The organism is Sulfuricella sp. (assembly GCA_041651995.1).
Taxonomy (GTDB): Bacteria; Pseudomonadota; Gammaproteobacteria; order Burkholderiales; family Sulfuricellaceae; genus Sulfurimicrobium.
The window spans coordinates 1-53347 of record JBAZID010000017.1 but is presented as its reverse complement, the minus strand read 5'-3'; the positions used below and the strand labels follow the sequence as shown (position 1 = coordinate 53347).

Here is a 53347-nt window from a genome sequence, read left to right as displayed (position 1 = left end):
CGTTCGAGACCAGGACGTTGATAGGTCGGGTGTGGAAGCGCAGTAATGCGTTAAGCTAACCGATACTAATTGCCCGTGAGACTTGATCCTATAACCTTAAGCGGCTTCTATAATAGCTTTCAGCCATCAGCTGCGAGCATTCAGAAAAGCCAATACAATTATTTACCCATTACTTCTTCCGTTTTAATACTGATAGCTGACAGCTAATCGCTGATAGCTAGCAGTTACAAGTTATGCTTGGCGGCCATAGCAAGTTGGAACCACCCCTTCCCATTCCGAACAGGACCGTGAAACGACTTAGCGCCGATGATAGTGTGCACCTCGCATGTGAAAGTAGGTCACCGCCAAGCTCCTTATAAAGAACCCTCTGCTCCAATTGGCAGAGGGTTTTTTTTTGATTTGCCAGAAGTTGTTGCTTTTTTGCTATAATATAAAAAATAAAGGTGGGCCACGGGGCCCATTTTTTATTTGTGGTGAGGTTATGGAACTATATTCATTGCTTGAATCTACGCTGAGTGGACTTGGTTACGAGATGGTTGATCTGGAAATTGGTAATCGTGGGAAATTACTGCGTTTGTTTATTGATAAGCCAGACGGAATAAATATTGATGACTGTGCTTTAGTTAGTAATCATATTTCAAGATTACTTGCTGTAGAAATGGATTTTGAATATGACCGGCTCGAGGTTTCATCTCCAGGATTGGATCGGCCTTTAAAAAAGTTGGCAGATTTTATACGTTTTGAAGGGGAAACTGCATCGTTGAAGTTGCGCATTCCGATACATGGCCGGAAAAAATTTGAGGGTATTCTCAAAGGTGTCGAGAATGAAAATCTGAAAATTGAAGTTGATGGAAATGTGATGCAATTCGATTTTGAGAATATAGATAAAGCGAGATTGGTGCCTAAATTCTGATTTATTTGAAAATATAACAAATTTTGATAGATTTGGCCGAATGATAAATCGGAGGTTGTATGAGTCGTGAAGTGTTGCTGGTGGTTGACGCATTGGCCCGTGAGAAAAATGTCGATAAGGAAGTGGTTTTTGATGCACTAGAACTCGCGCTGGCTTCTGCTACAAAAAAGCGTTTTCATGGTGATGTTGATGTTCGTGTTTCTATCGATAGATCTTCGGGTGAATACGAGACTTTTCGCCGTTGGGAGGTGATTGCTGACGACTCAGTGGAGTTTGCAGAGAGCCAGATTTCAGTCGAAGATGCAGTAAAGCAGAAATCTGATGCTCAATTAGGTGATTTTATTGAGCAGGCACTTGAACCCGTTGAATTTGGCAGAATTGGAGCGCAAGCTGCAAAACAAGTTATTTTGCAGAAAATCCGTGAAGCCGAGCGTGAACAGATATTGAACGATTTTCTTGCTCGTAAAGAGCACCTGGTTACTGGTGTTATCAAGCGGATGGAACGTGGCAGTGCAATTATCGAATCAGGTCGGCTTGAGGCCTTTTTGCCACGGGATCAGATGATTCCAAAGGAAAATTTGCGGATTGGAGATCGTGTACGTGCATATCTATTACGTATTGAGCGTGGTAGTCGAGGTCCGCAGTTAATTTTGTCAAGAGTCGTGCCTGAATTTATTGTCAAGCTATTTGAGCTTGAGGTTCCTGAAATTGAAGAAGGCTTACTGGAGATTCGTGCTGCAGCGCGTGATCCTGGTATGCGGGCAAAAATTGCCGTTAAATCAAATGATCAACGAATTGATCCCATCGGTACTTGCGTCGGCATGAGGGGTTCGCGTGTTCAGGCTGTAACCGGTGAGCTTGGCGGAGAGCGTGTCGATATCATATTGTGGTCTCCAGATCCTGCACAATTTGTTATTGGGGCTCTGGCTCCAGCCGAAGTCAGCAGTATTGTTGTCGATGAAGATAAGCATCATATGGATGTGGTCGTTGAAGAAGAACAACTGGCAATGGCGATTGGCCGTAGTGGCCAAAATGTACGTTTGGCTTCGGAACTGACCGGCTGGAATCTGAACATCATGACGGTAGAAGAGGCTGAGCAGAAGAGCGAAGAGGAATATTCATCTATCCGGCAGATCTTCATGTTGAAGTTGGATGTTGATGAGGAAGTCGCTGATATCCTGATTCAGGAAGGCTTTAACACCTTAGAAGAGGTGGCTTATGTTCCCTTGGCCGAGATGCTTGAAATTGAGGCTTTGGATGAGGGCACCGTTAATGAACTTCGCAGTCGTGCACGAAATGCGTTGCTGACTGAAGCGATTGTTAGTGAAGAAAAACTCGAAAATGCCGCTGAAAGCCTTCTCAAGATGGAGGGGATGGATAATGAAACCGCAGGGGTATTGGCGAGCCAGGGGGTTATAACGCTGGAGGATCTTGCTGATCTCGCTGTGGATGATCTGGTTGAGATTACCGGTATGGATGATGAACGTGCCAAACAATTGATTATGACCGCCCGCGCCCCGTGGTTTGCATAAAATATAAGAACAGGAGGCCTGAAAATGGCACAAATTAATGTTACGCAATTCGCTACTGAATTGGGTTTGCCTGCTGCAACATTGCTTGATCAATTGCGCTCCGCTGGTGTTAACAAGTACGCCAGTGAAGATTTGTTGACTGAGCAGGACAAATCTCAATTGCTCGAATATTTGCGTCGTTCGCATGGTGCAAAGGAATCCAAGAGCAAGATTACATTGACGCGGCGGGAAACGACGGAGATCAAGAAATCCGATAGTTCGGGCAAGGCTAGAACGATTCAAGTCGAGGTTAAGAAGAAGCGTGTTTTTGTTAAGCGTGATGCTGTTGACGAAGCTGCGCCCGAGACCATGGAAGTGCCCAAAATTTTGGATGATCAGGCCGAGACTCAGGTTACAGCAGCGGAAGAAACTCATTTGTTGCCTGTTTTTGAGGCTGATCAGGTGCAAGAGATCGCAGAGGTGCCGGAGGTGGTCAGTTTGCCTGAGGCTGAAGTTACCCTGTTGCCGGAGGTTGCGCCACTAACTGCGGAAGCCGCTCCATCTGAAGAAGCCCCCCAGGTTAAGGAAGCTTCCCAGCCGCGGACAATACGTGCGCCGATTCTGGATGCGGCACAAATAGCCAAACGTGAGGAAGAGGCTCGTCGCCAGGCTGCATTGTTTGCGCGTCAAAGCGCTGAATTGCGTGAAAAGCAAGAGCGCGAGCAAAAGCGTGTGGCTGATGATGCCGCGGCTAAAGCGGCAACTGCTGTGGCTGCGCAGGCCGCACAGGCGGCTCTGAGCGAAGGAACTTTACATAAACCTGCTGTTACGCCAGAAGAGAAAGCTGCCAAAGCCGAGAAAAAAGGTGTTAAAAAGCAGAAAGAGACTACTTGGTCTGATGACAAGAATAAGAAGCGTGGTCTCAGAGTGCGAGGGGATACTGGTAGTGCTGGCAGTTGGCGCGGTGGTCGCAAGGATAAGGCACATCGTCAGCAATCAGATGCCCAGCATGCTTTCGAGATGCCGACCGAGCGCATTGTGCATGAAGTTCTTGTGCCTGAGACTATCACTGTTGCTGCACTAGCACAGAAAATGGCAGTCAAAGCAGCAGAAGTCATCAAAACCATGATGAAGATGGGAATGATGGTCACTATTAACCAGGTGATTGATCAAGACACAGCGATGATCGTTGTCGAGGAAATGGGCCATGTCGCCAAACCAGCCGCATTGGATAATCCTGAGGCTTTCCTTGAAGAATCAAACGAGCATCACGAGGTCGTCCTTGAGCCACGCGCACCCGTTGTCACGGTGATGGGCCACGTTGACCATGGTAAAACATCCTTGCTGGACTATATTCGCCGTACTCGCGTTGCTCATGGAGAGGCGGGTGGCATTACTCAGCATATTGGCGCTTACCATGTTGAAACTCCAAGTGGCATGGTGACCTTCCTTGATACTCCAGGTCATGAGGCCTTTACAGCATTGCGTGCTCGTGGTGCCAAGGCAACTGACGTGGTTATTCTGGTCGTTGCTGCCGATGACGGGGTGATGCCGCAAACGATTGAGGCGATTCATCACGCCAAGGCTGCGGGCGTGCCGATTGTGGTGGCAGTCAACAAGATTGACAAACCTGAGGCTAATCCGGAGAGAATCAAGCAGGAATTGAGTTCACAGGGTGTGGTTCCTGAAGATTGGGGCGGTGATGCCATGTTTGTTGAGGTTTCGGCAAAAACGGGTCAAGGCGTGGATGCACTTCTTGAAGGTGTGGCTTTGCAGTCTGAAGTGCTGGAACTAAAAGCATCCCGTACATCGCCAGCCAAGGGTCTGGTCATTGATGCCCGCCTGGACAAGGGGCGCGGTCCAGTGGCTACGATCATTGTGCAAAGTGGAACGCTACGCCAGGGTGATATGTTGCTTGCGGGTGCGGTATTTGGTCGTGTAAGAGCAATGCTGGATGAGAATGGCGTTCCGGTGAAGGAAGCTGGCCCTTCTATTCCGGTTGAAATTCAGGGCCTATCGGAAGTTCCGATGGCCGGCGAGGAAGCCAATGTTATTACGGACGAACGAAAGGCTCGTGAAATTGCCCTGTTCCGTCAAGGCAAGTTCCGTGATGTAAAACTTGCCAAACAGCAAGCAGCCAAGCTTGAAAACATGTTTGATCAAATTGGTGAAGGCGAAGTCAAAACGCTGCCTCTCATCATCAAGGCCGACGTTCAGGGGTCTTATGAGGCACTGATTCATTCGTTGCAAAAGCTGTCCACGACCGAGGTCAAGGTTAACGTAATTCATAGTGGCGTGGGTGCGATCACGGAATCGGATATTAACCTGGCGATTGCTTCCAAGGCGGTAGTGATTGGTTTCAATAGCCGTGCCGATTCTGTGGCCAGAAAGCTGATCCAGTCTTCTGGTGTGGACGTGCATTACTACAACATCATTTACGAGGCTGTGGATGAGATTAAGGCTGCTCTTTCTGGTATGTTGCCGCCAGAGCGCAAGGAAAATGTCATAGGTCTGGTTGAAGTGCGCAATGTCTTCCGCATCACCAAAATTGGTACGGTTGCGGGTTGCTATGTGCTCGATGGAGTCGTGAAACGTGGCGCCACGGTACGCGTACTGCGCAGCAACGTTGTGGTGCATACGGGCGAACTTGATTCCCTGAAACGTTTCAAGGACGATGTCAAGGAAGTCAAGTCTGGATACGAATGCGGCCTGTCCCTGAAGAACTTCAATGATATTGAAGTCGGGGACCAGCTTGAAGTCTACGAAATGGTAGAAGTGGCGCGTACCCTGTAAGCTAATTTGGGAGCCAATACTTATGCCTAAAGACCATTCACGCCCGCGCCGGGTGGCCGAGCAGATTCAGCGCGAACTGGCTGAACTGATACAGCTTGAGGTCAAGGATCCGCGCGTTGGCATGGTGACCTTGACGGATGTTGAGGTTACGCCTGACTACTCGCATGCCAAGGTTTACTTTACTTTGTTGAGCCAGGGGCATTCGCTTGATGAGACGCTTGCGGGCTTGAATCGGGCAGCGGGCTATTTGCGTAGTCAGCTTGCTCATCGCATGCGTCTTCGGATCATGCCGCAATTGCATTTTGTCTTCGATAGCTCGGTAGAGCGCGGGGTCCAGTTGTCACATCTGATAGAAGAAGCGGTGGCACTGGAGGGCGACAAGCCGTCGCAGGAAGATAACTAGTGCAGTTCAAGCGCATCAAGCGGGCGGTCAGTGGTGTACTGCTGCTTGACAAGGCGCATGGCATTAGCTCCAACACCGCGCTGCAGCAGGTCAAGAGGCTTTTTCAAGCCGAGAAGGCTGGCCATACCGGCAACCTTGATCCAATAGCAACGGGCCTCCTGCCCGTGTGTTTTGGAGAGGCAACCAAATTCTCCCACTACCTTCTCGATGCCAACAAGCGCTACCAGGCACGATTCAGACTTGGAGCCACCACAAATACTGGCGATAGCGAAGGAGAAATTCTCAGCCAGCAACCGGTTACCGCTTCTCGCAATGATGTGGAGATGGTACTGAAAACTTTCGTTGGCCCCATCAAACAAATGCCCCCTATGCACTCAGCACTGAAACACCAGGGCAAGGCACTTTACACCTATGCCAGGGCCGGTATTGAAATCCATCGTGAGCCACGTGATGTGATGATCTACAGCTTGACTCTTGATGCCTTTTCCGGCGATGAGTTGAATGTTACTGTGCATTGCAGCAAGGGAACGTACATTCGTGTGCTGGGTGAAGATATCGGTGCGGCTCTGGGGTGCGGTGCGCATATGATTGCATTGCGGCGCATTGAAACAGGGAAATTCACTTTGTCCGATGCGTTCAGCCTGTCGCAGTTGGAGTTGATGACGCCAGAACAGCGTGATGCAACGCTGCTTCCCTGTGATTGCTTGCTTGAAGGGCTACCGAAAGTAACGCTGGATAGCGAAAGCGCTTACTATATTCAGCAGGGTCAGCAGGTATGGCAGGCAGGGCAATCTGAAAAAGGACCTGTTAGTTTATATGGGCCCGGGCATGTTTTCCTGGGCTTGGGGGAAATAACCGATGAGGGTAAAATTGCGCCCAGAAGATTGATTTTGACTGAAAAAAATCCTTAGGCGGTAAAATTCCTAGTTGTTCAGGTTCTTGATGAGTGGATTTTCCCAGATGGCTTGACCTGTTTGAGGGGTTTTGTCTCTTTGCATGTCCTCGTACAGGTTATTGAGGAACATGATTTCAGCCATGATCTCGCCGTTAAATCCTTGTCGGTCGCCGCGATCGTCAATCAATAAATGGCTCAGGAATGCGGCAACACTCTCGTGTCCCCAAAGCATGATGATCTTTTCCACAATTCGTGGAAAATTCTTTTCAATTTCAGATGTATATGTGGAATCGGCCATTATTATTCTCCTCGTGGGGCATTTTGATTATTTAAGCACGTTTCCAACTTGAATGAAAAGGGCTGGATGATGCTATTTCGTCCGGATTGGCGCGCCCCACGCACCTTCAAAGAAATGTTCACCAAGTGGCGTGCGCTCGCGAGGTGCGAGTTCCAGCTCCTTGAGTTCATCGTTTAGGACGGTTTCCTCGCCCTGATAACCGACGGCGATCATGGCCATACAGGTGAACTGCTCTGGAATATCAAATTCATGCCGAATCTTGTCTGCATCAAAGCCGCCCATTTGATGAGCCATCAGGCCCAATGAGACAGCCTGCAGACACAAGTTTTCGGCTGCGGCACCCGTATCATACTGACCCCATCCATTTGGCTTGCCATTCTTGCGAAAAAGACTGTTGGCCGTTACAAGGAGCAGTACAGGGGCATTCTTGACCCAGTTCTGGTTCCATTCCACCAGGCAATCGAACGCTTTCTGCCATGCGGTGGCATCACGGTTCCGGTTCCATACAATAAAGCGCCAAGGCTCGTCGCCAAAGCATGAAGGTGCCCAGCGTGCGGCTTCAAGCAGCGAGATGACCTGATCCTGGCTGACGGGCTTTGCCGCATCGAATGCCCGGCAACTCCATCGTTTGGTGATGATGTCGTTGATTGGTGCGGCTGTTGTGGCGGATTTGTGTTGCATTGGGCTTCCTTGTTCATTGCCTGCTGGTTGCGTATGTTAGCCGATTTTGATGATAGGTCTCAATGCGCAAATTTTGTCTGCGATGTTCTTCTGGTGCAAAATCCCTCCTGTGAGCACAAAAATTTCCCATTACCGTGGCCGCTTCGCTCCCTCGCCAACGGGGGTCTTGCATTTCGGCTCGCTGGTGGCGGCCGTCGGCAGCTTCCTTGATGCCCGTTCCTGTCAGGGAGCGTGGCTCGTACGAATGGAAGATTTGGATCCACCACGGGTGGTGGCAGGAGCTGCGGACGACATATTGCGAATGCTGGAGGCGTTTGGTTTGTTCTGGGACGGGGAGGTGATGTATCAAAGCCGGCGTGGGGAGGCATACCGTGCTGCCCTGGAAAATTTGCAGCAACAGGGAGCATTGTATCCCTGCAATTGTTCGAGGCGAGAAATTGCTGATTCTGCTCCCGGGCCGTCATCCGGGCTGGTTTACCCGGGCCGCTGCCGGCATGGCATGCGCGACGGGAAGGCAATTCATGCCTTGCGCCTGGTAACGGACAATAAACCCATCCACTTTTGTGACCGTTTATTGGGCGATTATGGGCAGCACCTGGAAACAGATGTGGGTGACTTTGTTTTGCTCCGGGCGGATGGTTTGTTCGCTTACCAGTTGGCGGTGGTGGTGGATGATGCGGAGCAAGGCATTACCCATGTTGTGCGCGGAGCGGACATTCTTGAATCCACGCCGCGGCAAATTTATTTGCAGCATTTGCTCCAGCTTTCAATCCCTTCTTATCTTCATCTGCCGGTAGCTGTGAATGCGCAAGGGGAAAAGCTGAGCAAGCAGACTCTGGCGCCAGCCCTGAATTCACGGGAGCCTGTAGCCCAGTTGTTCAGGGTTCTGGAGTTTCTCGGGCAGAGTCCTCCGCTTGGTTTGGCAAGTGCGGATTTGGCGGATTTCTGGTCGTGGGCAATAGCAAATTGGGCGGTACATAAAATTCCACCACAGCGTATACGTTCTGCCCAGTAGCAGTGCTCATCGCTTTTGCTTTTCTGCAGCACTATCCTTGGGCTTGCTTGCGGGGGGTATTGTTGGGGTGGAGGACTTGCTGTTTGAGGCAGCCTTGACCTCAGGTTTCTGTGCTGCTTTGCTGGTGATGGGGGATTTTTCTTTAGGTTCGGCGGGTTTTGTCTGTGCGCGTCTGGGGGGCTGGTTTTCTGCTTTTGCAACTTTGAATGCGCAGGAAAAGTTCAAAACCCGCTCTTCGGCCGAGTCAGGGACGGTGAATTTGATTTTTTCATCTTCACCGTAATACACGGATTTTATTTCCTGCCCATCTGCGGCGTAATAGATTTTCTGCAACAACCGGTGTGTGCGCTGGATGCAATTGATGGCCAAAAGAGATTTGGCAGAGGCGTAATAAAAATCGCCGGGCCTTGCCTGCTCCGGGCGGGAAAACGTGATTTTGCTCCAGACTTTCAGCTTCTTGTCCTTCTTCCTGGATTTGTCTTGTGCGTTATCTGCGCTGGTCTCAAGCTGGGGCTCACCTGCTTCAAGTAATTCTTGAGAAGTATTTTGCAGAGCGTGCCAGTTACCTGCCATGGCGGGTGATACAGGAAGCAGCAGAGCTGCAAGGAGGAGAAATGCCGGATTCATGAGGTTTCGCTTGCGCGCCAGAGCAAAATTTGATGCTAATATACAAGACCCTATAGCCCGCAGCAACCAAGTCGAAAGGCGTTCATGGTCAGATCTTCCGATATTTCTGGCATGTACGGTGTGGCGGAATCCATCGAGGATTACCGCCGTATGGTGCATGAACTGAGAGCCCAGCTGGTTCGGCTTCAGGCTGACAAGGAAGAGTCTGAACAGCAAATTGCGGAACTCGACAATACCATTGATCAGCTGGTTGATATTGTTGTGCAGCGCGAATCTGCCTGCCATGCGTTGAAATCCCTGGTGGAATTGATGGTCAGGGAGGTCGAAGCCTGCCCTAACCAGAAACTTCACGATTCCGCTGATCCCAATCTGAGATCGAACCATTACCAGAGCCGCTACAACGAGGAAGTGAAGCGGCTCCGCATCAAATACGGCAAGGATTAGTGACCAGGTGGTTTGAGGAAGGTAACCACATTGGCACCGGGAGGGTGTTTGGTACCGCAACTGGGCCCTTCGCCCTTGATCTCCATTTCGGCTTCATGTAGCTGATTGATGACTTCCACGTAGAACTTTTCCTTCACCATCATCAGTGCGGTTCGTCCGCCCTCATTGGTAGCCAGCACATCCGCGCCCGCCTTGAGCAGGACATCTACCACACCCGCTTCGCCGCGACCCGCTGCCAGCATCAGGGGGCGGGTGCCGTAAACGATCTGGGCCTCGACGTCGGCGCCTGCGTCAATCAGGGCCTGGGCGATTTCCGGAAAGCCATGATCAACGTCATCGTTGAAACAGGACTTCATCAAGGCAGTCCAGCCCAGTTCGTCTTTTGCGTTGACGTCTGCTCCGGCTTCAATCAATGCCCTTACCAGAGCAATGTTGCCAGCGGCAGCCGCCTGTATCAGCAGGGTCGCTCCTGCCTCGTCGCGGGTCTCGCAATCGGCTCCGCTACGCAGCAGGGCCAGGGTTTTGTTCACATCGCCAGCAGCAATTGCTTGTAAAATTTCAACAGACATTATTTCTCCACAGAATTCGTTTGCTTGTCGCAATTAAATAATAGTTTATGAAATCGGTCAACTATTAATTTGGTCTTGTGTATTCAATTGTTGAACAGGCGGCCAAGAGCACTGCCGATGCCGTGGGTGGTGCCGCCAACGCCGCTGGCGAGACCCTCTATGCTGATGCCAAGGCTTTCGGCAATGGCTGTGCCGGTGCGCTGGGTGAAACTTTCGTTGAGTGAGAAACGAGGATCTTTAATGTTTCCCTCGAGAGTGAACTGTACTGTGATCTTGCCTTTCTGGTTCTTGAGTGCGGCAACGATAGCCTGACGTGGTACACCCATGAAAGTGCCGAAAGGGCTGCTGCTGGAAGCGAGCTCAAGTTCGGAGAGTGTAATCGTGCCTGGTGCGTACAGGCGGTTGTCGCGTATGGTTGATTCCAGATCAAGGTCCAGCAAGCCTTTGCGCACGCTGGTCTCAGAGGCTTTGACGAGATAGGGCTGAAATGCGACCAGATCCACGTTTTCAAGCCGGGTGCTGATTTCCGAGTCCCTGTTGTCCAGCCTCATCCATCCCCGGAGTTCAAGTCTTCCGTCCGAGCGTTTGCCCTTGACCACGCTATCCAGCTGGATTTTGGTCTTCTGATCAAGTGCAGGGAACTGGAGGTCTTCGACGCGTGCATGCATTTGCTCCAGACGCAGTTTGTGCGGCGTTTTGCGGATGGATGCATCGAAGAATTCAATCATGGATGAATTCAGTTCAACCAGGCCAATGTTGACCGGCATGGCCGGAGCCTGATTTTCGGAATTCTCCACCGGTTTATCGAGCAGGCTGGGCAGGAGCCGGACATTTCCCTCGCGTGAGCGGAGAATGGAGAGGTAGCCTCCCTCCACTGTAATACGCTGTAGCTTCACCTGTGCGGAGAGCAATCCGCGCAGATCGGGCTTGATGACGATTTTTTCAGCACGCAGCGTATCCTGGGATGGCCAGCCTTGAGGTGCGCGGATACGAATATTGCGAATCTCGATGGCGGACCAGCCAAGAATGATTTCACCCACCTCGCTTTCCGGCCCCAGCGCTTGCGTCACTTTGTCCTTGAGAGATTTTGCGGCGAAGTGCATTCCCAGCGTTCCCGCCAGCCCCAGCGCAATGATCAGGGTAACGACCGCCCAGATTATGCGTTTGATCAAGCGGGTCGGCATCACCTCTCCAACTAGCGGCTGATCGGCTTGTAGCGGATGCGCTTTGGCTTGGCGCCTTCCTCGCCCAGTCGTTTCCGCTTGTCCGCCTCGTATTCCTGGTAGTTGCCATTGAAGAAAGTCCACTGCGACTCGCCTTCCGCTGCCAGGATGTGGGTGGCGATACGGTCGAGGAACCAGCGGTCGTGGGAGATTACCAGCACGCAACCGGCGAACTCCAGCAGGGCGTCTTCAAGGGCACGCAGGGTTTCCACATCGAGGTCGTTGGAGGGTTCGTCGAGCAGCAGGACGTTGCCGCCGGCGATCAGGGTTTTGGCCAGGTGCAGGCGGCCGCGCTCGCCGCCGGAGAGGTTGCCGACGATCTTCTGCTGGTCGCCGCCCTTGAAGTTGAAGCGGCCGATGTAGGCGCGCGACGGGGTTTCGTATTTGCCCACCGTGAGGATGTCGGCGCCGCCGGAGATTTCCTCGAATACGGTATTCTTGCTAACCAGCGCATCGCGGCTCTGGTCCACGTAGGCCAGTTTTACGGTCGGGCCGATCTTGACCGCGCCGGAATCCGGCTGCTCCTTGCCAGTGATCATGCGGAACAGGGTGGATTTGCCGGCGCCGTTCGGGCCGATGATGCCGACGATGGCGCCGGGCGGTATCGAGAAGCTCAGATTGTCGAGCAGCAAACGATCGCCGTAGGCTTTGGAAACGCCGTCGAATTCGATCACGTTGTCGCCCAGACGGTCTGCCACGGGGATGAAGATTTCCTGGGTTTCGTTGCGCTGCTGGTATTCGTAGTTGGAGAGTTCGTCGAAGCGGGCCAGACGTGCCTTGGACTTCGCCTGGCGCGCCTTGGGATTCTGCCGCACCCATTCCAGCTCCTGCTTCATGGCTTTCATGTGGGCGTCGATTTGCTTGTTTTCCTGCTCCAGGCGTGCTTCCTTCTGTTCCAGCCAGCTCGAGTAGTTGCCCTTCCACGGGATGCCGTGGCCGCGGTCGAGTTCCAGGATCCATTCGGCGGCATTGTCGAGGAAGTAGCGATCATGTGTGACCGCTACCACGGTGCCGGGGAAACGGGTGAGAAACTGTTCCAGCCAGTCCACTGATTCGGCATCGAGGTGGTTGGTGGGCTCGTCCAGGAGCAGCATGTCCGGCTTGGAAAGCAGTAGCTTGCACAGCGCCACGCGCCGCTTCTCGCCGCCGGACAGATGCTCGATGCTGGCGTCCCATGGCGGCAGGCGCAAGGCATCGGCAGCAATTTCCATCTGGGTTTCGGTATCGTTGCCGGAAGTGGCGAGGATCGCCTCATACCTCGCCTGTTCCTCGGCCAGCTTGTCGAAATCGGCGTCCGGCTCGGCATAGGCGGCATAGATTTCCTCCAGCTTCTGCCTGGCTTGCATCACTTCACCCAGCGCGGCCTCGACTTCCTCGCGCACGGTCCTGGCCGGGTCGAGTTGCGGCTCCTGCGGCAGGTAGCCGATGGAGATGTTGGGCTGGTGCTGCACCTCGCCTTCGTATTCCTTGTCCTCGCCGGCCATGATGCGCAGCACGGTGGATTTGCCCGAGCCGTTGAGGCCGAGCAGGCCGATCTTGGCGCCGGGGAAAAAGCTGAGGGAAATATCCTTGATGATCTGCCGCTTGGGCGGCACGACCTTGCTCACGCGGAGCATCGACATTACGTATTGGGCCATTAAATCGTATTTTCCAAGTCAGTTTTTTTTAGATAAAGGGGGTTTAAGCGGAAGATGGCTGGCCGGCATGCCAGCCATTGATGACCTTTTTTCCAGTTGTTTCACTAATAGTGCGGCGGCTTTTCGTTTGCGACACTGTTCTCGGCCATGGCATCCGAGATGTCACGGACGTTATTGATCAGCGACGAGCAAATCGCTTCCAGCCGGTCTATCTGCTTCTGCTGTTGATAAACGGCCTTGTTCAATTCCTGAATAGTGTCTTCCTGATAGCTGATTTTGCTTTCGATCTCGATCAGGCGCTCTTCAATCATTGTCCTTGGCCTTTGCTGCCGCATTGGGGTCTTTCGGGTTGAAGCCTTCATCGGCCATGTGCTGGTATAGCTTGAAACGTTGCTCGATCTCTGTCTGATAAGCGTCCATTATACCTTCGCCCTTCTCTTCAACCTGTTTCAGCAAGCCGCGGAAGCGCGATTCGCTCTTGATCAGATCGAGGAAAGGAACGGACGGCTTGTTCGAATCCAGCACCAGCGGGTTCTTGCCTTCGTCCTCGCGCCTCGGGTCGTAGCGGAACAGCGGCCAGTGGCCGGAAGCAACAGCCAGCTCCTGCTGCTGGTGCTGCTGGCCCATGTCGTAGCCGTGCTCGCCGCACGGGCTGTAGGCGATGATCAGCGAGGGGCCGTCGAAGGATTCCGCTTCGAGGAAGGTTTTCAGGGTGTGGATGTCCTTGGCGCCATAGGCGACGTGGGCGACATACACATGGCCGTAACTCATGGCGATCTGGGCCAGATCCTTCTTCCCGGTGGGCTTGCCGTTGGCCGCGAACTTGGCGGTGGCGCCGTGCGGCGTGGCCTTGCTGGCTTGCCCGCCGGTGTTGGAATACACCTCGGTGTCGAGCACCAGGATGTTGACGTTGCGGCCCGAGGCGAGCACGTGATCCACGCCGCCAAAGCCGATGTCGTAGGCCCAGCCGTCACCACCGATGATCCACACGCTTTTCTTCACCAGGTTTTCCGCCACGCTGGCGAGGTTGCGCGCGTCGGCGGAATCGATTTCCTTGAGTTTGGCCATGAGCTGCGCCACGCGCTCGCGCTGCTGCTGGATGCCGGCCTCGCCGGACTGGTCCGCGGCGATGATGGCGCTGACGAGTTCCGCGCCGATCGAATCCTGCATTTTTTCCAGCAGCTCACGCGCATATTCGGCATGCTTGTCGATGGTGACGCGGAAACCCAGGCCGAACTCGGCATTGTCTTCGAACAGCGAGTTGTTCCATGCCGGGCCGCGCCCCTCGGAGTTCTTGCTGTAGGGCGTGGTGGGCAGGTTGCCGCCGTAGATGGAGGAGCAGCCGGTGGCGTTGGCGACCACCATTCTGTCCCCGAACAGCTGGGTAGCGAGGCGGATGTAGGGTGTTTCGCCGCAGCCGACGCAGGCAGTGGGGAACTCGAACAGCGGCTGCATCACCATGGCGCCCTTGATGGTGGAGGTGCGCAGCTTGGTGCGGTCGAACTCGGGCAGCTTCAGGAAGAACTCGAAGTTCTCCCGTTCCTGCATGCGCAATGGCGCCTGCGGGCGCATTTCCAGCGCCTTGTGGCCGTCGACCTTGCTCACGGCCGGGCAGATGTCCACGCACAGCCCGCAGCCGGTGCAATCTTCCGGTGCGACCTGATAACTGACGTGCATGCCTTCCTCGAATTCCTTGCCTTTGATCTGGATGTGCTTGAAGGTGGGTGGAGAATCCTTGGTCAGATCAGCCGGGAAGACCTTGGAGCGGATCGCGGTATGCGGGCAGACGAAGGGGCACTTGCCGCAGTAGATGCACAGCTCGGCGTCCCACACCGGGATTTCCTGCGCCAGGTTGCGCTTGTCGAAGTGCGCGGTGCCGGTCGGCCAGGTGCCGTCGGCGGGCATGAGGGATACCGGGATCAGGTCGCCGCGGCCGAGCATGATTTCTCCGCTCACGCGGCGCACGAATTCGGGGGCGTTGGCCGGGATGTGGTCTTCCATTTCGAAGCTGCTGCTGGCCTCGTCTGGCACCTGGACCTGGTGCAGGTTGGCCACGGTTTCGTCAATGGCCTTCCAGTTGGCTTCGACAATGGCGCGGCCTTTTTTGCCATAGGTTTTATCCGCCGCGATCTTGATTTTTTCTATCGCCACGTCCTGCGGCAGCACGCCGGAAATGGCGAAGAAGCAGGCCTGCATGATGGTGTTGATGCGCGTGCCCATGCCGGTGGCGCGGGCCACGGCGTAGGCGTCGATGGTGTAAAACTGCAATTTCTTCTGGATGATCTGCTGCTGCATCTTGCGCGGCAGGGTGCTCCATACCTTGTCCGCTGCGGTGGGCGAGTTGAGTAGAAAGACCGCGCCCTCGGCGGCGTTCTCCAGCATCTCGATGCGCTCCAGAAACACCGGCTGGTGGCAGGCGACGAAATTGGCTTCATTGACGCCAATCAGGTAGCTGGAGTGAATCGGTTGGGGAGAAAAACGCAGGTGCGAGGTGGTCATCGCGCCGGCTTTTTTCGAATCGTAGACAAAATAGCCCTGGCCGTAGAGCTCGGTTTCCTCGCCCATGATCTTGATGGTGTTCTTGTTGGCCGACACCGTGCCGTCGCTGCCCAGCCCGTAGAACATGCAGCGCATCACGCCCTGGGCGGCATCGACGCGATAATTCGCATCCCACGGCAGGCTGGTGTGGGTGATGTCGTCGATGATGCCGACGGTGAAATGGTTCTTGGGCTTGTCCTTGCACAGCTCGTCGAAAATGCCCTTGATCATGCCCGGCGTGAATTCCTTGGAAGACAGGCCGTAGCGCCCACCCACCACGCGCGGCAGGGTGGTGAAGTGGCCGTCATCGTCGCCATGCTCCACCAGCGCGGTGATGACATCCTTGTAAAGCGGTTCGCCATCCGCGCCGGGTTCCTTGCAACGGTCGAGCACGGCGATTTTCCTGACGCTGGCGGGCAGCACGTCGATCAGGCGCGAAGGGTCGAGCGGGCGGTACAGGCGCACCTTGACCATGCCGACCTTCTCGCCGCGCGCGGTGAGGTGCTGCACGGTTTCTTCCACGGCTTCGGCGCCGGAACCCATGAGAATGATGATCCGCTCCGCGTCCGGCGCGCCGGTATATTCAAACAGCTTGTACTGGCGCCCGGTGAGCTGGGCGAACCGGTCCATTTCGTACTGCACGATGCCGGGCATGAGGTCGTAATAGGGGTTGACCGTTTCGCGCGCCTGGAAATACACGTCCGGATTCTGCGAAGTGCCGCGCACCACCGGGTGCTCAGGCGAGAGCGCGCGGGCGCGATGGGCCCTCACCAGCTCGTCGGAAATCATCTCGCGCACGGTTTCAAGCGGCACCTGCTCGATTTTTGCCACCTCGTGCGAGGTGCGGAAGCCGTCGAAGAAATGCAGGATAGGCACGCGCGCTTCCAGCGTGGCGGCCTGTGCGATCAGCGCCATGTCCTGCGCTTCCTGCACCGAATTGGAACTCAGGAAGGCGAAGCCGGTGGCGCGCGCCGCCATCACGTCGCTGTGATCGCCGAAAATGGACAGCCCCTGCGCCGCCAGCGAGCGCGCCGCGACGTGCATGACGAAGGGCGTGAGTTCCCCGGCGATCTTGTACATATTGGGGATCATCAGCAGCAGGCCCTGCGAGGCGGTGAAGGTGGTCGCCAGCGCGCCGGTCTGCAAGGCGCCGTGGATGGTGCCCGCGGCGCCGGCTTCGCTCTGCAGTTCGATCACCTCGGGCACGGTGCCCCACAGATTTTTTTGCCCCATTGCGCTCCAGGCATCGGAATATTCGCCCATCGGCGAGGAGGGGGTGATCGGGTAGATGGCGATGACTTCGTTGGTGAGGTGCGCGATATAGGCGGCAGCTTCGTTGCCGTCAAGCGTGACTGTTGTGCCTTGTGACATTTTGATCCCCGAAACTGGTTTTAGAGTAAGTAAGTTAGCGTAATCAGATTACATTAAACCTGTTGTGACCGGATGGCAACGAGTGCTCTGGCTATCTCTTTTAACAGAAAAGAGGGGCGCAGGCTCGCTGTGCGGATTTCACGTTAAAGCACGGGTTTTGCGTCCCATATTTTTTCCGCATATTCGGCGATGGTACGGTCGCTGGAAAATTTGCCCATGCCCGCCACGTTGAGGATGGCGCGTCGCGTCCATTGCGCGGGATGGCGGTAGAGCGCATCCACTTCATCCTGTGCGGCGATATAGGCCGCATAATCGGCCAGCAGCAGGTAATGGTCGCCTTCCCTGGTCAGGGTGTGCACAATCGGCTGGAAGCGGTCGGGCTGGCCGGGCGAGAAATAGCCCGAGGCGATCATGTCGAGCGCATACTTCAGTTCCTCGTTGCCATGGTAATGTTCCCACGGGTTGTAGCCCGAACTTTTCGCCCTGGCGACCTCCTCCGCAGTGAGGCCGAAGATGAAAATATTGTCGCGCCCCACTTCCTCCATGATTTCAATATTCGCCCCGTCCAGCGTGCCGATGGTCAGCGCGCCATTGAGCGCCAGCTTCATGTTGCCGGTACCGGAGGCTTCGGTGCCGGCGGTGGAGATTTGTTCTGACAGATCGGCGGCGGGGATGATTTCGCTCGCGCTGGATACGTCGTAATTGGGCAGGAAGGCCACTTTCAGGTAACCGCGCGTGGCCGGATCGTTGTTGACGATGTCGGCCACGTCGTTGGCCAGCTTGATAATCAGCTTGGCCATGGCGTAGCCCGGTGCTGCCTTGCCGGCGATAATCACGGTGCGCGGCACCACTTCCAGCGCCGGGCTGGAGCGGATGCGGTTGTATAGTGTGATGACATGCAGCAGGTTGAGAAGCTGGCGCTTGTATTCGTGGATGCGCTTGATCTGCACGTCGAACAGGCTGCCCGGGTTGATTTCGAGGTTCAGCTTGCGCGCGATGATGGCGGCCAGTTTTTCCTTGTTGGCATACTTGACGACGCGGAATTCGGCCTGGAAGGCAGGGTCGTCGGCGAGCGGAGTCAGTTTGCGCAATTGCGCCAGATCGGTGATCCAGCCTTTGCCGATGTGGCGGGTAATCAGTTGAGCCAGACCGGGGTTGGCCTGATTCAGCCACAGGCGCGGTGTGATACCGTTGGTGATGTTGGTCAGTTTGCCGGGGTGGTAGCTGTCAAAATCGGCAAAAATGGTGGTTCTCATCAGCTCGGAATGGATTTGCGCCACGCCGTTGACGTGGTGGCTGCCGACAATGGCGAGGTGGGCCATGCGTATGCGCCGGCCATGGGTTTCGTCGATAATGGACATGCGCTTCAGTCGCTCGCTGTCGCCGGGGAAGCGGTGGATCACATCCTGCAGGAAGCGGTGATTGATTTCATAGATGATCTGCAGGTGACGCGGCAGCACGGCTTCGAACAGACTTACCGGCCAGGTTTCCAGCGCTTCCGGCATCAGCGTGTGATTGGTATAGGCGAAGGTGCGGGTGGTGATGTCCCAGGCCTGATTCCAGTCCAGGCAGTGAATGTCCATCAGCAGGCGCATCAGTTCCGGGATGGCGATAGACGGGTGAGTGTCGTTGAGCTGGATCGCCACCTTGTCCGGCAGTTCCTCGAAAGCTTTGTGATGCTTGCGGTAGCGGTAGAGGATGTCCTGCAGCGAGGCGCTGACGAAGAAATGCTGCTGCTTCAGGCGCAGTTCGCGCCCCATGGCAGTGGTGTCGTTGGGGTAGAGGACCTTGGAAAGGTTTTCCGATTCGTTCTTGTCCTCCACCGCCTTGATGTAATTGCCCTCATTGAAATACTTGAGGTCGAAGTCGCGCGAGGCCTTGGCCGACCATAGCCGCATGTTGTTGACCGTTTTCAGGCCGAAGCCGGGAATGGGCGTGTCGTAGGCCATCGCCATCACCTCATCGGTATCGATCCAGTGGTGGCATGTCCGGCCGCTTTCGTCGCAGTATTCCACTGCCCGCCCGCCGAACTTGACCGGGTACAGCACCTCGGGGCGGGGAAACTCCCAGGGATTGCCATAACGCAGCCAGTTGTCCGGGTGCTCCACCTGCCAGCCGTTTTCAATTTTCTGGTTGAACATGCCATATTCGTAGCGGATGCCCATGCCATAACCGGGCAGCCCCATGGTCGCCATGGAATCGAGGAAACACGCCGCCAGGCGCCCCAGGCCGCCATTGCCCAGTGCGGCATCGAATTCCAGTTCCTGCGCCTTGTCCAGCTCGATTCCCGAGTCAATGCAGGCTTGGCGGCATTCCTCCAGGAAGCCTATGTTGAGAACGCTGTTCATCAGGCTGCGCCCGATGAGAAATTCCATCGACAGGTAATACACGCGCTTGGTATCGTGTATGTAGTAGCGCCGCATGCTTTCCATCCAGCCCTCGATGAGGCGGTCGCGCACCACGTTGGCCAGGGTGAAGAACCAGTCGCGCTCGGTAGCGGTAATGGGGTCCTTGCCGATGGAAAAGATGAGGTGATTGGTCAGGGATTGCTTGACCGAATCGAGACTGAGATTCAGCGGGCTATCTTTGTCGCGGGGCTGGGACTTTTTTGGCACGGTGCATTCTCCTGTGGAGGAAGAGGCAGCTTAGCGCGAGCCGGGCCGAGGGTAAAGGGTGAGGGAGGACAGTGAGCAGCGAGCGGTAAGCGGTGAGCAGTTACCGCTCACCGCTCACCGCTTACCGCTCACCATACTCAAGCCAGCACGATACCGAGGTAAGTCACATACAGCGCGCCATTGAAGACCAGGTGCCAGACCCGCAGCTGGCCGCGCGAGGACATCCAGCGCAGCCAGGTGGCGGCGATCAGGGTGATGATGATGCCGGCCAGCACCTCGCGCTGCGGCGCCCAGGGGGTGAGCATGATGCCGATGGCCGGCAGCAGGGTGCCCTGGAATACCATCGCGCCGGTAATGTTGCCGAAGGCCAGGGTGTCCTTGTGGCGGCGGATCCACAGGATGCTGTTGACTTTTTCCGGCAGCTCGGTGGCGATCGGAATGATCAGCAGCGACAGCAGCAGGGGCGAAATGCCGAGGATTTGCGAGGCGCCATCCACGCCGTGAATGAAGCCCTTGGCGCCCGCCACCAGCAGGCCCAGGCCCAGTGCCATCTGGACCAGGATGATCAGCATGTTTTCCGGCAGGCCGAGCTTGCACAGCATCATCTTGCCTTCCGCTTCCGTGGCGTGGCCTTCCTTGACCAGGTGTGCCGAGGCGCGCAGCGTGAGCATGATGTAGATGAAATAGATCATCACCATGGCGAAAGCCAGCAGGGCGCGGAACAGCGGGGTTTCATGCGGCACGAACAGGGCGATGGCGGAAAGCGAAAAGGCGGCGAGAAAGAAGTTGAGATCGCGCGTCAGGCCGGTGTGCTCCGGCGTGAGATGACCCTGCCAGCCGCGTTTCTTCAACACGGCCATGGCCATCAGGAAAATGGAAAGAGTGGAAAGCATCAGCGGCGCGCCCAGAATCGCGCCGACGCCGATTTCCTCGTTGACGTGGGCGCTGGTGGTGCCGGCGAAAATCGCCAGCAGCGGCACCAGCGTTTCCGGCAAGGCCGTGCCCACCGCGGCGAACAGCGATCCGGTGACGCCTTCGGAAATTTTCAGCTTTTCGCCCAGATGTTCGAGCGCGTTGGTGAACACTTCCGCCGCGACGAGGATGATGACGAGCATAAGAAAAAGTTCGGCGAAAATCATGGGGAGGGCGGACCGGTTGATTGAAGTGCCGCGATTATAACACCGTCCCGGGCGGGATATAATGCGCCTGATAGCGGCTTTCGAGTCCCTTGCGCTAAATGCGTTTTTGTCAGATTGAGAGAGTGAATAGTGGAAATAGATCGGTCAGGATTTTTGAAAGGGGTGCGCTTCATCCCTTCCCCCAACTTCGATGAACGGCCTCCAGAAGAGCCGGTTACCCTGCTGGTGATCCACAACATCAGCCTGCCGCCACGCGAATACGGCGGGGATGGCGTGATCGAATTCTTCACCAACCGCCTCGATCCCGGTGCCCACGAATATTATCGTGCGATTGCAGACCTGAAGGTATCCAGCCATTTTTTCATCCGCCGCGACGGTGAAATCATCCAGTTCGTTTCCTGCAACCTGCGCGCCTGGCACGCGGGCATTTCAAGATGGAAGGAGCGCGAGCGCTGCAATGATTTTTCCATCGGCATCGAACTGGAAGGCAGCGATTTCGATGCCTACGAGGATATTCAGTACGAGAAACTGGCCGAACTGACCAAGGCGCTGAAACAGGCCTACCCCATCGAGGACATCACCGGCCACCACCACATCGCGCCCGACCGCAAGACCGACCCGGGGCCGCTGTTCGCGTGGGAGCGGTATCTGGAAGCGGTAAGCAGTTAGCGGTCAGCAGTAGGGTGCAATGCCCGCTGGTTATTGCACCCTACAGTCAATCAATCAAACACCACCGTCTTGTTGGCATAGACCAGCACGCGGTTCTCGATGTGCCAGCGCACGGCGCGCGATAGCACGATCTTCTCCAGATCCGCGCCTTTGCGGATCAGGTAGTCGAGCGAGTCGCGATGCGAAACCCGCGCCACGTCCTGCTCGATGATCGGGCCGTCGTCCAGCACTTCCGTCACGTAATGGCTGGTCGCCCCGATCAGCTTCACGCCCCGTTCGAACGCGCGGTGGTAGGGCTTGGCGCCGTTGAAGGCGGGCAGGAAGGAGTGGTGGATATTGATGATGCGGTTAGGGTAGTGGCGGATGAAGTCATGCGACAGCACCTGCATGTAGCGGGCCAGTATCACCAGTTCCACATGGTGGTGGCGCAGCAGGGCGAGCTGGGTTTTCTCGGCCTCAGCCTTGGAGTCCTTGAGTACCTCGATGTGCTGGAATGGGATGTGGTAGGCATCCGCCAGCCACTTGTTATCGGCGTGGTTGCTGATGATGAGCGGAATCTCGCAGTGCAGCTCACCGGCCTGATGGCGGTAGAGCAGGTCGGCCAGGCAGTGGTCGTAGCGCGAGACGAAAATCGCCACTTTCGGGCGGTGGCTGGAAAGGGCCAGCCGCCACTGCATCTCGAACTGCGCGGCGATGGGCGCAAACAGGCGCTCGAAATCGGAAATTTCGAGATTGAATTCTTCCAGGTCCCACTCCACCCGCATCAGGAACAGCTTGTTTTCGCTATCCTGGTGCTGGTCGGCATGCAGGATGTTGGCGTTATGGCGGTAGAGGAATTCGGCGATGGTCGCCACCAGACCTTTGCGGTCGGGGCAGCTGATCAGCAGGGTCGCGGTATTTTTCATGGTCGCAGGCGAAGATTGGATCAAGGGCCAATTATAGAGGCATTGGACGCGGAAGGGAGGGATTCTGGCGCTACTTCATCCCTGATTCCAGCTTGATCCTGTCACCGGCAACCATGAAATTGCCGCTGCCAAGATGATGAATCGTCTTCGGGTTTTTTACCGCAGGGTCGATCCAAGCCTGGATGACCTCAAGGACGAACAGGCCGTATTTGTCCACCATGCTGGTGTCGGCCACCCGGCATTCGAGATTGGCATGGCACTCGGCTATGAGCGGCGCGCCGACCAGCGCAGCTGGCCTGGGCGTGAGGCCGAACCTCTCGAACTTGTTGATGCTCGCCCCCGACGTATTGCCGCATCCCACGACCTTTTCGGCGATCTCCACGGTCGGGATGTTGATGACGCATTCCCTGCTTGCCAAGAGCAGACCGAAGGAGTGGTTGCGATTGCTGATGACGCAACCCACCAGCGGCGGCTCAAACTCGATCATGGTGTGCCACGACTGGGTCATGATATTCGTGCGTCCATCGACAGCGGTCGTAATCATGACGACCGGCCCCGGCTCAAGCAGGCCATAAACCTTGGAGAGCGGAAAGGATTTCTTGCTCATGGCGTCACTCCCTTTCGACGGCGATGGATGTCAACATTCCCTGCTCCAAAAGTCCAACGCCCAGGGCAAGGAAAGGCTGTTCACAAAACCACCTTCAACTTGCGCCCACCCGTAATGGCGAACCCCTCGCGCTCGTAAAACGCCAGTGTTTTGTCGAACTGCGGGAGGGGCGGGGTGGTCACTTCCAGGCGCTTCCAGCCGCGCGCAGCGCCGAAAATCCTGGCCTGTTCCACCAGGCGCAGCCCCACGTTTTGCGAGCGAAATTCCGGACGGACAAAAAGCTCCGGGATGGTGCCAAAGGCCCCTTCGGCATACAAGGCGTGGCTTTCAGTCAGCGCAATGAAGCCGAGCGGCCCGGCATCTCCGCTCAGGGCAACAAACACGAAATATTTCTCCCGCGCGATGAAATCCTTGAGCCTGGCCGTGGTTTCTTCAAGGCTGAAATTAAAGGCCTGTACGCCAATCGTACTCATGATTTCATTCAGCAGTTCGCCAGCCATGATGGCTACTCCGGGCGCATCGCTGATGGTTGCTCTCTGAATGGTCAGGTTCATGGCCATATCGTAAGCCTTAATGCCGGCGCATGTAGGATGGGTGAAGCGCAGCGAAACCCATCATCACCCCATCTCCCCATAATCATTCCCCAAGCCAAGCCCGCCCCCCGCCCAATCCTCGGAATATACCCCGCGCCGGACATAGTGGTGAAAAGACGAATACGGCCATTCCTTCACGCAACGCACATGGCCGTGTTTGACCGGGTTGTAATGAATGTAATCCACATGCCGGCGCAGATCATCATCGTTGCGCAAGGTGTGCTCCCAGTAGCGGCGCTGCCAGATGCCACGTTCGCCTTTCGCAGCGCGGCTCGCCGAGCGGTGCTCTTCCTTGGGCAAGCCGCGCGAGAAAGCCGCCTTGATCTTCTTCCCGCGCGTCGGATAGTCGGCATCGCCTGCGGGCAGGGTCCACACGCAATGCAGATGTTCCGGCAACACCACCATGGCAATCAGACCCAAAGGCAATTCACGTTTCACATCCACCACCGCGTGCCGGAACAATTCGATGTTGTCCGTCAACAGACGGCCTGACCTCTCCGCCAGGGCGACAGTGAAAAAGTAGCTCCCGCCAGGGATGAAATTGCGACGGTAGTCGGTCATGGGGTTGGCGTTTGTTCCAAGGCCTGTAGGATGGGTGGAGCGTAGCGCAACCCATCATCACGTATCACCATGGTCATTCCCCGCATAGATTTCGCCATGGTGTGGTTGTTTGTGTCGGTTTCGGCATGCCGCTTTGTCATCGGTTGATGGGTTGCGCTGCGCTTCACCCATCCTACGCGGGCTCAATGTGAGCCAGGTGCGATATATCTATTTCGCTCAAGAATGAAGTCTCCGTCAAGCTGTTCGACATGTTTGAGCTCCACGCGGTCATTCTCGTCCAAGCTAAATGCTTTTGAAGTGATCGTGAAAAAGTAATTAACTGGTGGTCTGCAATCCAGTTCAACTGATTTTGTATATGGACTCCATACCAAGGCCGCCGCACCTGCTCCAAAACCTCCAACGCCGAAAAGTTTATCTCCGACTCGCCATGTCACGGCAAGCGAGTGACGACCTTCCGTAACAGGGAATGTGGTGTACTCGCCAACCTCGAGTGATGCTACGGTCAGCTTGTCCAACGAAATGAAATGACTTGGCGCGGATCCAGCGAGCTGCTTCTTACGGACAAAGGTGACATTGCATGAGGTGCTCGTAATAGTAGGCACATCAGATATGGGAATTGGGCGAGGGGGAATCGGTACGCATCCTGCAAGAACTAGGATCGTCGCAGCTTCAACAAGCTTGTGTAGGATGGGTGGAGCGCAGCGTAACCCATCATCACCGCTCCCCATTGTCATTCCCCTCGTCGGGTCCTCCATGGTGTTGCCGTTTGTATCGGTTTCAGTATGTCGTTTTTTTATCATCGGTTGATGGGTTGCGCTGCGCTCCACCCATCCTACATGGAATTATGATGGATGGATTAAACGCCATATCCTGTTCCGCGGCAAGCTTCCGCCTTGTGGTTATTTCTGGCGCTCCATGGCCTGCCTGTCGTCACTGACGCTGTCGCCTGGGTGGACGATGACTTTCTCGCCTACCTTCAATCCTTCCTGCACCACTGCTTCCGTTGCGCCGCGGCGGGAACGTTTCACGATTCTTTTTGCCGCCCTGCCATCGCTGACCACGAATACCGCCCATTGGTCCCCGGCGCGGAACAGGGCGCTGACCGGCAGCTTGACCGCCTTGTCCAGGCTGGCAGTGATGATGCGTGCGTTCACCTTGTAGCTGTCGTCCAGGCTTTGCCAGCGTCCGGCTGAGTTTGCAGGCCCAGATTAGCCCGCCGGGGCGTGATTTACAACCGCATGCCAGGGGCGCCATGAAGGGTTCGGGCGATGACGGATGAATGTGAAAATAAAGTTGCATTTTGTCAACCTGCTCACTAGAATTAGTGAAATATTAATGGCCAAACACAATATGTTGTGGATATCTCACTGGATATGTTGTGGATAAGAGCCGGATAACCTGTTCGTAAAACGAACAAAAACAAGGAGGATTCAACCCTATGCAACTGGCTACTGATACTATTTCTAGCCCTTCCTTCCCGGCTTCGAATTTTGGCGCCCAGGCTGCCTCGTCCGCTGCGGAAGTTTCCTACGCCGATTACAGGATCATCCGCCGCAATGGCGGGGTGGTTCCTTTCGAGCCGGCCAAGATCGCCATCGCCATGACCAAAGCGTTTATCGCCGTCCATGGCGGCCAGGCTGCGGCTTCGGCGCGGATTCGCGAGCAGGTGGAAGCGCTGACCCTGGCGGTGGTGAATGCGCTGATGCGCCGCCAGCCGCACGGCGGCACTTTCCACATCGAGGATATCCAGGATCAGGTGGAACTGTCCCTGATGCGCTCCGGCGAGCACGACGTGGCGCGCGCCTACGTGCTGTACCGCGAGAAGCGCTCCCAGGAACGCGCCCAGGCCGCGGCAAAGGCGCCGGCAACGGCCGAAGCCACGATGCATGCCGTTGAAAACGGCGTGCGCGTGCCGCTCGACGCGGCAAAACTGGCCACCCTGGTGGAATCCGCCTGTATCGGCCTGGGCGAGCAGGTGAGCGCCAAGGCCATCATCGAGCCGACTTTGCGCGACCTGTATGACGGCGTGCCGATGGACGAGGTGCGCAAGTCCGTGATCCTTTCCGCGCGCTCCCTGATCGAGAAGGAGCCGGCCTATTCCTTCGTCACCGCGCGCCTGCTGCTCAACACCATCCGCCACGAAGTGCTGGGCGAGGAAGTGCCGCAGAGCGACATGGCCACGCGCTATGCCGAATATTTCCCGGAATACATCAAGAAAGGCGTGGCGGCGGAACTGCTGGACGAGAAGCTGCAACAGTTCGATCTGGCGCGCCTGGGCGCCGCGCTCAAGGTGGAGCGCGATAACCAGTTCGGCTACCTCGGCCTGCAAACCCTGTACGACCGCTATTTTCTGCATATCGAAGAGTCGCGCATCGAGTTGCCGCAAGCCTTCTTCATGCGCGTGGCGATGGGCCTGTCCTTGAACGAGATCGACCGCGAAGCGCGCGCCATCGAGTTCTACAACGTGCTTTCCAGCTTCGACTTCATGAGCTCGACACCCACGCTGTTCAATTCCGGCACGCGCCACAGCCAGCTTTCCTCCTGCTACCTGACTACCGTTTCCGACGACCTCGACGGCATCTACCAGGCCATCAAGGAAAACGCCATGCTGCAGAAGTTCGCCGGCGGCCTGGGCAACGACTGGACCAACGTGCGCGCGCTGGGCGCCCGCATCAAGGGCACCAACGGCAAATCGCAGGGCGTGATCCCCTTCCTCAAGGTGGTCAACGACACCGCCGTGGCGGTGAACCAGGGCGGTAAAAGAAAAGGAGCGGTGTGCGCCTACCTGGAAACCTGGCACCTCGACATGGAAGAGTTCCTGGAACTGCGCAAGAACACCGGCGACGACCGCCGCCGCACCCACGACATGAACACTTCAAACTGGATTCCCGACCTGTTCATGAAGCGCGTGATGGAAAACCAGGACTGGACCCTGTTCTCGCCCAACGACGTGCCCGACCTGCACGACCGTTTCGGCATGGATTTCGAGGCCGCTTACACCGCCTACGAGGACAAGGCCGCGCGCGGCGAACTGAAGCTGTTCAAGAAAATTCCCGCGCTGCAACTGTGGCGCAAGATGCTCTCCATGCTGTTCGAAACCGGCCATCCCTGGATCACTTTCAAGGATCCGTGCAACGTGCGCAGCCCGCAGCAGCACGTGGGCGTGGTGCACAGCTCCAACCTGTGTACCGAGATCACCCTCAACACCAACGAGCACGAGATCGCGGTGTGCAACCTCGGTTCGGTGAATCTGGTGAATCACCTGAAAGACGGCCAGCTCGATCACGACAAGCTCAAGCGCACCATCGCCACCGCCATGCGCATGCTGGACAACGTGGTGGACGTGAACTTCTACGCCGTGGGCAAGGCGCGCAATTCCAACCTCAAGCACCGTCCAGTGGGCATGGGCATCATGGGTTTCCAGGATTGCCTGCTGAGCCTGCGCATTCCCTACAGCTCCGAGACGGCGGTGGAATTCGCCGACCGCTCCATGGAAGCGGTGGCCTATTACGCCTACTGGGCTTCCAGCGAGCTGGCCCAGGAGCGCGGCCGCTACAGCAGCTTCAGCGGCAGCCTGTGGGACAAGGGCATCCTGCCGCACGACAGCAACCAGCTGTTGCTGGAGCAGCGCGGCGGCTATCTGGAAGTGGATCAGTCCGTCACCCTTGACTGGGACAAGCTCAGGAGCCGCATCAAGAAACACGGCATGCGCAACTCCAACTGCCTGGCAATCGCGCCGACCGCCACCATCGCCAACATCGTCGGCGTGTCGGCCTCGATCGAGCCGACCTACCAGAACATCTACGTGAAATCCAACCTCTCGGGCGAATTCACCGTGGCCAACCAGTACCTGGTGCGCGACCTGAAGCAGCTGGGCATGTGGGACGAGGTGATGATCGGCGATCTGAAATACTTTGACGGCTCGCTGGCAAAAATCGACCGCGTGCCTGCGGAACTGCGCCAGCTCTACGCCACCGCCTTCGAAGTGGAGCCCAAGTGGCTGGTGGAAGCCGCCTCGCGCCGCCAGAAGTGGATCGACCAGGCGCAGAGTCTCAACATTTACATGGCCGGTGCCTCCGGCAAGAAGCTCGACGACACCTACAAGCTGGCCTGGCTGCGCGGCCTCAAGACCACCTACTACCTGCGCACCCTGGGCGCCACCAGTGCCGAGAAATCCACCGGCAAGGGCGGGGAACTCAACGCGGTGCCGGTTGGCGGGGGCTTAAGCGGCGGCATGGGTGCAATGAATCTGCCGGAGCCGGAAATTGCCGGCAAGGCATGCACCATGCGCCCCGGCGATGAAGGTTTCGAGGAATGCGAAGCCTGCCAGTAAGAAATGGATGACGAGTCCGTAGGGGCGAATTCATTCGCCCATGCCAAGCCGGGTACGGGCGAATGAATTCGCCCCTACGCGCTGGTCTTGGGGGATAAGGACGGCGCGGGAGCCGCGAACAATGGAAGAGGAGAAAGCCCGCAAAGTAGGATGGGTGGAGCGCAGCGATACCCATCAGGCTCCACCGCGGCTTTTCACGAAAAAAGATAGGTACCAGGAGAAAGAAAACATGCTGAATTTTGAAGAAGACCATACCCCGGACCTGTTCGCCCAGGCTGCGCGCTTTGGCGGCATGCCGCCCGCTGCGCCGCAGGAAGTGCATTCCTCCGCATTGACCGGCATTCACGACACCCGCCGCGTGCGCGCCGAGGACAAGCGCGTGATCAACGGCACTGCCGACGTCAACCAGCTGGTGCCATTCAAGTACAAGTGGGCGTGGGAAAAATACCTCGCCGGCTGCGCCAACCACTGGATGCCGCAGGAAGTGAACATGAGCCGCGACATCGCGACCTGGAAAGACCCCGGCGGCCTGACCGAGGACGAGCGCCTGATCGTCAAGCGCAACCTGGGTTTCTTCGTCACCGCCGATTCCCTCGCCGCCAACAACATCGTGCTCGGCACCTACCGCCACATCACCGCGCCGGAATGCCGCCAGTACCTGCTGCGCCAGGCCTTCGAGGAGGCCATCCACACCCACGCCTACCAGTACATCGTGGAAAGCCTGGGGCTGGACGAGGGCGAGATCTTCAACATGTATCACGAGATCCCCTCGATCCGCGACAAGGACGAGTTTCTCATTCCCTTCATCGATACCCTGACCAACCCGGAATTCAAAACCGGCACGCCGGAAAACGACCAGAAGCTGCTCAAGTCCCTGATCGTGTTCGCCTGCATCATGGAAGGCATCTTCTTCTATGTCGGTTTCGTGCAGATCCTCGCCCTGGGCCGCCAGAACAAGATGACCGGCGCCGCCGAGCAGTACCAGTACATCCTGCGCGACGAGTCCATGCACCTCAATTTCGGCGTCGACCTGATCAACACCATCAAGCTGGAAAACCCCGGTCTGTGGACCGCCGAATTCCGCAACGAAATCACTGGCCTGATCCGGAAGGGCGTGGAGCTGGAATACCGCTACGCCGAGGACACCATGCCGCGCGGCGTGCTGGGCCTGAATGCCGCCCAGTTCAAGGAATACCTGCGCTTCATCGCCAACCGCCGCTGCCAGCAGATCGGGCTGGACGAGCAGTATGCCGGCGCGACCAATCCGTTCCCGTGGATGAGCGAGATGATCGACCTGAAGAAGGAGAAGAATTTCTTCGAGACGCGGGTGACCGAGTATCAGACCGGCGGTGCATTGAGCTGGGACTGAATGTGGCAGAAATATTTCACCGGAAGGCAAATTTTGGGTAGTATTGCTGCTGTTTGATATTTTGCCTGAATGGGCCGGCAAGTTATTGATTTTGCATGAATATGCATCTGGCAAGAGGCAGTTTTTCAGGTGTTTTCCGTGACCAATCAAGGAGCTGAAGATGGACGTAATGACAATGTCCCGGGAGCAGTGGGAAAAGATTTTTGATCGCTGGTACCGGCATATTTTCAACATTGGCGTGTACGATGCCGGAGGGCCATCTCTTGAACAGATTGAACAGTGCTTCGGGCTGGGGGTATCCCCTGCGGAGGCGGTTCATTGGTTGAAGCGGCAGGAAGTGGATAAATGTTGTAAAGGGTAGATAAAAAGGCGCAGGGGACTGCGCCTTTCTTTTTTCTGATGTCATCCTGGTTCCGGGCTTTCCCCTTTTTCCTGAACTGATTGAGAAGGTGTTTCTTGAATAATCTGGCACCAAACAAAATCGGACTTGGCCGTTTGCCCTGCTGGATACGTGCAGGGTGGCAGACTTTTTTGCAGGTAAAGGGTTTGAGCGCGATTTATGCCGGGATATTCGCGCTGCTGGGCCTGTTTCAGTTCGCGGGGGTGGTGAGCGCGGGACTTGCGCCGCTGATGGTGCCGCTGGCGGGTGGATTCATGCTGATCGGACCGGCCTTGCTGTGCGGATTTTTTTATGTTTCCGGCCATGCCGCTGCAAAAAAGCCGGTACGCCTGGGGGACTTCTTCGCGGGGTTCCGCCTTGCACCGCCCGCGCTCTGGGTGATTGCCCTGGTCGAGATGTTTGTTTTCCTGATCTGGCTGACGGATGCGGGCATCGTCTACGGTCTCTATTTTGGCATCACCCCGGATATGGGGCTGGCGGAATTCGCCGCGGGCCTGGCGGGAGATGGGGATACGCTGCCATTCCTGTTTTTCAGCGGCCTGATGTGGCTGCTGCTGGCTTTCATCATCTTCGCCACGTCTGCATTTGCCGTGCCGCTGCTGTTTTACCGGCGCGCCAATCTGGCTGGAGCGGTCAGCGCGAGTGTGAAGGCGGTGTTTTCCAGTTTCTTGCCGATGCTGGCCTGGGGCGTGTTGCTTTCCGTCACAATGCTTGCGGCGATACTGCTTTTCCTGCCATTGTTCCCTGTCGTTTTCCCGGTGCTGGCCTATGCCAGCGTGCAGGCCTACAGCGAGGTTTTTCCGCAATCGCCTGGTTAATCAGGCATTCCCGGCTCCCCGCCCTTGTCCGTCATCAGGAAATACATTCCCACCCCGGCGAGGATCATCCACAGGACCATGGCCCATACACCCAGGCTTTCGGACAGTGGGCCCATGAAAAACAGGGAGGTGAGGGCCAGGGCCAGCAGGCCGTTGCCGATCCAGAAGCGGGGCCCGTGTTTGACTTCGTTCATGTTTGAAACCTTGTGTGTTTTGAATTGAGTTTGAAAGGGGCGGCTTCGAATCAATAAACCTAAAAACCTCAGTTCGATAACCACGGAGGGCACGGAGAACACAGAGAAAGGCTGTTTGCGGAAATTTATGACCTCATCCAACGGGTGAATGCCAAATATCATGCTATCTATTATTTTTACTCCGTGTTCTCCGTGAACTCCGTGGTTAACTGCTTTTTCTAGGATAAACGAAGCGGCCTCTTAGTTCGTCCAGATTCAGTTCATGCAGGATGTGTTCCAGTCTTTCCTGTGCATTTTTCCTTGGCGTGCCGGTAAAGCGGGCCACAATCAGCTCGTTCTTCATCGAATGTTCCCAGCCGACCAGTTCGGTCACCGTGACCTGGTAGCCATGCGACTCAAGTTGCAGGCAACGCAGCACATTGGTGATCAGGCTGCCGAATTCGCGGGTGTGGATGGGGTGGCGCCAGATTTCGGAAAGCGGCGTCCGGGAGAAGGACTGGTTTTTATTCTTGCGCATCAGCGCGGCGGCCTCGGCCTGACAGCAGGGCACCAGCACGATGAATCTGGCCTTTTTGTCGAGGGCGAATTTGATTGCGTCGTCGGTGGCGGTATTGCAGGCGTGCAGCGCGGTAACGACATCGAATTTTTCCGGCAACGCTGTGGAATGAATGGAGTCTTCAACCGAGAGGTTGAGGAATGACATGCGCCCGAAGTCCAGACGCTCGGCCAGTTCACGCGATTTTGATACCAGTTCCTCGCGGGTTTCGATGCCGTAGATGTGGCCTGTCTGTCTGGCCTTGAAAAAAAGGTCGTAAAGGATGAAGCCGAGATAGGACTTGCCCGCGCCGTGGTCGGCCAGGGTCAGGGTTTCCTGTTGTGTCAGGACTTCACTCAGCAGCGGCTCGATAAAGTTGAACAGGTGATAAACCTGCTTCAGCTTGCGCCGGCTGTCCTGGTTGAGCTTGCCGTCGCGCGTCAGGATGTGCAGCTCTTTCAAAAGCTCGATGGACTGTTCGGGCTTGATTTCGGGAATGATGAAGTTCACTGCGGGATCCTGAAGATGCGGAATAGACTGCCATTTTAACACTCTTGCCGTAGTGCTAAGATGCTCAGGCCTCAACTAACCCGAACTCAAGGACCCCATGCAAGAACATGAATTTATTCTCACTCGCGAATTCGTCGAACTCGACAACCTGCTCAAGCTGACGGGTGCCTGCGACAGCGGCGGCATGGGCAAGCAGCTGGTCGCTGCCGGAGAAGTTTCGGTGGATGGAAAAGTGGAGTTGCGCAAGACCTGCAAGATTCGCGCGGGCCAGGTGGTTACGATCGGCGATGTACGCATCTCTGTGCTGGCGCCATCCTGATACGACGCGCCGCGCCATGGCAATCAAACTTTTCCCCCTGAATGGCGTGCCCGACGATGAGGCGGAGGATGTGCGCGCCTTGCTCAAAGCCAGCAGCGTGGAGTTCAGTGAAACCCCCGCGGGTAACTGGGGCCTTTCCGCTGCGGCCATCTGGCTACCGGACGATTCCCGGCTGGAAGAGGCGCGGGCGCTGATTGCGGACTATCAGCGCGAGCGTCAGGCGCGGGCAAGAGCGGAATACGAGCAGCTGTGCCGGGAAGGAAAACAGCGCACCCTGGTGGACGTGATCCAGGCGCATCCCCTGCGCTTCTTTGCCTATATGGCGGTGATTGCCATTATTTTATATTTCTCCATCAACCCCTTTCTGGATCTCGGAAAGTAGCCCATGTCCCCGGCCGATACTGAAAAATCCCTCATGAATTCCTTGCCGAACCGGAAGATATTGCTGCGCGATATGCTGGTGCTGGCCGCACTGGCTTGTCTGCTGGGACCGCTCATCGGGCCGCTGGTGGTCTCCTGGATCAATCCAACCCGGGCCTGGGGGGTGGACGAGGTGGGCGATTATTCACTTGGCAGCGTGTTGCTGTGGGGGATGGCTTTCCTGATGTTCGAGGCTTTGTTCTATGTCGGCTGGCTCGTGTCGCGGGCGAGCAGGGGCTTGCATGAGAGTGCTACCGACGACTGGTGGAACCGGCAGCAGTAACACCCGATATCCAGCGGGGAGTGTTCAGGGATCCGCTGCCTGCGAACCCGCTGAAGCAGCATGACGCTTGGATACTCATCAGTTATACCCATGCTGCCATGTCAGTGTTATCCTTGTGTCCGGTCATAAAAAAAACATATAGCCGGATTTGTTCGTGTCTTTCCTCCTTGTTCATGGCTGATCGCGCCAAAATGCCGATCATTGGCTTCTCCGCATAATCCGCGCAGTGCCTGGAGGAAGGACGTTCTGTGTGAATGTACCCAGGACGTATCACGCGCAATCGGCGCAACGCAGGACAATCTCATGAATCGGAGTTATGGATGAAAATTGCGCACAAGATCGCCTTGCTTGCCATTGTGCCCATGCTGGGTATGACATGGTTTGCCGGTACCCATGTTTACCATTCATGGAATGAATGGCGCCACATGCGAATCATGAGTGAGCAGATCACATTGCTTATCGATGCCGGACCGATGGCGCATGACCTTCAACGGGAGCGCGGTGCCACGGTGAGTTTTGTCAGCAGCCAGGGCAAGTTGTTCGCTTCGGCGCTGCCCGGCTGGCGGTCGAAGACGGAGGCTTCGATCGAAAAAATTCACAAAACCTATGCCGCCATGATGCCGGAAGCGAAATCATCCGCCATTTCCGGCGGCGTGGAAAATGCGGATGCGGCGTTGCAGAAACTTCCTGATACCCGGAAAAGCGCGGATGCTTTCTCGATTGGCGCGCCGCTGGTTGCGGAATATTTCACGGGCACCATAAAAACGGTTCTCGGGATCATCCCTTCCGTTGTCAGCCAGAGCATTAATGATGCGGGCATGTCCCGGCTGGCTGGTTCCTATATGAGCTTTCTCGCCATGAAGGAGCAGGCCGGACAGGAGCGCGCATTAATGACGGCCGTTTTTTTCGCCGACAGCATCGAGGCGGAACAGCATGATAAATGGGTGGGCCAGATCGCAGCCCAGAAAGAGTTGCAGGCCGAATTCGCCCGCTGGGCGCCTGAAAATATATTGTCGGCCCTGGTGTCAAAACAGGACGGTGCGCCATTCAATGAGGTCGCGAAGGCGCGTACCCTGGGCTTGCTGAAAACATCCGGTTTCGGAATCAATGCTGAAAAATGGTTCGCCGCTTCGAGCGCCCGGATCGATGCCCTGCATGAAATCGAAAACATGCTGGCCCAGGGACTTCTGGATATGGCCACCGCCAATACCACAGCGGCGCGCAATAGCCTGATGACATCTGCCCTGATTGGAACAGGAATGCTGCTGTTTGTGCTTATCGTCGGATATGTTGTCGCAACAGGCATTACCCGCCGCCTGTCTGGCCTGGGCCGGTCCATCGGCACCATCAGCGAGAACCGCGATTTGTCCATTCGGCTCGATGCCTCGACCGGGGATGAAATTGGCGTGCTGTCCGAAGATATCAACCGTTTTCTGAGCGAAATTGGCAGCAGCATGAAGCAGATCGGCGCCATGGCGGAAGAGTCGTTTACCTCGGCGGATGGAATCGCCGGGACGGCGAAAGAATTGTCCGGCACTGCGGGGGGACAGAGCGAGGCGGCTTCGGCCATGGCCTCCGCGGTTGAGGAGATGACAGTCAGTATTGCCCATATCAGCGAAACCACGAAAGGAATGCGTTTATCGGCAAAATCCGGGATGGAGACGGTAATCGAGGGTGGCGAGGTTATCCTGCGCGTGGTTTCCGACATGCAATCGATTGCCAGCGCCGTCAAGACGTCCTCGAACATTGTCGCGGAACTGGGCGAGCATTCAAACCAGATTTCGTCCATTGTTCAATCCATCAGGGAAATTGCCGACCAGACCAATCTGCTGGCCCTGAATGCGGCCATCGAGGCGGCCCGGGCAGGCGAGCAGGGCAGGGGGTTCGCCGTGGTCGCGGATGAGGTTCGCAAGCTGGCGGAGCGGACATCAAGCAGCACGGCGGATATTGCGCGCATGATCGGTGCCATACAGGGTGGCACCTCGCGTGCGGTCGAGTCCATTGCGGATGGGGTATCTCGTGTGAACGAGGGCGTCCGGCTCGCAGGCCAGGCGGGAGATGCTATCGGGAATATTCGCTTGTTCGTCGATCAGGTCGGTGTTTCCATCACTGATATCTCGGCTGCCATGGAAGAACAGAGCGCGGCGAGCAACGAGATTGCCAGTCATGTCGAACAGGTTTCCCAGATGACTGAAGAAACGCACGCGGCAGCTTCGCGCATGTCGGGTTCAGCCAGCGAAATGGCGATGCTGGCGAACAGCGTCAAAACTGAAACCGGCAAGTTCAGGACTTGATCGTTAAACAAAGCGTTGATCCTGAAAACCTCAGTTCAAGCCACAGAGTTCACAGAGAGCACAGAGAAGCCAGGAGCTTGTCCACGCTTGCCAATCATCGCCCCCCGGGTGAGCCACAAACAAGATGTAACATGCTGATTTTTCTCTGTGAACTCTGTGTTCTCTGTGGCTATCTGCTTTTTCAAGGTTAATGAATTTGAATGGCTCACCTGTCGGGCATCCCCGCCGGGAATGGATGCTTCGCCTCTCGGTCCGGCGAGAAAGCCCGGCCTGCGCCCAAATGGATTTTCTGGGTTTATACTGGGCGCATCCCAATTCGCACGGAAATTCATCATGACCACCCCTGTTGCTAACGAATGTCTTGCAATCACCGCTTCCGGCGAAGACCGGGTTGGCCTGGTGGAAAAGCTCACCAGCCAGATCACCGCCAGCGGCTGCAATATCGAGCAAAGCCGCATGGGCGTGCTGGGCGGGCAATTTGCCCTGATCATGCGCGTCACCGGCAGCAAGGATGCGCTCTCCGCGCTGGAGAGCCGGCTTGGACCGCTGGGCGTGGAACTGGACCTGGCCATCGTCCACAAGTGGACCCGGGAGCGCGAGCAGCATGTCCCCGCCGTGCCCTACCTGGTGGAAGTGGTCGCGCTCGATAACCCCGGCATCGTGCATAATCTGGCGCGGTTCTTTGCCGCCAGCGGCATCAATATCGAGGAGCTGGAAACCGATACCTATCCCGCGCCCCATACCGGCAGCCCGATGTTTGCCGTGCACATGACCGTGGGGGTGCCTGGCGGAACCTCAATCGCCAAATTGCGCGATGAGTTTTTTGAACATTGTGATGACCTCAACCTGGATGCCTCGCTGGAGCCTGTACGGGGGTGAACGCAACCCGAAAGCTCGTGTCGTCTGCCTGTGACGTGCCTGCGGCAGCAGATTTTTCTGCTGTGACCGTGGTGAAGCTGGCGCCTCAACCACCCCTTGCCGATTACCTCGCTGCGATGCGTCTGGCCGAGTCTGAAGCCCGCGCCCGCCTGGGCGAATGCATGCTGCTTTCGTGGTACGACCGCGACCGTGATTTCGAATCGCCGCAGCATGCCAGCGAATGCCACCAGGGCAGTGCCGTGCCGGGTTATGTCGATTACGCCCTGTACCGCGGCGCCACGCTGATGGTGGATATCGAGGCGGGGCGCTTCGTGTTTTTCTATTTGCCGCTGGATTTTTAATTGCCTGGTGGTGTGCCCTGGCCACGCGCAGCAGCCAATTTTCCGGATGCTTCAAAAAAATTTTGTAGATATGCCACTCAAGCTGCGAAAATAGCAGGTTGGCACACAGGAATCTGTTTGCTGATGGAACGTGGGTGACTCCCGTTTTGCGAAATGAATTATTTTCTCTGGGAGAAACCATGGAAGTGGTAACAAGAGGTCATCCGAGTCTGGATGATGCCAAGGATGACCGGCTTGGGCTGATTCAGCATATCAATCTCCATCTTGCGGCACTTGGCCTGCCCACCCCGCAAGGTACGGGCGCCCTGTCCCAGTTGCAGGTTGCAGCCGATCTGCTGCGCAGCTATCAGCACCAGAAGCGGCTGCTGGCGGATTACCGCTGCCCCGCCGATCAGCGTATCCAGAACTTTCTCAATCATTATCTGCGCCAGAATGGCGTCGAGAGCGAAATTTCATTGCCGGGCGCCACATTCGTGCTGGACCGGCCCAGGCTCGCGCGCGAGCTCTCCCTGCCGGTCGATGGCCAGCATTTCAGCGCGGAATTCGTTGACTCCTATCGCCTGCTGCAGGGCGTGTTGCACAACCCGCGCAACGACCGGCGCACCACCAAGGGCGTATTCCACATCGTTGAAGGCGGTTTGCCGATTCCCGCGGACAAGAATGCGGTACCGGTCAATGTTTTTGCGGCCTTGCTCAAGGCTGCGCTCAAGCCCCCCCGCGACGTGCTGCGTCTGCCCTTCACCAGTGGCCAGGCAGACCAGGCGGAGAGCTGGGTGTCCCTGCTGATGCGCCCGCTGGTGGCGCCGGAAGTGCCCGGCATCAGCCCGGAAAAGACCATGGAAACGCGTTTCTTCGCGCCCGGCAGCCTGGTTTCGAATCTGGATTTCGTGGAGCGCATTTTCGGCAATGCGGGCAACCCCTGCCTGTCCGAGAACGATGCCGCCCTGGACGTGCTGCACTGGACCGGACACACCGGCTGCGTCATTCTCGCGCCGCATCTGGTGCGCCTGAAGAAAACCGGGCTGGGCCTGCCGCACTGGGATCAGGCCAGCGAGCGCCAGCGCCGCGACGGCATGTGCTGGCGCGACGAGAACGAGCTCTACAACGGCGGCCTGCCGTTCAAGATCACCTGCCGCGACATGAGCGGGGTGATCGTGACCCTGATTGCGGACAACTACTTCGGCTACAGCAAGAAGGAAGTCAAATCCCAGATCAGCTATGCGGCCAACCTGTTCGGCGGCTGCGAGGAAGAACACTCGGGCGGCGCGCTGGCTTTCCCCAGCTACAATCTGGGCGAGGTGTTCCGTCCCGACAGCCGGATACGCACGGATGGCCATGATTTCGACGGTCTGGTGTCCCTGTTCGGTGATGTCATGCATGTCAGGGAAGAGGGCTACGGCATTGACAAGCGTTTTCCGGACATCATTTATGTGCCCGAAGATGCCACCATGCATTTGCTCGACCAGACCGTCCACTGGCCGCGCCATGGCCGCGAGCAAACGATCAAGCTGCTGGCCGGGCACACCTACATCCATCCATGCGGCTACAAGGTCCACATGGAGAAACACCCCCATGCGCCTTCCTGGCGCCTGATCGGTACCGATGCCGAGGGGACCTTCGTGCACAAGCCCTGCACGGTATCCGGCGGAGGCAAATCGGAGATTTCCAAGTCCATCGTGGGCACCATCATTTCCGGGCCGTTTTACGTCCGTGATATTCATGATGACCTCACCCAGGTGCAGGCAATCTTCGACCAGGATTATTCAAGTCGCTTCCGTAACACCGCGCAGGCTCGCGACAGCCGTTCGCTGTTGAGCGATGAGCGCACGCTGGGTTCGGTGATCAAGTTGCTGACCCCCTCGGAGAGCGAATACACCGGGCAATACAATCAGTGGCTGGAAAGCATTCCGCAGCACATCCGTGCGCTGGTGTTCGTGATCAAGCGTTTTTACCGCGCGGAGTGGGGCGCCGGCTGGCGCAAATACTTCTCGGTTGACATGGTGAACGGCTATCCTGGCCATGAACTCAAATATAATGGCCGCCGCCTGGTGGCGAGCTTCCTGCGCGTCGGCGTGGAACCGGATGGGGCCTGGCGCATGTATAAGCTGCGCCACGATTTCATCGGGGCGGACAAGATCCAGATGGAAGACGATATTACCGCTTCCATCACGGTGCCCTCGGCCCGCCTGAAGCATCTCAATTCGGACTATGCGCACCCCAGCGTCAAACTGACCGGCAACTGCGAGCAGCGCCTGTTCCAGAGGCCGGATGATGCGATCCACCGCGGCCTGGATTTGCAGGCCGAGGCCGACCTGGCCGGGCCGGACAATTTTATCTCCAACTTCGAACCCCTTACCACGGCGGACGCCAAAGAGATGGTGGAAGACGCCATCGGTCTCGAGCTATTCAGCGCACCCATGAAGCAGCTGGTGCAGGCTGCCGGCACGGCCGCGGCCAAGGGCTACTTTGTTTCATCCGCGCACCCGCGCATCGTGGACGGCAAGCCCTCCGCCAACGTGCGCTATCTGCAACAGCGCCCCGATCTGGCCAACCCGCGCGATCGCTACATCGCCGAGATGGGTGCGCGGCTCTACCGGCGCGTGCCTTTGAGTGAAGCCGTGCATTTCCCGGTCAATGCGGTCCTGCCCGGGCGGCGCAACAACCCGCCGGACCGTGAGCATGGTATCCGGTCGCTGGCGGTCTACAACCCCATCCATTTCCAGGAATTGCCCGAACTGTTCATGGACTTCATCGCCAGCCTGACCGGGAAATCCCCCTCGACCACCGGCGCCGGATCGGAAGGCGCGCTGACCAAGGGGCCATTCAACGCCTTGCGCGCAACAGCGGACCTGAACAATGCCCTGGTCTCCTACATCATCAGCGGCTACGACGGCTTTTCCACCGCAGCCGGGCATATCGGCCCCAACCGGCGCGTGGATCACGACATCAGCCTGCTGATCCCGGAACTTTGGTGCCGCCTGGCCGTACGCGAGCGCGATCCGCAGCTCATGATCGAGCGCGGCTATCTCGAACCGCTCGCCGATTTCGAATATCAGGGGCGGACGATTTGCGCCAGCCGCCTCGGCTATCGCATTACCAGCCGCTTCGTGCACGCCAATTTCGGCAAGATATTTGACAGCCCGATGGCGGTGTTCGACGAAGCCATGCTCAGGCCGGAGAGCCAGGATCTCGAATCCTTTGCCGATGGCGTGGATAATATCGTCGAAGCACAGCGGAGGGTGGCGCAGAACTATCTTGACGATGGATCGATCAATGATGCCTGCCCGCCGCTCAAGGCGCTGCTGCACATCATGGCGACAGGGAGCTACGAGGGCAAGGATGCCGGCCATCCTGAAATCCGCGGCATGTTTACTCGCGCTGCACTGCTGGCCAGCGACTGGTATCAGGAGCGGCTATCCATCAAGCGGCAACGCGACATGGCGCAATGGCAGCGGCATGAAGAAAATCTGCAACATTTCCTTGAACGTCAAAACCTGCTTACAGAGGTGGAACGCGAGCAATATGCCTTGCTTCTCGGACAGGCCCGGGAGGAACTGGCCTATGTGGAGAGTGCGCAATACTTGAGTGATCTTTCGGGCACGCTGGGGGCGGACTGGATTCATCGCCAGGGGTGATTTCGGGGCAAGGCTGTGTGTGCAATGCGTGTTGAATGCGCTTTGCGCATGGTGATTTTTTGATGCCGGGGGCAGCCCGGCGGCTGATTACCTTTCTTGCTTTGCCAAGAAAGGTAATCCCACCCGCAAGGAGTGTCCCCGCCGGACGCTCTGTGCTACGCACAGGTCGCGGCGAGAAAAGAAGGCGACCCCCATCCACCGCCCCTTCGGGGTCCCCTGCGCTGCTCGCCAAGCCGGGCGGCTGCGCAACTCGCGCTACGCGCTCAGACAGTGCTCGCCGACTGCCCCCGGCTTGCCTGTGCTGCTCGGCGGTGGATCAAGGGGAGTTTGTTGCGGCTCGGGCTGCGGGTCTTCGTTCAAGTTGAAGTGAACAGCCTTTTTATCGGCGCCGAGCGTGGAAACACCACCCAACTTCCCCTCTGCGCCGCTTCGGGTTGGCAGGCGAATTGGGGGATGTCGGCTGCGCCCTGTTCGAGTTCCGCGACAGCCCGTGTCTTGTGCGGGCTGTTAGGGCGAGTTGCGCAGACGCCCAATTCGACTGTCAACCCGAAGGTACCCGTAGGGCGGCGCAGCGGGGTGCCTTTTTCTTTGGTACCTTTCTTTTGGGCAAGCAAAAGAAAGGCACCAGCCGCCGGGCTGCCCCCGGCAATCAATCATCCGCGCGAAGCGCACAAACCCATGTACTGTAACTGCAAAGCCTGTCCAGCCTGTTTTTTCCCCTGAAGATATTGACATCTGGTTCTAGTTAGAACTAAACTGGTCCTAACTAGAACCAGATGGAGCCTTCATGCCTCATGCCCCCTTTCTGCCGGTCCTGCGCGAACTGGCCGCAGCCTACCAGGCTTTCGAGGCTTATTCAGGGGCGCATATCCGCACCCTGGATCTGACGCCGGCGCAATTCGACATTATTGCCACGCTCGGCAACACCGCCGGGATGCCGCTCAAGGAACTCGGTGAAAAAACCCTGATCACCAAGGGCACCCTCACCGGCGTGGTGGACCGCCTGACTGACAAAAACCTGGTGCGGCGGGTGGCATCGCCCAGCGACGGGCGCAGCCAGATCGTGCAACTGACGCCGCAGGGCGAGGCCCTGTTCGCCAGCGTTTTTCCCGCCCATCTGGACTATCTGGCGCAGGCTTTCGGCGAACTTTCAGCGCAGGATCTGGTCTCCCTGGAAACCAGCCTGAGCCGGCTGCGAACAACTTTCATGGCCGCTCGCATTGCCAAGGAGAAAGCGTGATCCCTGCCCGCTATACCCACACAGCCATCGCCTTGCACTGGATCAGCGCGCTGCTGATCGTGGCCGTGTTTCCGCTCGGCGTTTACATGGCGGATCTGGCGCTTTCGCCTTTAAAGCTCAAGCTGATCAGCTACCACAAGTGGCTGGGGGTGACGGTTTTCCTGTTGCTGCTGCTGCGCCTGGCCTGGAGGTTGGGCCACGTGCCGCCGCCGCTGCCTGACAGCATGCCGCTGTGGCAGCGCCAGGCCGCGAATGGGCTGCATTTTCTGCTTTACCTGCTGCTGTTCGCCATTCCCCTGTCAGGCTGGTTGATGAGCTCGGCCAAGGGTTTCCAGACGGTTTACCTGGGGGTGCTGCCGCTGCCCGACCTGATCGGCAAGGACAAGGCCCTGGGTGACTTGCTCAGGGCGGTTCATGAAACACTCAACATGACGTTGCTGGCTTTACTGTTGGCGCATGCCGGCGCGGCACTCAAGCACCATTTCATCGAGCGTGACGGTATTCTTGCGCGCATGTTGCCTTTTCTTGATCGCGGAGATTCAAAATGATGCGGCTGTTTTCCCTTTTCTTTCTGCTGCTTGCGGGTGTGGCTCAGGCCACTGAATTTGGTACGCTTCAGGCCGAAAAAAGCTCGATTGCCTTTGTCTCCAGGCAAATGAATGTCCCGGTCGAGGGCGCTTTCAGGAAATTTGCGGCGCAGATCGCTCTCGATCCGGCCAGGCCGGAGGCCGGGCGCGTCCAGATCGAAATCGATCTGGCCAGCATCGATGCCGGCAGCGCGGAGGCCAATGACGAGGTCAAGGGCAAGAGCTGGTTCAGTGTGCGCGATTTTCCCAGGGCCAGTTTCAGCTCGACTTCAGTCAGGCCGCTGGGCGATGGCCGTCATGAAGTCAGAGGCAAGTTGAACATCAAGGGAAAGACGCTGGAAGTACGTGCGCCATTCACGCTCCGGCAGGACAAGGATACCCTCGTCCTGGATGGCGGTTTTCCACTCAAACGCCTGGATTATGGCATCGGCTCCGGTATCTGGAGCGATACCTCGGTGGTCGCCGATGAAGTCCAGGTCAAGTTCCATTTCCTATTAACCCCTACTCGCAAGTAGCACCAACCCACCACAGGAGAACACCATGAAAAAATCGCTTATCGCCTTTGCCATTGCCAGCACCCTGAGCGTATCCGCCCTTGCCGCGGACACTTACACCATTGATGCGCGCCATACCTTTCCAAGTTTCGAAGTGAGCCACCTGGGGTTCTCCATCCAGCGCGGCCGCTTCAACAAGACCAGCGGCACCATCGTGCTGGATACGGCAGACCAGTCCGGCAGCATCGACATCAATATTGACGCTAGCAGCATCGATACCGGCCTGGCCGAGCTGGAAAAACATATGCAGGGCGAGGATTTCTTTGATACGGCCAAGTATCCGGCCATCACATTCAAGTCGAAGTCACTGCGTTTCGATGGGGACAGGCTGACTGGCGCCGATGGGGATTTCACCCTGCTGGGCGTGACCAAGCCGGTCCGGCTGAAGGTTGATCAATTCAAGTGCGGGCGGCACCCGATGACCAAGGTGGCGATGTGTGGCGGCAACGCCACGACGGTCATCAAGCGCTCCGAGTTCGGCATGACCAAGTATGTGCCGGCCGTCGGCGACGAGGTGAAAATCGCCATCCAGGTCGAGTTTTTCCGCGATTAGGTCTCTCTTGCAGGGCTTTCAGCCGCCTCTCTCTTTCTGATGCGGCTGGAACGCCCAGGTAAAGTGGAATCGGCATTGCACCGAATCAAGTCATCCGCTGCAATGCATGAAACCTGCTGAGACTGGTTACAGCCGCGGCTTTCCCGCTCCCGCTCTTTCGGAGACGGTTGGTGAATGTTATCGTGGCACTGTTGATGTATGCCAGAGGCCGTTGCCATGTCAGTCCTATCCCATATCAAGCAGAATCAGGAACGTCTCGTTGCCTTGCGGCGCGATATTCACGCCCACCCCGAAACCGCCTTCGAGGAACAGCGCACCAGCGCCCTGGTAGTGGAGGTGCTTTCCGCCGCGGGCATTGAAGTACATCGCGGCCTGGCCGGGACCGGTGTGGTGGGTGTGTTGCGTTCAGGTACCCGTGACCGGGCCATCGGCTTGCGCGCCGACATGGACGCCTTGCCGATCCACGAGCAGAACCCTTTCCCGCACCGTTCCCATTACGACGGCAAGATGCACGCCTGCGGGCACGACGGGCATACCGCGATGCTGCTGGGCGCAGCGGAATATCTGGCCGCCACGGGCAATTTTGACGGCACCGTGTATTTCATCTTCCAGCCCGCCGAGGAAGGCGAGGGCGGCGCCAGGGTGATGATCGAGGATGGGCTGTTCCAGCGTTTTCCCATGCAGGCGGTGTTCGGCATGCACAACTGGCCGGGGCTGCCGGCCGGGCAGTTCGCCATCATGCCGGGCCCGATGATGGCTTCGGCGGACCAGTTCGATATCGTCATCAAGGGCCACGGCGCCCATGCGGCCATGCCCCATCAGGGTGCCGACCCGGTCGCGGCGGGCAGCGCGCTGGCGCAGGCGCTGCAAACCATCGTCAGTCGCACGCTCGATCCGCTCGACGCGGCCGTGCTGAGCGTGACCCGCTTCCACGCCGGGGAAGCCTATAACGTGATTCCCGATCATGCCACGCTGGGCGGCACGGTGCGCGCCTTCCGCCCCGAGGTGCAGGATCGCGTCGAGGCGGCCATGGAGCGCATATGCGGCGGAATCGGCGCGGCTTTCGGAGTGCAGATCAGCCTCGACTACCGGCGCGGCTATCCTGCCACCATCAACACGGTGGCGGAGGCGGAAATCTGCCGCCATGTTGCTAGCGAACTGGCGGGGAAGGAGGGGGTGCGCGGCGATCTGCGCCCCTCCATGGGCGCGGAGGATTTTTCCTTCATGCTGCTGGAAAAGCCCGGCTGCTACGTCTGGCTGGGCAACGGGCTGGGGGAGGGCGGCAGCATGCTGCACAACCCGCACTACGATTTCAACGACGAGGTGCTGGCGCTGGGCGCCAGCTACTGGGCGCGTTTGACCGAACACATGCTGGCAGCGGAGTGAGCAGGAGAAAATTTGCTGTGAGTTCAAATGAAGAACCCCTCTTTGCCTCCAGCCAGGCCTTTGGTTCTGCCTTTGCCGCCGGGCTGGACGGGTTGTTGCAAAAAGGCGGCCTGGGGCCGTTCATCCTGGTCTGCGCCAATGCGACCTTCGACCCGCGCCTTTACGACGCCGCCTCAGCCGGATTGGCGCAACTCTATGCCGCCTTGCGCGATGAATACGTGCAGGCGCTGCGGCAGGGGCGCGAAATCCAGGCTGTGGAGGAAGACCTGCTGGTATTCCTCAAGATTCATGCTGTCGGCCTGGACCAGCTCCAGCCGACCGTGAAGCGCCGGGCGGGCCCCTGGGAGCTGCAATTCAACCATCTTCGCTCGTTCCGCCCCAAGCGCATCTCGTCGCGCGTGCCGGAGCATCTGCGTGCGCCTTTCGACGAGGCCGGGTTCCATTTCAACAAGGGCTTCATGCAGAAGGAAGCATTCTGGGCCGGAGAATTGCTCGGCCGCCATGCGACGCTGTATTACAACAAATATCCGTTCGTGGATTTCCATGGACTGCTGGTGCCGGAACGGGATAGCTGCCTGCCGCAATACCTGACCGAGGCGCATCATTTCTATCTCTGGGACGCCACCGCAGCGCTGGCGCAGACGCTGAACGGCGTGGGTTTCGGCTACAACTCGCTGGGTGCGTTCGCCTCGGTGAACCACCTGCACTTCCAGATGTTCATCAAGCCCGAAGGGTTTCCGGTGATGACGCCGGTGTGGGGCCACAATGGCGGGGAAATGCCTTACCCCGCAAGCTGCCAGGCCTTCTCCGACCCGAAATCCGCCTGGGCGGGCATTCACCAGCTGCATGAGAGCGAAACGCCCTACAACCTGCTCTACGCGCCGGGCCGCCTGTATTTGTTCCCGCGCCGCAAACAGGGGACCTGCCCGCAGCCCGCCTGGACCAGCGGTTTTACCTGGCACGAGCTGGCGGGGGGCATGATTACCTTCAACCGGGAAGATTACGAGCGGCTCGATGCGGAGTCTATCGAGCGCGAGCTGGCGTGCCTGGCGCTGTGAAATAAGGCCTGAAAACCCTGGTTCTAAACCACGGAGAACACGGAGAAAGGCAATCTTGGGCCTTTTGTGCGCTCAAGCGACGGGGGATGCCGAACGGCGTGCAATCCAGTTTTACTCCGTGCCCTCCGTGTGCTTCGTGGTTAGCTGCTTTTCCAGGACTAGTGCAGGTGTTTCTTGCCGCGAAACTGGATCAGGCTGCCGGAGGGCTGGAAATCCGCTTCGGGTTGAGTTGCCTTATGTTCCCAGTCGCGATCAAATAGCTCGTTGACCAGGGTCTCGACGCGTTTGACTTCGTCTGGACCGAAGTGGCGCGAGAGCAGGCCAGCCACATCCGTTAGCATGAGCCGCCTCTGGACTTGATGGATGGCTTCGGCGCTGGGGCCGGCAAACAGGAGCTGGAATTCATCGCGCCCATCTTCGTGGTAGAAGGTGATCTCGATTTCGGAAGCATGTTCCAGCAGCGGACCCATGTCGGCCAGGGTGGCTTGCAGGCTGCGCTGAAAAGTGCGCCCGACTTCTCCCGTCCAGCAGATATCAAGCACGCGGGCGGTCTGGTCGTGGCTTACGCCCGGTTCGCTGGCTTCCAGGCTGCGCATTTCACTGATGCTCTCCGCGTCCAGATATTCCATCCATTGTCTGAGCCCGGCTTCGATCTGGGAGAGGGTGACGCCTTTGCGCAGATAAAGGCTGCCATGTACATGTACTTCGGTTCGCATTACGTCATTCCTGAAATCAAGCTCACTATTCTACCGTCATTCGTCCCCGGCAGAGGCAATATCTCCGCCGCCTTTCTTCATGGCCTTGCCTTCCTCGGCGCGCTGTTTGCGAACTTCCTTGGGGTCCGCAATGAGCGGGCGGTAGATCTCGACGCGGTCCTTGTCGCGCAGCACGGTATCCAGCTTGGCGAGTTTGCCGAAGATGCCGATCTTGTTCTTGCCCAGGTCGATTTCGGGGTGTTTTTCGAGCAGGCCGGATTCGCGGATCGCCTGCTCGGCGGTGGCGCCGGACGTCAGTTCCCGCGTGAGCAGGATTTGCTCGTGTGGCAGGGCGTAGGTGATTTCGATCAGGATGGTTTCGCTCATGTTGTTCCGTAGACTTTCTCGGCGCGCTCCACGAACGCGTCCACAAAGTTGCTGGTGATGTGGTTGAACACCGGGCCGACCAGGGATTCCAGCAATTTGCTGGAGAATTCATAATGCAGCCTGAATTCGACCTTGCACGCGCTCTCGTTGAGGGCGGTGAAGCGCCAGCTGCCGTCCAGGTGGCGAAAGGGCCCATCCTGCAGTTTCATTTCGATCAGCGAGGGGATCTGCTTGGCGTTTTCAGTGGTAAAACTTTGCTTGATGCGATGAAAGTCGATCATGACGGTTGCCACGGTGCTTGCCTCGTCGCGCCATTTCACGTCCGTTCCTCCACACCAGGGAAGGAATTGCGGGTAAAGTTCCACTCCATCCACCAAGTCGAACATCTGCTGCGCCGAGTGCAGAACCAGTACCGATTTTTCTACAAGTGCCATCTTTGATTTGCAGCTTTAACGCTATCATGTGAAAAACGCTAAAATACCCTATTTATCGCGGAAATTCACGTCCTTATGAGCATTGCGCAGAACAAGAAAGCCTTCCACGATTTTTTTATCGAGGAAAGATATGAAACCGGAATGGTGCTGGAAGGCTGGGAAGTCAAGGCGATACGCGCCGGGAGGACGAATCTCAAGGAAGCCTACGTCATTATTCGCAGCGGCGAGATATTTCTCATCGGCTGCCATATCAGCCCACTGCCGACGGCCTCCACGCACATTCACCCTGACCCGGTACGCACACGCAAATTGCTGCTGCACGCAGAGGAAATCAGCAAACTGATCGGCAAGGTGGAACGCGCGGGCTATACGCTGGTGCCGCTCGACATGCACTATTCGAAGGGCCGGATCAAGCTGGAAATTGGTCTCGCCAAGGGCAAAAAGCAGCACGACAAACGCGACGCAGAGAAAGACCGGGAGTGGCAGCGGGAAAAAGAACAGGTCATGAAAACTGCCAAAAGAGGGGCAAGCTGAGGTCTGTTCCCGAGGATGGCCCGAATATTTTGCCGGGCTTTTTTCTTGTTCCCGATCAAGGCAGGCGGATCAAGGCGATGTCAGCATGAGCGCCTGATGAATTTTTACCCACCTCAGGGCAGCAGCGCGGTTCGTCCCATGATTCATTCCATTTTCAGCAAAATGACGGCCTTATGCCTGCCCCTGATGGTGCCTGCCCGCCGGCTTTGCTGATCGGCCGCGTTACCATGAACAGGCGCGCTTTCGGTTTATTGCTGCTCATCTGCCTGGCTCACCCCTTTTCTGTTCTCGGCCGGCCATCGCTGCAGTCGCTGGTGGATGCAACGCCCCCTGGCAGTATTCTGCGTCTTTCTCCCGGGATCTACGCGGGCCCCGTGACGCTTTCCAGGGCTATCGTACTGGATGGGGGGGGCAAGGCCATCATTGATGGTGGCGGGAAAAGATCCGTCCTGCGGGTCAATACCGGCAATGCCGTGGTGCGAGGACTCATCCTTCGCAATACCGGAAACTCGCATGATCAAATGGATTCAGGGATCGCGATTGAAGGCGACAGTAACCGGATCGAAGATAATGTGATTGAAAACGCGCTTTTTGGCATCGTGCTCAAACAGTCGAATCACAACAGGGTGCGCCGAAATTACATACGCTCCAAGCCGGCAGAGTTGTCCATGCGCGGCGAGTCGGTCCGCCTCTGGAACAGTATCAACAACCGTATCGAGAATAATGACATCGCCGATACGCGCGACTTCACCTTGATGAATTCACCCAATAACCATGTTTCCGGCAATTCGATTCGCGGCAGCCGTTATGGCATGCACCTCATCTTTTCGCCTAATTGCCATATTGAAGGAAATCACATTTCAAACAACGCCACCGGCATTGTCGTGCTGAATTCGGATTACATCACGATCCGGGGCAACACTCTGCGGCATACTGCGGGTATCGGCGGCGCCTGCATTGCCATCAAGAAGAGCAACGAAATTCTGGCGGAAGGCAATCAGATTGTGCATTGTGCCACCGGCATTCTTTCCGACTCTCCGGTAGGAGACATGAACAGGGTTGTATTTCGCGCTAATCGCGTTGCGCACAACACGACGGGTATTCAGTTATACGGTGAGAGGGGAGGGCATATTTTTGAAAACAACCGTTTCGAGAAAAACCTGGTGCAGGTTGTGATGTCCGGCTCCGGGGATGCGCTATCCAATCGCTGGCATGGTAATTACTGGGATGATTACCAAGGCTTTGATCTCAATCATGACGGTATCGGCGATACGCCCCATGAGATTTATGCCTATGCTGACCGGATCTGGATCGAGACGCCTGCTGCAACCTTCTTCCGTAATAGTCCGGCTCTGGAATTGCTGGATTTTCTCGAGCGGTTGGCACCATTTTCCGCGCCTGACCTGCTTGTGCGTGACCCCAGGCCGCGTTTCTCTCCCATGTGATAATTTATCCAGTCACCAGCAGCAAATCGAATCCGCACAGCGAATTTCATGGCTCATTGAAATCGATCGGATCGAACGATTCGTGCTTATAATAAGCGAATCCAAGTTGCGACCATGAAGGATCCGCCATGCAAACTTATACCGCCAACGAAGCCAAGACCCGTTTCGGAGAATTCCTTGACCATGCACAGCGGGAGCCGGTGCGTGTGTTGCGCCGCGACCGCGTGGTAGGCGTGATGGTGAGCGCACAGGATTACGAAGCCATGCGCACGTTCTACGCCAATCGCCTGCAACACACGCTGGATGAGGCCGCCAATGCAGCGGCACAAGCGGGGCTGACGCCCAAGGTGCTGAAGGCGCTGCTGGCCGATGAAAGCTGAACCACCCCCGCGCGCCGGGGTGGTTCAGGCCGGGACGCTTCGGGTGGTAATCGACACCAATATATGGATCAGCGCTGCGCTCTCACGCGATGGCGCGCCCGCCCGATTGGTGCGCCAGGTACTCGAACACAGTTTGCCGGTGTTTTCGCCCGCCACCTTTGCCGAGCTTGAAACGCGGCTTTGGCGGCCCAAGTTTGATTGCTATCTGAGCATGGAACTGCGACGGCAAATCCTGCACGACCTGGATGCCGCTGCGCACTGGGTAGAGGTTCCGCCGGAAATCGCGGCATGCACCCATTGCCGGGATGCAGACGACGACAAATTCATCCATGCGGCACTGGCCGCCGGGGCTGCCTGGCTGGTATCGGGCGACCAGGATTTGCTCGATGCACCCACGGTTCCTGGCGTGCGCATACTTTCCGCTGCCGATGCGCTTCGGTTGCCCGAGTTCAGCGCCCAGTAAGTCACCGCTCCCGCAAGCTCTCGCTCGAAACCTGCATCAGCGGGCTCAGGAAATACTCGATCACCCGCCGCGTTCCGGTTTTGACCTCGACCGTCACCGCCATGCCAGGGGTGAGCCGCACGGTCTTGTTCTCCACCTGCAAAGTATCCTTGGCCAGCTTCACCCGCGTGGCGTAAATCAGCCCCAGCTTCTCGTCCTGGATCGCATCGGACGACACTTGCGTGATCCTGCCATGCAGCGTGCCGTATTTGGTGAACGGAAAGGTCTCCACCTTCACCTCAGCGTCCTGGCCTGGGTTCACAAAGCCGATGTCCTTGTTGGGCAGCATGGCCTCGACTTCCAGCACGTTGTCGCGCGGCACGATCACCATCAAGGGCTGCGCGGGCGTTACCACGCCGCCCACGGTATGCACGGCCAGCTGCTGCACGGTGCCGGCTACCGGCGCGGTCAAGTGCATCAGGCGGCCGCGCTGTTCCGCCTTGAGCAGTTCCTGTTCCAGCGATGCGGCTTTTTGCGCCGCCAGGTTGCGTTGGTCCAGCAACTGCCGGCGCGTCTCGGCCGTGAGGGTGGCCTGCTGCTGTTGCGCCTGGGCCAGCGCGGCGCGGATTTCCGTGACTTTCGCCCGGCTCAGCGCCAAATCCTGTTCCTGCTCGATACGGGCCTGCTCACGTTCCATATAGCCATGCCGGGAAATGAAGTTCTCCTTGACCAGCCTCTGGTAGTCCTCCGCGCGCTTGCGGGCGATGGGCGCGGTTTGTTCGAGTTTGACGACCTGCTCCTGGGTGGCGGCAAGTTCGGCCCGGCGGCGGGCGATTTCGGCCTGCAATTGCAGCTGGCGCGCCTGGTATTCCTGGAACTGGCCGGATGCCTGGCTTTGCTCGGCGAGCAGGCGGGCAGCATCCGCTCCGGCAGGCGCATCCAGCCTCGGCGGCTTGCCTTTTGCCAGCGCAGCCAACAAGGCTTGCGCGCGCAACGCCTCCAGCCGCGCGGTCAGGGCCTCGCTGCGCAGCCTTTCGGTGTCGGCGGCGGCGGTGGTGGCATCGAGCTCGATCAGCACCTGCCCCAGTTGGACTGCCTGCCCGTCGCGCACGTGGATCGCCTTGACCATGGCGGTTTCCATGGGCTGGATGAGCTTGGTGCGGTCGTTGGGGATGATCTTGCCGACGGCGGTCGCCACCACGTCGATGCGTCCGAAGATAGCCCACAGCAGCGCGATCAGGGCGAAGGCCATGATCAGCCAGAGCGTGATGCGCGGCGCGGGGTGCAGCGGCGTATCGCGCAAGGCCAGCGCGGCGGGCAGGAACTGCGCCTCGTGGGCTTGCAGCGCGGGGCTGTCCAGTTCGCCGCGTTGCGTCCAGGCGTGGCGGAATACCTTGGCATAACGCCCGAGAAGATCGGCCAGGGCTTGTCGTTTCATCTAATCCTCTTTGTTTGAAACTACGGAGAACATGGAGGGTATGGCGAAAGGTGAGATTTCTTCCGGCTTCCCAACCCCTCCCATCCTCCCCTTATCAGGGGAGGAGCCAGTCGCTTCCCCCCTGACAAGGGGGGACTGAGGGGGGTTGGGTTTGATGTGCAATCCATTGGCTTTACTCCGTGCTTTCCGTTCAGGCCTCAAGCATGTTGCAGGCGATGCAGGCGGGAGTAATGCCCGGCTTCATGTTCCAGCAACTCGGCGTGCGACCCGGCCTCGACGATCTGCCCATGATCCATCACCAGGATGCGGTTTGCATGGCGCACCGCTGACAGGCGGTGGGCGATGATGATGACGGTGCGGCCCTGGCAGATGGCTTTCATGTTGTTCTGGATGATGCGTTCGGATTCGTAATCCAGCGCGCTGGTGGCTTCGTCGAAGATCAGAATGCGCGGCTCGCTTATCAGGGCTCGGGCGATGGCGATGCGCTGGCGCTGGCCGCCGGACAAGGTCGAGCCATGCTCGCCGACCATGGTGTCGTAAGCTTCGGGCAGTTCCAGGATGAATTCATGCGCCCCGGCCAGCCTGGCGGCCTGGATCACCTGCTCCAGCGGCGCGCCGGGGTCGGCCAGCGCGATGTTTTCGCGCAAGGTGCGGTTGAACAGCACGTTGTCCTGCAGCACCACGCCGATCTGGCGGCGCAGGCTGGAAGCATCGGCCAGGGTCAAGTCCTGCCCGTCGACCAGCACCCGGCCGCGCTCCGGCACGTAGAGGCGCTGCACCAGCTTGGTCAGCGTGCTTTTGCCCGAGCCGGAGCGCCCGACGATGCCGATGACCTCGCCTGGCTGGATGTCGAGGGTGATGCCTTTCAGCACCTCGGGGGCGTCGGGCCGGTAACGGAAGCGGACCTGGTCCAAGGTGATGCGCCCGGCAATCGGCGGCAGGCTGTTCTTGGCGCCCGCGGCTTCGGTCGGCGCGTTGAGAATGTCGCCCAGCCGTTGCACCGAAATCCCGGTCTGCTGGAAATCCGTCCACAACTGCGCCAGCCGCATGATGGGCTGCGCCACCCGCCCGGCCAGCATGTTGAAGGCGATGAGCTGGCCGACGGTGAGCTGGCCTTCGATCACCAGTTTCGCGCCCAGCCACAAAGTCCCCACCGTGACCAGCTTGCCGACGAGATTAGTGCTTTCGTGCGCCAGGGTCGAAAGCGTGGCGGTTTTAAAGCTGGCCGAGACGTAGCTTGCCAACTGGGCGTCCCAGCGGCGCTGCATCTGCGGCTCCACCGCCATGCTCTTCAGGGTATCGATGCCGGACACGGTCTCGACCAGGAAGGCCTGGTTCTCCGCGCCCCGGTTGAACTTCTCGTGCAGCCGCGCCCGCAGGAGCGGCGTGACCAGCAGGGCAATCACGAAATACAGCGGCAGGGAGGCCAACACCACCAGCGTAAGCCAGCCGCTGTAGAACAGCATCACGGCGATGAATACGACCGAGAACAACACGTCGAGCACCACGGTGATGGCATTGCCGGTTAGAAAGGCACGGATATTCTCCAACTCGCGCACCCGCGCCACCGAATCGCCCACCCGGCGCGCCTGGAAGTAGCCCAGCGGCAGGTGCAGCAGATGGTGGAACAGGCGCGCCCCCAGTTCCACGTCGATGCGGCTGGTGGTGTGGGCGAAAACGTAGCTGCGCAGGCCCGAGAGCGCCACTTCGAAGATCGATATCACCAAGAGGCCAACGGCGATCACGTCCAAGGTGGTCAGCCCCCGGTGCACCAGCACCTTGTCCATCACCACCTGGAAGAACAGCGGGGTGACCAGGGCGAAGAGGTTGAGCACGAACGACACCAGCAGGATTTCGCCCAGCAGCTTGCGGTATTT

General features: G+C 57.6%; 53 protein-coding genes and 2 rRNA genes. 31 read left to right on the top strand and 24 right to left on the bottom strand.

The genetic code is table 11. The features are described 5' to 3' along the window. The 7 genes from WC392_14445 to truB form a co-directional block, all read left to right on the top strand. Positions 1–90, top strand: a 23S ribosomal RNA gene (locus WC392_14445); the annotation flags it as partial. Between the two features lie 146 nt (positions 91–236). After that, positions 237–350: ribosomal RNA gene (rrf, locus tag WC392_14440) — 5S ribosomal RNA — on the top strand. A 131-nt stretch (positions 351–481) separates the two neighbouring features. Then, positions 482–913 (top strand): ribosome maturation factor RimP, encoded by a 432-nt coding sequence (gene rimP, locus WC392_14435; GenBank protein ID MFA5243563.1) that lies wholly within the window; start codon positions 482–484, stop codon positions 911–913. 59 nt (positions 914–972) lie between these two features. After that, positions 973–2445, top strand: coding sequence for a transcription termination factor NusA (gene nusA, locus WC392_14430; GenBank protein MFA5243562.1), 1473 nt, complete (start codon positions 973–975; stop codon positions 2443–2445). A 24-nt stretch (positions 2446–2469) separates the two neighbouring features. Further along, positions 2470–5217 (top strand): translation initiation factor IF-2, encoded by a 2748-nt coding sequence (gene infB, locus WC392_14425; GenBank protein MFA5243561.1) that lies wholly within the window; start codon positions 2470–2472, stop codon positions 5215–5217. 22 nt (positions 5218–5239) lie between these two features. Continuing rightward, positions 5240–5620, top strand: a complete 381-nt coding sequence (gene rbfA, locus WC392_14420; protein ID MFA5243560.1) for a 30S ribosome-binding factor RbfA — start codon at positions 5240–5242, stop codon at positions 5618–5620. Further along, positions 5620–6531: a tRNA pseudouridine(55) synthase TruB gene (gene truB / locus WC392_14415; GenBank protein ID MFA5243559.1), complete on the top strand. Its 912-nt coding sequence runs from the start codon at positions 5620–5622 to the stop codon at positions 6529–6531. The genes rbfA and truB overlap by 1 nt, the downstream gene beginning before the upstream one ends. 12 nt (positions 6532–6543) lie before the next feature. Here truB and WC392_14410 read toward each other — a convergent pair whose 3' ends face one another. Then, positions 6544–6813 carry a hypothetical protein gene (locus tag WC392_14410; GenBank protein ID MFA5243558.1) on the bottom strand — a complete coding sequence of 90 codons (270 nt, stop codon included), beginning with the start codon at positions 6811–6813 and terminating at the stop codon, positions 6544–6546. A 72-nt stretch (positions 6814–6885) separates the two neighbouring features. Further along, positions 6886–7494, bottom strand: a complete 609-nt coding sequence (locus WC392_14405; protein MFA5243557.1) for a nitroreductase family protein — start codon at positions 7492–7494, stop codon at positions 6886–6888. Between the two features lie 82 nt (positions 7495–7576). Between WC392_14405 and gluQRS the strand changes: the two genes are divergently transcribed. Then, the gene (gene gluQRS, locus WC392_14400) at positions 7577–8509 is read left to right on the top strand and encodes a tRNA glutamyl-Q(34) synthetase GluQRS (GenBank protein MFA5243556.1); all 933 of its coding nucleotides are present in this window, start codon (positions 7577–7579) and stop codon (positions 8507–8509) included. Positions 8510–8515: 6 nt separating this feature from the next. Here the strand turns inward: gluQRS and WC392_14395 are convergent, their stop codons facing one another. Continuing rightward, positions 8516–9136 carry a surface-adhesin E family protein gene (locus WC392_14395; protein MFA5243555.1) on the bottom strand — a complete coding sequence of 207 codons (621 nt, stop codon included), beginning with the start codon at positions 9134–9136 and terminating at the stop codon, positions 8516–8518. A gap of 84 nt (positions 9137–9220) precedes the next feature. Here WC392_14395 and WC392_14390 point away from each other — a divergent pair, with 84 nt between their 5' ends. Next, positions 9221–9580 (top strand): hypothetical protein, encoded by a 360-nt coding sequence (locus WC392_14390; protein ID MFA5243554.1) that lies wholly within the window; start codon positions 9221–9223, stop codon positions 9578–9580. On the opposite strand, the gene WC392_14385 is transcribed toward WC392_14390, so the two are convergent. The 7 genes from WC392_14385 to WC392_14355 all read right to left on the bottom strand — a co-directional run bounded on the left by WC392_14385 (position 9577) and on the right by WC392_14355 (position 20672). After that, positions 9577–10149: an ankyrin repeat domain-containing protein gene (locus WC392_14385; GenBank protein MFA5243553.1), complete on the bottom strand. Its 573-nt coding sequence runs from the start codon at positions 10147–10149 to the stop codon at positions 9577–9579. The two genes, WC392_14390 and WC392_14385, sit on opposite strands and share 4 nt — an antisense overlap. Before the next feature lie 83 nt (positions 10150–10232). Continuing rightward, a complete protein-coding gene (locus WC392_14380; GenBank protein MFA5243552.1) occupies positions 10233–11333 on the bottom strand; it encodes a DUF748 domain-containing protein in 1101 nt (366 codons plus the stop codon). A gap of 11 nt (positions 11334–11344) precedes the next feature. After that, positions 11345–13009, bottom strand: coding sequence for an energy-dependent translational throttle protein EttA (gene ettA, locus WC392_14375; protein MFA5243551.1), 1665 nt, complete (start codon positions 13007–13009; stop codon positions 11345–11347). A 104-nt stretch (positions 13010–13113) separates the two neighbouring features. Beyond that, positions 13114–13320, bottom strand: coding sequence for a SlyX family protein (locus tag WC392_14370; GenBank protein ID MFA5243550.1), 207 nt, complete (start codon positions 13318–13320; stop codon positions 13114–13116). Continuing rightward, positions 13313–16918 (bottom strand): pyruvate:ferredoxin (flavodoxin) oxidoreductase, encoded by a 3606-nt coding sequence (nifJ, locus tag WC392_14365; protein ID MFA5243549.1) that lies wholly within the window; start codon positions 16916–16918, stop codon positions 13313–13315. Before nifJ ends, WC392_14370 begins: the two co-directional genes overlap by 8 nt. A gap of 143 nt (positions 16919–17061) precedes the next feature. Further along, on the bottom strand, positions 17062–19533 hold the full coding sequence (locus WC392_14360; GenBank protein ID MFA5243548.1) for a glycogen/starch/alpha-glucan phosphorylase: 2472 nt from the start codon (positions 19531–19533) through the stop codon (positions 17062–17064). Positions 19534–19670: 137 nt separating this feature from the next. Further along, positions 19671–20672 carry a sodium:calcium antiporter gene (locus WC392_14355; GenBank protein ID MFA5243547.1) on the bottom strand — a complete coding sequence of 334 codons (1002 nt, stop codon included), beginning with the start codon at positions 20670–20672 and terminating at the stop codon, positions 19671–19673. A gap of 129 nt (positions 20673–20801) precedes the next feature. Here WC392_14355 and ampD point away from each other — a divergent pair, with 129 nt between their 5' ends. Next, positions 20802–21341 carry a 1,6-anhydro-N-acetylmuramyl-L-alanine amidase AmpD gene (gene ampD / locus WC392_14350; protein ID MFA5243546.1) on the top strand — a complete coding sequence of 180 codons (540 nt, stop codon included), beginning with the start codon at positions 20802–20804 and terminating at the stop codon, positions 21339–21341. Between the two features lie 50 nt (positions 21342–21391). Here the strand turns inward: ampD and purU are convergent, their stop codons facing one another. The 6 genes from purU to WC392_14320 all read right to left on the bottom strand — a co-directional run bounded on the left by purU (position 21392) and on the right by WC392_14320 (position 25161). Continuing rightward, the gene (gene purU, locus WC392_14345; protein MFA5243545.1) at positions 21392–22246 is read right to left on the bottom strand and encodes a formyltetrahydrofolate deformylase; all 855 of its coding nucleotides are present in this window, start codon (positions 22244–22246) and stop codon (positions 21392–21394) included. 70 nt (positions 22247–22316) lie between these two features. Continuing rightward, a complete protein-coding gene (locus WC392_14340) occupies positions 22317–22853 on the bottom strand; it encodes a flavin reductase family protein (protein MFA5243544.1) in 537 nt (178 codons plus the stop codon). 80 nt (positions 22854–22933) lie between these two features. Beyond that, a complete protein-coding gene (locus WC392_14335; GenBank protein ID MFA5243543.1) occupies positions 22934–23407 on the bottom strand; it encodes a GNAT family N-acetyltransferase in 474 nt (157 codons plus the stop codon). Positions 23408–23470: 63 nt separating this feature from the next. Beyond that, complete coding sequence (locus WC392_14330; protein ID MFA5243542.1) at positions 23471–24007, bottom strand: transposase; 537 nt, start codon at positions 24005–24007, stop codon at positions 23471–23473. 182 nt (positions 24008–24189) lie between these two features. Beyond that, on the bottom strand, positions 24190–24834 hold the full coding sequence (locus WC392_14325; protein MFA5243541.1) for a hypothetical protein: 645 nt from the start codon (positions 24832–24834) through the stop codon (positions 24190–24192). A gap of 72 nt (positions 24835–24906) precedes the next feature. Next, on the bottom strand, positions 24907–25161 hold the full coding sequence (locus WC392_14320) for a hypothetical protein (GenBank protein MFA5243540.1): 255 nt from the start codon (positions 25159–25161) through the stop codon (positions 24907–24909). Between the two features lie 284 nt (positions 25162–25445). On the opposite strand from WC392_14320, the gene WC392_14315 reads away from it, so the two are divergent. The 4 genes from WC392_14315 to WC392_14300 all read left to right on the top strand — a co-directional run bounded on the left by WC392_14315 (position 25446) and on the right by WC392_14300 (position 30927). Beyond that, complete coding sequence (locus WC392_14315) at positions 25446–28340, top strand: ribonucleoside-diphosphate reductase subunit alpha (GenBank protein ID MFA5243539.1); 2895 nt, start codon at positions 25446–25448, stop codon at positions 28338–28340. 292 nt (positions 28341–28632) lie between these two features. Next, entirely contained in the window at positions 28633–29709 is a 1077-nt protein-coding gene (locus tag WC392_14310; GenBank protein MFA5243538.1) for a ribonucleotide-diphosphate reductase subunit beta, read from the top strand. A 160-nt stretch (positions 29710–29869) separates the two neighbouring features. After that, positions 29870–30070 carry a hypothetical protein gene (locus WC392_14305; protein ID MFA5243537.1) on the top strand — a complete coding sequence of 67 codons (201 nt, stop codon included), beginning with the start codon at positions 29870–29872 and terminating at the stop codon, positions 30068–30070. Positions 30071–30255: 185 nt separating this feature from the next. Then, the gene (locus tag WC392_14300; protein ID MFA5243536.1) at positions 30256–30927 is read left to right on the top strand and encodes a DUF2189 domain-containing protein; all 672 of its coding nucleotides are present in this window, start codon (positions 30256–30258) and stop codon (positions 30925–30927) included. Here WC392_14300 and WC392_14295 read toward each other — a convergent pair. Continuing rightward, complete coding sequence (locus tag WC392_14295; protein MFA5243535.1) at positions 30924–31121, bottom strand: hypothetical protein; 198 nt, start codon at positions 31119–31121, stop codon at positions 30924–30926. The two genes, WC392_14300 and WC392_14295, sit on opposite strands and share 4 nt — an antisense overlap. A 205-nt stretch (positions 31122–31326) precedes the next feature. Continuing rightward, positions 31327–32166, bottom strand: coding sequence for an SAM-dependent methyltransferase (locus WC392_14290; protein MFA5243534.1), 840 nt, complete (start codon positions 32164–32166; stop codon positions 31327–31329). 97 nt (positions 32167–32263) lie between these two features. Between WC392_14290 and WC392_14285 the strand changes: the two genes are divergently transcribed. The 4 genes from WC392_14285 to WC392_14270 all read left to right on the top strand — a co-directional run bounded on the left by WC392_14285 (position 32264) and on the right by WC392_14270 (position 35482). Beyond that, positions 32264–32485, top strand: a complete 222-nt coding sequence (locus WC392_14285; protein MFA5243533.1) for an RNA-binding S4 domain-containing protein — start codon at positions 32264–32266, stop codon at positions 32483–32485. Between the two features lie 16 nt (positions 32486–32501). Continuing rightward, positions 32502–32867, top strand: a complete 366-nt coding sequence (locus WC392_14280) for a DUF6164 family protein (protein ID MFA5243532.1) — start codon at positions 32502–32504, stop codon at positions 32865–32867. 3 nt (positions 32868–32870) lie between these two features. Further along, entirely contained in the window at positions 32871–33188 is a 318-nt protein-coding gene (locus WC392_14275; protein ID MFA5243531.1) for a hypothetical protein, read from the top strand. 320 nt (positions 33189–33508) lie between these two features. Further along, positions 33509–35482 carry a methyl-accepting chemotaxis protein gene (locus tag WC392_14270; protein MFA5243530.1) on the top strand — a complete coding sequence of 658 codons (1974 nt, stop codon included), beginning with the start codon at positions 33509–33511 and terminating at the stop codon, positions 35480–35482. Between the two features lie 35 nt (positions 35483–35517). On the opposite strand, the gene WC392_14265 is transcribed toward WC392_14270, so the two are convergent. Beyond that, complete coding sequence (locus WC392_14265) at positions 35518–35817, bottom strand: hypothetical protein (GenBank protein ID MFA5243529.1); 300 nt, start codon at positions 35815–35817, stop codon at positions 35518–35520. Here WC392_14265 and WC392_14260 point away from each other — a divergent pair. The 9 genes from WC392_14260 to WC392_14220 all read left to right on the top strand — a co-directional run bounded on the left by WC392_14260 (position 35816) and on the right by WC392_14220 (position 45715). Beyond that, the gene (locus WC392_14260) at positions 35816–36361 is read left to right on the top strand and encodes an ACT domain-containing protein (GenBank protein MFA5243528.1); all 546 of its coding nucleotides are present in this window, start codon (positions 35816–35818) and stop codon (positions 36359–36361) included. The genes WC392_14265 and WC392_14260 overlap by 2 nt on opposite strands. Next, entirely contained in the window at positions 36358–36702 is a 345-nt protein-coding gene (locus WC392_14255) for an AF1514 family protein (GenBank protein ID MFA5243527.1), read from the top strand. Before WC392_14260 ends, WC392_14255 begins: the two co-directional genes overlap by 4 nt. Before the next feature lie 179 nt (positions 36703–36881). Next, a complete protein-coding gene (locus WC392_14250; GenBank protein ID MFA5243526.1) occupies positions 36882–40337 on the top strand; it encodes a hypothetical protein in 3456 nt (1151 codons plus the stop codon). Between the two features lie 787 nt (positions 40338–41124). After that, complete coding sequence (locus WC392_14245) at positions 41125–41577, top strand: MarR family transcriptional regulator (GenBank protein ID MFA5243525.1); 453 nt, start codon at positions 41125–41127, stop codon at positions 41575–41577. Then, positions 41577–42125 carry a cytochrome b/b6 domain-containing protein gene (locus WC392_14240; GenBank protein ID MFA5243524.1) on the top strand — a complete coding sequence of 183 codons (549 nt, stop codon included), beginning with the start codon at positions 41577–41579 and terminating at the stop codon, positions 42123–42125. Before WC392_14245 ends, WC392_14240 begins: the two co-directional genes overlap by 1 nt. Next, positions 42122–42679, top strand: a complete 558-nt coding sequence (locus WC392_14235) for a YceI family protein (protein ID MFA5243523.1) — start codon at positions 42122–42124, stop codon at positions 42677–42679. The genes WC392_14240 and WC392_14235 overlap by 4 nt, the downstream gene beginning before the upstream one ends. A 25-nt stretch (positions 42680–42704) precedes the next feature. After that, positions 42705–43271, top strand: a complete 567-nt coding sequence (locus WC392_14230) for a YceI family protein (protein ID MFA5243522.1) — start codon at positions 42705–42707, stop codon at positions 43269–43271. A gap of 216 nt (positions 43272–43487) precedes the next feature. Then, a complete protein-coding gene (locus WC392_14225; GenBank protein MFA5243521.1) occupies positions 43488–44657 on the top strand; it encodes a M20 aminoacylase family protein in 1170 nt (389 codons plus the stop codon). 17 nt (positions 44658–44674) lie between these two features. Beyond that, the gene (locus tag WC392_14220; protein MFA5243520.1) at positions 44675–45715 is read left to right on the top strand and encodes a hypothetical protein; all 1041 of its coding nucleotides are present in this window, start codon (positions 44675–44677) and stop codon (positions 45713–45715) included. 158 nt (positions 45716–45873) lie between these two features. Here WC392_14220 and WC392_14215 read toward each other — a convergent pair whose 3' ends face one another. Genes WC392_14215 through WC392_14205 form a run of 3 tightly spaced genes read right to left on the bottom strand, consistent with a single transcriptional unit; the run spans position 45874 to position 47231 of the window. Further along, the gene (locus tag WC392_14215; GenBank protein ID MFA5243519.1) at positions 45874–46431 is read right to left on the bottom strand and encodes a DUF6806 family protein; all 558 of its coding nucleotides are present in this window, start codon (positions 46429–46431) and stop codon (positions 45874–45876) included. Positions 46432–46467: 36 nt separating this feature from the next. Then, a complete protein-coding gene (locus WC392_14210; protein MFA5243518.1) occupies positions 46468–46797 on the bottom strand; it encodes an RnfH family protein in 330 nt (109 codons plus the stop codon). Beyond that, positions 46794–47231, bottom strand: a complete 438-nt coding sequence (locus WC392_14205) for a type II toxin-antitoxin system RatA family toxin (GenBank protein ID MFA5243517.1) — start codon at positions 47229–47231, stop codon at positions 46794–46796. Before WC392_14205 ends, WC392_14210 begins: the two co-directional genes overlap by 4 nt. A 75-nt stretch (positions 47232–47306) precedes the next feature. Between WC392_14205 and smpB the strand changes: the two genes are divergently transcribed. From smpB to WC392_14185, 4 genes are all read left to right on the top strand, one after another. Beyond that, entirely contained in the window at positions 47307–47765 is a 459-nt protein-coding gene (gene smpB, locus WC392_14200; protein MFA5243516.1) for an SsrA-binding protein SmpB, read from the top strand. A 173-nt stretch (positions 47766–47938) separates the two neighbouring features. Next, a complete protein-coding gene (gene nosD, locus WC392_14195) occupies positions 47939–49210 on the top strand; it encodes a nitrous oxide reductase family maturation protein NosD (GenBank protein MFA5243515.1) in 1272 nt (423 codons plus the stop codon). 128 nt (positions 49211–49338) lie between these two features. Continuing rightward, the gene (locus tag WC392_14190; protein ID MFA5243514.1) at positions 49339–49590 is read left to right on the top strand and encodes a type II toxin-antitoxin system prevent-host-death family antitoxin; all 252 of its coding nucleotides are present in this window, start codon (positions 49339–49341) and stop codon (positions 49588–49590) included. Further along, the gene (locus WC392_14185) at positions 49580–50053 is read left to right on the top strand and encodes a putative toxin-antitoxin system toxin component, PIN family (GenBank protein MFA5243513.1); all 474 of its coding nucleotides are present in this window, start codon (positions 49580–49582) and stop codon (positions 50051–50053) included. Before WC392_14190 ends, WC392_14185 begins: the two co-directional genes overlap by 11 nt. Position 50054: 1 nt before the next feature. Here WC392_14185 and WC392_14180 read toward each other — a convergent pair whose 3' ends face one another. Continuing rightward, complete coding sequence (locus WC392_14180; protein ID MFA5243512.1) at positions 50055–51470, bottom strand: HlyD family type I secretion periplasmic adaptor subunit; 1416 nt, start codon at positions 51468–51470, stop codon at positions 50055–50057. A gap of 197 nt (positions 51471–51667) precedes the next feature. Further along, positions 51668–53347, bottom strand: a 1680-nt coding sequence (locus tag WC392_14175) for a type I secretion system permease/ATPase (protein MFA5243511.1), incomplete at its 5' end; no start/stop codon positions are given.

What these genes read in the sequence shown, in the direction of transcription:
- rimP (MFA5243563.1), top strand. Translation starts at nt 482, where the DNA reads ATGGAACTATATTCATTGCTTGAATCTACGCTGAGTGGACTTGGTTAC.
- nusA (MFA5243562.1), top strand. Translation starts at nt 973, where the DNA reads ATGAGTCGTGAAGTGTTGCTGGTGGTTGACGCATTGGCCCGTGAGAAA.
- infB (MFA5243561.1), top strand. Translation starts at nt 2,470, where the DNA reads ATGGCACAAATTAATGTTACGCAATTCGCTACTGAATTGGGTTTGCCT.
- rbfA (MFA5243560.1), top strand. Translation starts at nt 5,240, where the DNA reads ATGCCTAAAGACCATTCACGCCCGCGCCGGGTGGCCGAGCAGATTCAG.
- WC392_14410 (MFA5243558.1), bottom strand. Translation starts at nt 6,813, where the DNA reads ATGGCCGATTCCACATATACATCTGAAATTGAAAAGAATTTTCCACGA.
- WC392_14405 (MFA5243557.1), bottom strand. Translation starts at nt 7,494, where the DNA reads ATGCAACACAAATCCGCCACAACAGCCGCACCAATCAACGACATCATC.
- gluQRS (MFA5243556.1), top strand. Translation starts at nt 7,577, where the DNA reads ATGTTCTTCTGGTGCAAAATCCCTCCTGTGAGCACAAAAATTTCCCAT.
- WC392_14395 (MFA5243555.1), bottom strand. Translation starts at nt 9,136, where the DNA reads ATGAATCCGGCATTTCTCCTCCTTGCAGCTCTGCTGCTTCCTGTATCA.
- WC392_14390 (MFA5243554.1), top strand. Translation starts at nt 9,221, where the DNA reads ATGGTCAGATCTTCCGATATTTCTGGCATGTACGGTGTGGCGGAATCC.
- WC392_14385 (MFA5243553.1), bottom strand. Translation starts at nt 10,149, where the DNA reads ATGTCTGTTGAAATTTTACAAGCAATTGCTGCTGGCGATGTGAACAAA.
- WC392_14380 (MFA5243552.1), bottom strand. Translation starts at nt 11,333, where the DNA reads ATGCCGACCCGCTTGATCAAACGCATAATCTGGGCGGTCGTTACCCTG.
- ettA (MFA5243551.1), bottom strand. Translation starts at nt 13,009, where the DNA reads ATGGCCCAATACGTAATGTCGATGCTCCGCGTGAGCAAGGTCGTGCCG.
- WC392_14370 (MFA5243550.1), bottom strand. Translation starts at nt 13,320, where the DNA reads ATGATTGAAGAGCGCCTGATCGAGATCGAAAGCAAAATCAGCTATCAG.
- nifJ (MFA5243549.1), bottom strand. Translation starts at nt 16,918, where the DNA reads ATGTCACAAGGCACAACAGTCACGCTTGACGGCAACGAAGCTGCCGCC.
- WC392_14355 (MFA5243547.1), bottom strand. Translation starts at nt 20,672, where the DNA reads ATGATTTTCGCCGAACTTTTTCTTATGCTCGTCATCATCCTCGTCGCG.
- purU (MFA5243545.1), bottom strand. Translation starts at nt 22,246, where the DNA reads ATGAAAAATACCGCGACCCTGCTGATCAGCTGCCCCGACCGCAAAGGT.
- WC392_14340 (MFA5243544.1), bottom strand. Translation starts at nt 22,853, where the DNA reads ATGAGCAAGAAATCCTTTCCGCTCTCCAAGGTTTATGGCCTGCTTGAG.
- WC392_14335 (MFA5243543.1), bottom strand. Translation starts at nt 23,407, where the DNA reads ATGAACCTGACCATTCAGAGAGCAACCATCAGCGATGCGCCCGGAGTA.
- WC392_14330 (MFA5243542.1), bottom strand. Translation starts at nt 24,007, where the DNA reads ATGACCGACTACCGTCGCAATTTCATCCCTGGCGGGAGCTACTTTTTC.
- WC392_14315 (MFA5243539.1), top strand. Translation starts at nt 25,446, where the DNA reads ATGCAACTGGCTACTGATACTATTTCTAGCCCTTCCTTCCCGGCTTCG.
- WC392_14310 (MFA5243538.1), top strand. Translation starts at nt 28,633, where the DNA reads ATGCCGCCCGCTGCGCCGCAGGAAGTGCATTCCTCCGCATTGACCGGC.
- WC392_14305 (MFA5243537.1), top strand. Translation starts at nt 29,870, where the DNA reads ATGGACGTAATGACAATGTCCCGGGAGCAGTGGGAAAAGATTTTTGAT.
- WC392_14295 (MFA5243535.1), bottom strand. Translation starts at nt 31,121, where the DNA reads ATGAACGAAGTCAAACACGGGCCCCGCTTCTGGATCGGCAACGGCCTG.
- WC392_14285 (MFA5243533.1), top strand. Translation starts at nt 32,264, where the DNA reads ATGCAAGAACATGAATTTATTCTCACTCGCGAATTCGTCGAACTCGAC.
- WC392_14280 (MFA5243532.1), top strand. Translation starts at nt 32,502, where the DNA reads ATGGCAATCAAACTTTTCCCCCTGAATGGCGTGCCCGACGATGAGGCG.
- WC392_14275 (MFA5243531.1), top strand. Translation starts at nt 32,871, where the DNA reads ATGTCCCCGGCCGATACTGAAAAATCCCTCATGAATTCCTTGCCGAAC.
- WC392_14270 (MFA5243530.1), top strand. Translation starts at nt 33,509, where the DNA reads ATGAAAATTGCGCACAAGATCGCCTTGCTTGCCATTGTGCCCATGCTG.
- WC392_14260 (MFA5243528.1), top strand. Translation starts at nt 35,816, where the DNA reads ATGACCACCCCTGTTGCTAACGAATGTCTTGCAATCACCGCTTCCGGC.
- WC392_14265 (MFA5243529.1), bottom strand. Translation starts at nt 35,817, where the DNA reads ATGATGAATTTCCGTGCGAATTGGGATGCGCCCAGTATAAACCCAGAA.
- WC392_14250 (MFA5243526.1), top strand. Translation starts at nt 36,882, where the DNA reads ATGGAAGTGGTAACAAGAGGTCATCCGAGTCTGGATGATGCCAAGGAT.
- WC392_14245 (MFA5243525.1), top strand. Translation starts at nt 41,125, where the DNA reads ATGCCTCATGCCCCCTTTCTGCCGGTCCTGCGCGAACTGGCCGCAGCC.
- WC392_14235 (MFA5243523.1), top strand. Translation starts at nt 42,122, where the DNA reads ATGATGCGGCTGTTTTCCCTTTTCTTTCTGCTGCTTGCGGGTGTGGCT.
- WC392_14230 (MFA5243522.1), top strand. Translation starts at nt 42,705, where the DNA reads ATGAAAAAATCGCTTATCGCCTTTGCCATTGCCAGCACCCTGAGCGTA.
- WC392_14225 (MFA5243521.1), top strand. Translation starts at nt 43,488, where the DNA reads ATGTCAGTCCTATCCCATATCAAGCAGAATCAGGAACGTCTCGTTGCC.
- WC392_14215 (MFA5243519.1), bottom strand. Translation starts at nt 46,431, where the DNA reads ATGCGAACCGAAGTACATGTACATGGCAGCCTTTATCTGCGCAAAGGC.
- WC392_14210 (MFA5243518.1), bottom strand. Translation starts at nt 46,797, where the DNA reads ATGAGCGAAACCATCCTGATCGAAATCACCTACGCCCTGCCACACGAG.
- WC392_14205 (MFA5243517.1), bottom strand. Translation starts at nt 47,231, where the DNA reads ATGGCACTTGTAGAAAAATCGGTACTGGTTCTGCACTCGGCGCAGCAG.
- smpB (MFA5243516.1), top strand. Translation starts at nt 47,307, where the DNA reads ATGAGCATTGCGCAGAACAAGAAAGCCTTCCACGATTTTTTTATCGAG.
- nosD (MFA5243515.1), top strand. Translation starts at nt 47,939, where the DNA reads ATGCCTGCCCCTGATGGTGCCTGCCCGCCGGCTTTGCTGATCGGCCGC.
- WC392_14190 (MFA5243514.1), top strand. Translation starts at nt 49,339, where the DNA reads ATGCAAACTTATACCGCCAACGAAGCCAAGACCCGTTTCGGAGAATTC.
- WC392_14185 (MFA5243513.1), top strand. Translation starts at nt 49,580, where the DNA reads ATGAAAGCTGAACCACCCCCGCGCGCCGGGGTGGTTCAGGCCGGGACG.
- WC392_14180 (MFA5243512.1), bottom strand. Translation starts at nt 51,470, where the DNA reads ATGAAACGACAAGCCCTGGCCGATCTTCTCGGGCGTTATGCCAAGGTA.